This is a genomic window from Dolichospermum circinale AWQC131C, from assembly GCF_000426905.1.
GTDB lineage: Bacteria > Cyanobacteriota > Cyanobacteriia > Cyanobacteriales > Nostocaceae > Dolichospermum > Dolichospermum circinale.
On sequence record NZ_KE384612.1, the window covers coordinates 108,602 to 166,272 of the forward strand.

General features: G+C 39.0%; 44 protein-coding genes, 1 tRNA gene and 1 pseudogene (1 of these 46 cut by a window edge). 18 read left to right on the top strand and 28 right to left on the bottom strand.

Features of this window, described 5'->3' with window-relative positions:
* Positions 1 to 1,414, top strand: a 1,414-nt coding sequence (locus tag ACIR131C_RS22575) for a type ISP restriction/modification enzyme (protein WP_051347547.1), incomplete at its 5' end; no start/stop codon positions are given.
* Here the strand turns inward: ACIR131C_RS22575 and gshB are convergent.
* The 8 genes from gshB to pgeF all read right to left on the bottom strand — a co-directional run bounded on the left by gshB (position 1,396) and on the right by pgeF (position 8,415).
* Positions 1,396 to 2,373 carry a glutathione synthase gene (gshB, locus tag ACIR131C_RS0111510; RefSeq protein ID WP_028090308.1) on the bottom strand — a complete coding sequence of 326 codons (978 nt, stop codon included), beginning with the start codon at positions 2,371 to 2,373 and terminating at the stop codon, positions 1,396 to 1,398. The genes ACIR131C_RS22575 and gshB overlap by 19 nt on opposite strands.
* A gap of 142 nt (positions 2,374 to 2,515) precedes the next feature.
* Positions 2,516 to 2,776, bottom strand: a complete 261-nt coding sequence (grxC, locus tag ACIR131C_RS0111515) for a glutaredoxin 3 (protein WP_028090309.1) — start codon at positions 2,774 to 2,776, stop codon at positions 2,516 to 2,518.
* Positions 2,777 to 2,875: 99 nt separating this feature from the next.
* Positions 2,876 to 4,498 carry a glutamine-hydrolyzing GMP synthase gene (gene guaA / locus ACIR131C_RS0111520; protein WP_028090310.1) on the bottom strand — a complete coding sequence of 541 codons (1,623 nt, stop codon included), beginning with the start codon at positions 4,496 to 4,498 and terminating at the stop codon, positions 2,876 to 2,878.
* 419 nt (positions 4,499 to 4,917) lie between these two features.
* Positions 4,918 to 6,033, bottom strand: coding sequence for a cobalt-precorrin-5B (C(1))-methyltransferase CbiD (cbiD, locus tag ACIR131C_RS0111525; protein ID WP_028090311.1), 1,116 nt, complete (start codon positions 6,031 to 6,033; stop codon positions 4,918 to 4,920).
* Positions 6,034 to 6,068: 35 nt separating this feature from the next.
* The gene (locus ACIR131C_RS0111530; protein ID WP_028090312.1) at positions 6,069 to 6,368 is read right to left on the bottom strand and encodes a DUF7734 family protein; all 300 of its coding nucleotides are present in this window, start codon (positions 6,366 to 6,368) and stop codon (positions 6,069 to 6,071) included.
* 45 nt (positions 6,369 to 6,413) lie between these two features.
* On the bottom strand, positions 6,414 to 7,004 hold the full coding sequence (locus ACIR131C_RS0111535; RefSeq protein ID WP_028090313.1) for a DUF3177 family protein: 591 nt from the start codon (positions 7,002 to 7,004) through the stop codon (positions 6,414 to 6,416).
* A gap of 281 nt (positions 7,005 to 7,285) precedes the next feature.
* Positions 7,286 to 7,525, bottom strand: coding sequence for a Calvin cycle protein CP12 (locus tag ACIR131C_RS0111540; RefSeq protein ID WP_028090314.1), 240 nt, complete (start codon positions 7,523 to 7,525; stop codon positions 7,286 to 7,288).
* A gap of 89 nt (positions 7,526 to 7,614) precedes the next feature.
* Entirely contained in the window at positions 7,615 to 8,415 is an 801-nt protein-coding gene (gene pgeF / locus ACIR131C_RS0111545; protein WP_028090315.1) for a peptidoglycan editing factor PgeF, read from the bottom strand.
* A 122-nt stretch (positions 8,416 to 8,537) separates the two neighbouring features.
* Here pgeF and ACIR131C_RS0111550 point away from each other — a divergent pair, with 122 nt between their 5' ends.
* Positions 8,538 to 9,344, top strand: coding sequence for a biotin--[acetyl-CoA-carboxylase] ligase (locus ACIR131C_RS0111550; RefSeq protein WP_028090316.1), 807 nt, complete (start codon positions 8,538 to 8,540; stop codon positions 9,342 to 9,344).
* 82 nt (positions 9,345 to 9,426) lie between these two features.
* Positions 9,427 to 10,953: a M23 family metallopeptidase gene (locus ACIR131C_RS0111555; protein ID WP_028090317.1), complete on the top strand. Its 1,527-nt coding sequence runs from the start codon at positions 9,427 to 9,429 to the stop codon at positions 10,951 to 10,953.
* 28 nt (positions 10,954 to 10,981) lie between these two features.
* On the opposite strand, the gene ACIR131C_RS0111560 is transcribed toward ACIR131C_RS0111555, so the two are convergent.
* Positions 10,982 to 11,641: a riboflavin synthase gene (locus tag ACIR131C_RS0111560; protein ID WP_028090318.1), complete on the bottom strand. Its 660-nt coding sequence runs from the start codon at positions 11,639 to 11,641 to the stop codon at positions 10,982 to 10,984.
* Positions 11,642 to 12,041: 400 nt separating this feature from the next.
* Here ACIR131C_RS0111560 and ACIR131C_RS0111565 point away from each other — a divergent pair, with 400 nt between their 5' ends.
* Positions 12,042 to 12,539 (top strand): bifunctional nuclease family protein, encoded by a 498-nt coding sequence (locus ACIR131C_RS0111565; protein ID WP_028090319.1) that lies wholly within the window; start codon positions 12,042 to 12,044, stop codon positions 12,537 to 12,539.
* A 236-nt stretch (positions 12,540 to 12,775) separates the two neighbouring features.
* The gene (locus tag ACIR131C_RS0111570) at positions 12,776 to 13,906 is read left to right on the top strand and encodes an aldo/keto reductase (RefSeq protein WP_028090320.1); all 1,131 of its coding nucleotides are present in this window, start codon (positions 12,776 to 12,778) and stop codon (positions 13,904 to 13,906) included.
* A gap of 125 nt (positions 13,907 to 14,031) precedes the next feature.
* Here ACIR131C_RS0111570 and ACIR131C_RS0111575 read toward each other — a convergent pair whose 3' ends face one another.
* Complete coding sequence (locus ACIR131C_RS0111575) at positions 14,032 to 15,924, bottom strand: cation:proton antiporter (RefSeq protein WP_028090321.1); 1,893 nt, start codon at positions 15,922 to 15,924, stop codon at positions 14,032 to 14,034.
* 404 nt (positions 15,925 to 16,328) lie between these two features.
* Between ACIR131C_RS0111575 and ACIR131C_RS0111580 the strand changes: the two genes are divergently transcribed.
* Positions 16,329 to 16,401, top strand: a tRNA-Glu gene (locus ACIR131C_RS0111580).
* A gap of 82 nt (positions 16,402 to 16,483) precedes the next feature.
* Here the strand turns inward: ACIR131C_RS0111580 and ACIR131C_RS0111585 are convergent.
* The 5 genes from ACIR131C_RS0111585 to ACIR131C_RS0111610 all read right to left on the bottom strand — a co-directional run bounded on the left by ACIR131C_RS0111585 (position 16,484) and on the right by ACIR131C_RS0111610 (position 24,129).
* A complete protein-coding gene (locus tag ACIR131C_RS0111585; protein ID WP_028090322.1) occupies positions 16,484 to 17,035 on the bottom strand; it encodes an SRPBCC family protein in 552 nt (183 codons plus the stop codon).
* A 166-nt stretch (positions 17,036 to 17,201) separates the two neighbouring features.
* Positions 17,202 to 17,537 carry a ribbon-helix-helix domain-containing protein gene (locus tag ACIR131C_RS0111595; RefSeq protein ID WP_028090323.1) on the bottom strand — a complete coding sequence of 112 codons (336 nt, stop codon included), beginning with the start codon at positions 17,535 to 17,537 and terminating at the stop codon, positions 17,202 to 17,204.
* A gap of 530 nt (positions 17,538 to 18,067) precedes the next feature.
* Complete coding sequence (hmpF, locus tag ACIR131C_RS22580) at positions 18,068 to 19,753, bottom strand: pilus motility taxis protein HmpF (protein WP_081677190.1); 1,686 nt, start codon at positions 19,751 to 19,753, stop codon at positions 18,068 to 18,070.
* 204 nt (positions 19,754 to 19,957) lie between these two features.
* Positions 19,958 to 21,163 carry a hybrid sensor histidine kinase/response regulator gene (locus tag ACIR131C_RS0111605; RefSeq protein ID WP_051347548.1) on the bottom strand — a complete coding sequence of 402 codons (1,206 nt, stop codon included), beginning with the start codon at positions 21,161 to 21,163 and terminating at the stop codon, positions 19,958 to 19,960.
* A 149-nt stretch (positions 21,164 to 21,312) separates the two neighbouring features.
* On the bottom strand, positions 21,313 to 24,129 hold the full coding sequence (locus tag ACIR131C_RS0111610) for an ATP-binding protein (protein ID WP_035371885.1): 2,817 nt from the start codon (positions 24,127 to 24,129) through the stop codon (positions 21,313 to 21,315).
* A 259-nt stretch (positions 24,130 to 24,388) separates the two neighbouring features.
* Here ACIR131C_RS0111610 and ACIR131C_RS0111615 point away from each other — a divergent pair, with 259 nt between their 5' ends.
* Positions 24,389 to 25,108, top strand: a complete 720-nt coding sequence (locus ACIR131C_RS0111615; protein ID WP_028085229.1) for a response regulator transcription factor — start codon at positions 24,389 to 24,391, stop codon at positions 25,106 to 25,108.
* 230 nt (positions 25,109 to 25,338) lie between these two features.
* Here ACIR131C_RS0111615 and ACIR131C_RS0111620 read toward each other — a convergent pair whose 3' ends face one another.
* A complete protein-coding gene (locus ACIR131C_RS0111620) occupies positions 25,339 to 25,725 on the bottom strand; it encodes a hypothetical protein (protein ID WP_028090326.1) in 387 nt (128 codons plus the stop codon).
* A 92-nt stretch (positions 25,726 to 25,817) separates the two neighbouring features.
* Between ACIR131C_RS0111620 and hslO the strand changes: the two genes are divergently transcribed.
* Both hslO and ACIR131C_RS0111630 read left to right on the top strand, forming a co-directional pair.
* Positions 25,818 to 26,723 (top strand): Hsp33 family molecular chaperone HslO, encoded by a 906-nt coding sequence (gene hslO, locus ACIR131C_RS0111625; protein WP_028090327.1) that lies wholly within the window; start codon positions 25,818 to 25,820, stop codon positions 26,721 to 26,723.
* A gap of 140 nt (positions 26,724 to 26,863) precedes the next feature.
* Complete coding sequence (locus ACIR131C_RS0111630) at positions 26,864 to 28,936, top strand: hypothetical protein (protein ID WP_028090328.1); 2,073 nt, start codon at positions 26,864 to 26,866, stop codon at positions 28,934 to 28,936.
* 136 nt (positions 28,937 to 29,072) lie between these two features.
* On the opposite strand, the gene ACIR131C_RS0111635 is transcribed toward ACIR131C_RS0111630, so the two are convergent.
* From ACIR131C_RS0111635 to crtD, 3 genes are all read right to left on the bottom strand, one after another.
* Entirely contained in the window at positions 29,073 to 29,708 is a 636-nt protein-coding gene (locus ACIR131C_RS0111635) for a Uma2 family endonuclease (protein ID WP_028090329.1), read from the bottom strand.
* A gap of 15 nt (positions 29,709 to 29,723) precedes the next feature.
* On the bottom strand, positions 29,724 to 30,365 hold the full coding sequence (locus tag ACIR131C_RS0111640) for an EcsC family protein (protein ID WP_028090330.1): 642 nt from the start codon (positions 30,363 to 30,365) through the stop codon (positions 29,724 to 29,726).
* A 162-nt stretch (positions 30,366 to 30,527) separates the two neighbouring features.
* Positions 30,528 to 32,042 (bottom strand): C-3',4' desaturase CrtD, encoded by a 1,515-nt coding sequence (gene crtD / locus ACIR131C_RS0111645; protein ID WP_028090331.1) that lies wholly within the window; start codon positions 32,040 to 32,042, stop codon positions 30,528 to 30,530.
* Positions 32,043 to 32,248: 206 nt separating this feature from the next.
* Between crtD and ACIR131C_RS0111650 the strand changes: the two genes are divergently transcribed.
* The 5 genes and pseudogenes from ACIR131C_RS0111650 (at position 32,249) to ACIR131C_RS0111670 (ending at position 37,531) form a co-directional block, all read left to right on the top strand.
* Positions 32,249 to 32,962 (top strand): hypothetical protein, encoded by a 714-nt coding sequence (locus tag ACIR131C_RS0111650; protein WP_028090332.1) that lies wholly within the window; start codon positions 32,249 to 32,251, stop codon positions 32,960 to 32,962.
* Between the two features lie 262 nt (positions 32,963 to 33,224).
* On the top strand, positions 33,225 to 34,589 hold the full coding sequence (locus ACIR131C_RS0111655) for an AAA family ATPase (RefSeq protein ID WP_028090333.1): 1,365 nt from the start codon (positions 33,225 to 33,227) through the stop codon (positions 34,587 to 34,589).
* Positions 34,590 to 34,593: 4 nt separating this feature from the next.
* Entirely contained in the window at positions 34,594 to 35,112 is a 519-nt protein-coding gene (locus ACIR131C_RS0111660; protein WP_028090334.1) for a hypothetical protein, read from the top strand.
* A gap of 158 nt (positions 35,113 to 35,270) precedes the next feature.
* Positions 35,271 to 36,593: pseudogene (locus ACIR131C_RS22585) on the top strand (M16 family metallopeptidase).
* 59 nt (positions 36,594 to 36,652) lie between these two features.
* On the top strand, positions 36,653 to 37,531 hold the full coding sequence (locus tag ACIR131C_RS0111670; protein WP_028090335.1) for a fructosamine kinase family protein: 879 nt from the start codon (positions 36,653 to 36,655) through the stop codon (positions 37,529 to 37,531).
* Positions 37,532 to 37,726: 195 nt separating this feature from the next.
* On the opposite strand, the gene ACIR131C_RS0111675 is transcribed toward ACIR131C_RS0111670, so the two are convergent.
* From ACIR131C_RS0111675 to rpsT, 8 genes are all read right to left on the bottom strand, one after another.
* The gene (locus tag ACIR131C_RS0111675; protein WP_028090336.1) at positions 37,727 to 38,605 is read right to left on the bottom strand and encodes a hypothetical protein; all 879 of its coding nucleotides are present in this window, start codon (positions 38,603 to 38,605) and stop codon (positions 37,727 to 37,729) included.
* Positions 38,606 to 38,947: 342 nt separating this feature from the next.
* A complete protein-coding gene (locus ACIR131C_RS0111680) occupies positions 38,948 to 39,493 on the bottom strand; it encodes a GIY-YIG nuclease family protein (RefSeq protein WP_028090337.1) in 546 nt (181 codons plus the stop codon).
* Positions 39,494 to 39,646: 153 nt separating this feature from the next.
* Positions 39,647 to 43,831, bottom strand: coding sequence for a DNA-directed RNA polymerase subunit beta'' (locus ACIR131C_RS0111685; protein ID WP_028090338.1), 4,185 nt, complete (start codon positions 43,829 to 43,831; stop codon positions 39,647 to 39,649).
* Positions 43,832 to 43,931: 100 nt separating this feature from the next.
* Positions 43,932 to 45,824 (bottom strand): DNA-directed RNA polymerase subunit gamma, encoded by a 1,893-nt coding sequence (locus tag ACIR131C_RS0111690; protein ID WP_028090339.1) that lies wholly within the window; start codon positions 45,822 to 45,824, stop codon positions 43,932 to 43,934.
* Between the two features lie 152 nt (positions 45,825 to 45,976).
* Positions 45,977 to 49,351, bottom strand: coding sequence for a DNA-directed RNA polymerase subunit beta (gene rpoB / locus ACIR131C_RS0111695; RefSeq protein WP_028090340.1), 3,375 nt, complete (start codon positions 49,349 to 49,351; stop codon positions 45,977 to 45,979).
* Between the two features lie 99 nt (positions 49,352 to 49,450).
* Positions 49,451 to 49,603, bottom strand: a complete 153-nt coding sequence (locus ACIR131C_RS25525) for a hypothetical protein (protein ID WP_155963090.1) — start codon at positions 49,601 to 49,603, stop codon at positions 49,451 to 49,453.
* Positions 49,604 to 50,050: 447 nt separating this feature from the next.
* Complete coding sequence (locus ACIR131C_RS0111705) at positions 50,051 to 50,836, bottom strand: TatD family hydrolase (RefSeq protein ID WP_028090341.1); 786 nt, start codon at positions 50,834 to 50,836, stop codon at positions 50,051 to 50,053.
* A gap of 244 nt (positions 50,837 to 51,080) precedes the next feature.
* Positions 51,081 to 51,368, bottom strand: a complete 288-nt coding sequence (rpsT, locus tag ACIR131C_RS0111710; protein WP_028090342.1) for a 30S ribosomal protein S20 — start codon at positions 51,366 to 51,368, stop codon at positions 51,081 to 51,083.
* A gap of 476 nt (positions 51,369 to 51,844) precedes the next feature.
* On the opposite strand from rpsT, the gene hisD reads away from it, so the two are divergent.
* On the top strand, positions 51,845 to 53,143 hold the full coding sequence (gene hisD, locus ACIR131C_RS0111715) for a histidinol dehydrogenase (RefSeq protein WP_028090343.1): 1,299 nt from the start codon (positions 51,845 to 51,847) through the stop codon (positions 53,141 to 53,143).
* A gap of 304 nt (positions 53,144 to 53,447) precedes the next feature.
* Entirely contained in the window at positions 53,448 to 54,617 is a 1,170-nt protein-coding gene (locus ACIR131C_RS0111720) for a homocysteine biosynthesis protein (protein WP_028090344.1), read from the top strand.
* Positions 54,618 to 54,793: 176 nt separating this feature from the next.
* On the opposite strand, the gene ACIR131C_RS0111725 is transcribed toward ACIR131C_RS0111720, so the two are convergent.
* Positions 54,794 to 55,786 (bottom strand): hypothetical protein, encoded by a 993-nt coding sequence (locus ACIR131C_RS0111725; RefSeq protein WP_028090345.1) that lies wholly within the window; start codon positions 55,784 to 55,786, stop codon positions 54,794 to 54,796.
* Between the two features lie 486 nt (positions 55,787 to 56,272).
* Here ACIR131C_RS0111725 and ACIR131C_RS0111730 point away from each other — a divergent pair, with 486 nt between their 5' ends.
* Positions 56,273 to 57,151, top strand: coding sequence for a tetratricopeptide repeat protein (locus ACIR131C_RS0111730; protein ID WP_028090346.1), 879 nt, complete (start codon positions 56,273 to 56,275; stop codon positions 57,149 to 57,151).
* A 116-nt stretch (positions 57,152 to 57,267) separates the two neighbouring features.
* Positions 57,268 to 57,671: the 5' portion of a PhzF family phenazine biosynthesis protein gene (locus ACIR131C_RS0111735; protein ID WP_028090347.1), read on the top strand. It continues 397 nt past the right edge of the window; only the first 404 of its 801 coding nucleotides appear in the window; the start codon lies at positions 57,268 to 57,270; its stop codon lies beyond the right edge, outside the window.

Genomic DNA, 57,671 nt, shown 5'->3' on the forward strand with positions numbered 1-57,671 from the left:
TATGGATTTGCATGGTAATTCTTTATTAAAAGAAACCACTCCAGAGGGAAATATTGATCAAAATGTTTTTGATATTCAACAGGGTGTAGCGATTTTAATTGCTGTGCGCGAAAAAGATAAACCTGATTATTTTTCTACTGCTTATAAATCCAGAGATGGTGTTAAGGAAATGGCTAAGGTGTTATATTATGATCTGTGGGGAAGACGTGAGGATAAGTATAAGTTTTTAGAATCTGCAAGTTTAGATAATATTGATTGGATAGAAGTAAAACCTACTGAACCTAATTACTTTTTAGCACCTAAAAATCTTGATTATGAAGACGAATATCAAAGAGATTTGAGTATGACTGATATCTTTCCTATTTATGCTGCGGGAGTAAAAACTAGAAGAGATAATATATGTGTTGACTACGATAGAGAAACTCTAATAAATCGTTTTGATGATATTTCTATAAATACTAATTTAGAAGAACTAAAACAAAAATACAATATCAAAGATACAGAATATTGGACTTTAGAAAAAGCTAAGTTAGATATTAAACAGGATGAAATTGAATCAAAATTACTACTATATGCTTATAGACCATTTGATAATCGTTGGGTTTATTATAATCATAAGATTATTGAAAGAGGAGATAGTCGTAAAGAATTAATGGGACATTTGTTGAAAAGTAATAATATTGCTTTACTTTCCTGTCGTCAACAAGTTGAATCTGGATTTCATCATATATTTTGTTCAGAAATTCTCACAGAACATTGTTCTGTATCATTAAAAAGTAGAGAAGCAACTTATGTTTTTCCTCTTTATATCTACCCAAATACAGAAAATAAACAAACAAATCTTTTTCTAGAAAAAACTCCTAACCTATCCCCAAAATTCTTAGAAACTATTAAAGAAAAACTTGGTAAAATACCCCCACCAAAACAAATCTTTTACTATGCTTATGCTATATTTCACAGTCCTACATACCGCACTAGATACGCTGAATTTCTAAAGGTAGATTTTCCCCGTCTTCCCTTAACTAGTAATCAAAACCTATTTAACTCCTTAGCTATCAAAGGAGAAGAATTAGTTAATTTACATTTAATGAAATCTCATACACTCAATAATTTCATGACAACTTATCAACAAATAGGAGATAATCAAATTACTGAAGTTACTTATCATTCAGAATTGCAAAGAGTATATGTTAATAAACAGAATTACTTTACCAATATTCCTCAACATATCTGGGAATTTAAAATCGGAGGATATCAAGTATTAGATAAATGGTTAAAAGACAGAAAAAACGCTAAACGAGAATTATCTACTCAAGAAATTAACCATTATCAAAAAGTTGTTATCTCTTTAACAGAAACTTTCCGAATTATGCAAGAAATTGATCAAATTATTCCTCATTTTCCCCTCAAATGAATATTCGCTTCTACCCATTGAATTACTTGATAACCAAGATTAGTACCATTAAGTCTATCAATTTCCCGGACTCCGGTAGGACTTGTCACATTAACTTCCGTAAGGTAGCCACCAATGACATCAATACCAACGAAAATTAACCCATCTTGACGGAGTTTTGCGGCTAAATGAGTGCAAATTTCCTCTTCTCTTGGAGTGATATTAGTTTTTGCGACAGTGCCACCTGTTGCCATATTATTGCGAAAATCACTACCACTGGCAATACGATTAAGCGCACCTATAGCTTGACCATTGAGTAAGATAATCCGTTTATCTCCCTCCTTCGCTTGAGGTAAATAATTTTGTACCATGACGGGAATTTGACCATGAACTGTGCTAAGTTCAACAATAGAATTAAAATTGCGATCGCTTGCTTGTAAAAATAAAATTCCTTCTCCAGCTTTATTTCCCAGTGGTTTGAGAATTGTCGCTGCTTTAGCTACCACAAACTCGCGGATAACCTGTTTATCAGCACTAACAATGGTTTCGGGAACACATTCTTGAAACTGAAGCGCGTACATTTTTTCATTCGCACTACGAATACCAGCAGGGTTATTAATGACTAGAGTTTTATTTTGGTCAATATAATCCAAAATATAGGTAGCATAAAGATAAGCGTCATTTATTGGTGGATCAGTCCGCATAAATACGGCATCCATTTCTTCTAAAGGAATAAAAACACTAGAACTTAATTTAAACCAATTATCAACCGCTAACCAACGTCCCTCCACCAACTTTACAGGAACAAGCTCTACTTGTTGGGATACAGCCCAAGCTTTGCCATTAATTACACTCAGTAAATTTGCTTGAGTTATCCATATTTCATGTCCCATAATTTGCCCAGCTTCCATCAGTGCCACACTGGTATCATGACATGGATCAAGTTTATGTATAGGATCAATAATAAAAGCCAGTTTCACCCTTTATACCTCTGTTATCCATGAATTTTAACATCAAAGAATATTCAAGATCCCCGACTTCTCAAATTCATTTATGTATCTCAGAGCAAGAAAAATGAGATTAGGAAGTTAGGGATCTGATTACATAATCTTTTAAGATTAATTAAGATGCTAACATCTCATCTAATTTACCTTGACGCTCTAAAGCGTGTATATCATCACAACCACCTATGTGATTATCATTAATAAAAATTTGGGGTAGAGAACGTCTACCATTGGCTCGCTGTGCCATTTTTGCTCTTGCGTCCTCATCTCCGTCAATACTATATTCAGTAAAATTAACACCTTTCTTGTTCAGTAGACTTTTAGCACGGAGACAAAAAGGGCAGGTTGACCAAGTATAAATTTCTACTGTTGCAGTCATAATATTCTCAACAAAACGTCATAATTCTTAATTTTACTGATAAGGATAGGTAAAAGGCAACTAATAGCTGTTAATTACCAATTACCAATTACCAATTACCTATTCCCACTCAATAGTTCCTGGTGGTTTAGAAGTAATATCATAAACCACACGATTAACCCCTTTCACTTCATTAACAATGCGGTTAGAAATTGCTTCTAGCACATCATAAGGAATCCGCGCCCAGTCTGCTGTCATCCCATCTTCGCTGGTAACAATCCTTAAAACGATAGGATGGGCATAGGTACGTTTATCACCCATAACGCCAACGCTGCGAATGGGTAAAAGGACTGCAAAAGCTTGCCAAACCTGATTATACAAGCCGCGTTGATTAATTTCTTGACGGACAATTAAATCAGCATCTCGCAAAATATTTAAACGTTCAGCAGTGACCTCCCCTAAAATGCGAATTGCTAAACCCGGTCCGGGAAAGGGTTGACGTTGGACAATTTCTTCTGGTAAACCAATAGAACGACCAACCTTACGAACTTCGTCTTTAAATAGTTTCCGCAGCGGTTCTACCAGTTTAAATCTCAAGTCCTTTGGTAAACCACCCACATTGTGATGACTTTTAATTTTCACTGCTACCCGTTCCCCAGTTTTGGGGTCAACATTGGTATCAGCAGATTCAATCACGTCTGGATAGAGTGTTCCTTGAGCCAAGTAGTCGAAGTGTCCAAGATTCTTGGATGTTTCCTCAAAAACACTGATAAATTCATGTCCAATACGCCGACGTTTCTCCTCTGGGTCTGTGACTCCAGCGATAGCTGAGATAAATCGCTCACGGGCATTGACATATTCTACAGGAATATGGAATTGTTCTTTAAATAACTTTACTAACCTTTCTGGCTCTAATTTCCGCATAAAACCCTGGTCAATAAATACACAGGTTAACTGTTCACCAATGGCTTTATACAGAAGAAAGGCCAAAGTAGAAGAATCTACCCCACCGGACAATGCTAATAATACCCGTTTATCCCCTACCTTGGCGCGAATTTCCTGAACTGCTTCCTCAACAAAAGCCGCTGTTGTCCAAGTAGGTTCACATTCACAGATATGATAAACAAAATTACGAATTAAAGCTAAACCACCCTGAGAGTGGACGACTTCGGGGTGAAACTGTACACCATAAAGTTTTTTGTCGTGATGAGCGATCGCTGCACAAGGCGTATTATGGGTGTGGGCAAGCAGTCCAAAGCCTGGAGGTACGGTTGTAACTGAGTCTCCATGACTCATCCACATGGTTGTACCTTCTTCGACATTAGTTAATAAGTCTGTAGGATCATCTATATATAGAGATGCTTTACCATATTCACCTCGTTCGGCTTTGGTAACTTCCCCACCCAATTGATTAACCATCAATTGCATACCATAGCACACTCCCAGAACTGGTATACCCAACTTCCAAATTTCTGAGTCACAATGGGGAGCAAAGTCACTATATACAGAACTAGGTCCACCAGAAAGAATAATACCTTTAGGGTTAAGTTGACGTAACTGTTCCGCTGTGGTGCGGTAGGAAAGAACTTCCGAATATACTTGAGTTTCGCGGATACGACGCGCAATTAATTCAGAATATTGAGAACCAAAGTCTAAAATTACAATTATTTGTTGTTTCAGGTTCCCCAAATTTTGTTGTGTTTGAGGTACTTCAACCGTTGGTAGAGTCACCGCTGTATTCATGGTAGCCAAGGTGTGTCGTTAAGGATAGAAAGTCACAGTCTGTGATTTTGATGATTTTTGTGATTAATAGTCATAAGTAGGTGAACGGAGAAAAACCGACATAAGTAACGAAAAGTAAAGTTACCTAAAACCTGTTCCCTGTTCCCTGTTCCCTGTTCCCTTGTCATAACGACAATTTTTCACGCTCACCTACTTAACTGTTAAATTAATCATCGAAATCAAATTCAAATTTCAAATTTAGTATTAAAAAAAATATTTATTTGAGTTATTTATACCAATTTAAGACCAAGCTGCCAGATTAGAGTAGTAGATTTCAATTATCATTAACCGCAAAGACGGATAAGTTAATTGATAAATTTGATAATTCTGGAGTGACTATTTGCCTACTTTAAATTGGTATGATGATAATTCTTATTAATTTAGCACAATTTTTCCAGTAAAATACAACCAGTTTTACTTTTTACAAAAATTTGGCGATCGCGGTCAAACAGGACGCAACCGCAAGCTATACTAGTTTTACCCTGTTCATTGTGGCTATTGATATATACCTCGCTACGGGTGTCAATCGTTTCAGCAATTGCACCATAGACTAGATTTACCCAATTACTACCAGTATTCAGATCAAGGGTTTTCAGGTGTTTTAGTGCTGCTTCGGCTGTAGGACTGTGAAAAATGGTTTGAATATCAGTCGCATTTAAACCGAGCATAGCACAATGACTGGTTAAAATTTCCCGACGACCATCAGCCAAATGATGATGGGTGTGAAAAATTCCCCCCGCTAGTTTCATCAATTTACCATGATAACCAAATAATAAAATTTCTTGGACACCCAAGACATCAGCAGCCACTAACATTGGTCCCAACCAATTGGCTGTTTTTACCAACTGTGCAGGATTTATACCGATTTTCTGGGCTAAATCTAGTCCATTTTCCCCAATACAAAATACCAAAGTTCTAAATTTACTAGCCCTTTCCTCCAGATTAGCCAGAAAAGCCGCTAATTGATCCGGTGTGCTTAAAGGTTGAGAAATACCCGTTGTTCCCAGTAAAGATAATCCCTCTACTACACCAAAAGCTGAGTTAGAAGTACGGATGGCCAGCGATCGCCCTTCTGGTAAAATGATTGTAACTTTGATTTTTTCCGTCTCTGTTAATAATTTCCGTAAATTTTCCTGAATTAGCCGTTGAGCATAAGTATAAATTGCCGCTTTACCATCCTCATTGATTTTTTTGCCAATACCTTCTCCACCCTGAATAATTACTGATTCTCCATCTCCTGCATACCATTCTACCACAGCCCAAACTGGTGTATTTTTAGTCAAATCCAGATTATCACCTGGATCACTGCGAGTCGTGGCCAAAGCTTGATTTTCCGATATTCCGGCCACTTGCTCAATGGGTATTTCTCCCATTTCAGCAGGTTCAAGCAAATCTATAGAGACAGAATTTATATGTTGACGATAACGTAGCCAATGTAAAGCCGCAACAGCAGCAGCACAAGCGAAAACCGGTAAAGTGTATCCAGAACGGGACATAGTGAAAATTCAAACTTCAAAAAAGCCTGACTAATCTAAACACCAACTTCCGAGAATAAAACCTGCATATTTTCCCAAGAAATATCCTTTTCCAGATAACTGGGTGACTCAGGATGATAGGGACTTGCTATTCTATCAATAGTGATAATTTTAGCAGATTCAGATAACACCGGCACATCAGGATCAAAAGCAGTTGAACGCATTAAAGAACTAGAAAAGCCTTTAAAAACAGCAATTGTATCAGTTTCACCGTCAATCTCCACAGTGACAATAAGGACCTCCTGTGGTCTTTTAACTGTGTATTTTTCCAGTCTTTTACTAATAGGACTATTCATAATATTAACATGAGTGACCTTTGAGCGACTTTCCCTGAGACACAATTAATGTGTAGTCGAACGTCCATACCTACTGAGTTTGAACGCGACAAAATAACTTAAATACACTATGTAAAACCCTAAAGTAACTATACCCAGAAAACCGAGAAAAGCAGGTGTACTGTTATGGTGGAAATATTCTTTAAAGACTAATGGTGCTTCCAACCAAACACTACAGTAAGGAGTTTTCAGCATATTAGCCGAAAAAGCACAACGTAAAAAAGGTAAAAGTGCTAACGCCCCTAAACTACAATAAACCGTTGTTGCCCAACGCCAAGAAGTAAAAACCAGTTTTAATGGACCTTGGGGATGATACTCAATTTCATCATTGATATCCACCCAAAACCATAACGCAATAGGGATGAGAATCCGTGCCATTAAAGCAGATATAAAACCGACCCCAAAGCCACCAATCATTAAATAAATGCTAATGGCTAACAGACTGGCTACACGCCAGTAAATCGTCAATAAGCGTTGCATGGCCTCAGATTTTTGCACAAATACCCAAATTAGGAGAATTATGGGAATAATCAGCACAAATAATAATTCTAGCCAATAGTCCATCCAAACATAGGGGCGAAACCATACTTCTGTCATAAAGTCAATAGAAAACTAGAAAAATTTGTAACTGGATATTTGATAGCATAGCTCATCCTGAGCATGACAGAAAAAGTTATAGCACAAGGCAAGAGGGACTTATGCACTCATGCAACGTTGAAATTCTTGGTTATTTCTAAGTTTCCATGATTGATCATGTTCTAATTACCCTGGCTACAGCTATAGTTTTAGTATCCTGTTTCAAAGTGAAAAACGGGGGGTTTATTCCCCGTCTTCAACATTCCGGTAAATTATTACCTCATGAAAACCAAAGATTGGTGTTAGTCTTCATAAAGACGACACTCATCTGCGTCTGGATTAGCATCACAGTATGTTTCTAAAGAGTTTTTAGGCTTCTCTTTACTTTTGTGAGATGCTTCGGCTTGAAGCTCTTCCACTGCGTCCCAAGCAGCAGCACACGCAGCGGAATTACTACCTGAAATGTCGCATACAGCGCGAGCTTCTTCAATTTCTTCTTGGATTCTTGCTTGGATATCGCTATTAGTTTGGGTATTAGTCATGATTTTGTCCCGTTATGTTTGTTTATACCAATATAGAACAATTTTGAAAATGGCAAGTTTTCTTTCTATGAATAACCATTCTTACACTTTTAGTGATAATTCGGTTGGGTAATATCATCTAAACTGACAATTCCTGACCATTGCACCTTTTTTTGCTGTTCTCGACGATAGGAGAAGAAATATTCTGGAGTTTGGAAAGTACAATAGGGTGCGATCGCAATTTGTTCTAAACTAACTCCCAAGTGTTCCAACTGTAAAGCATTTACCCGACGCACATCCAAACGCACTTTTCCCGGTTCTGTATCACTGAGTAAAGGTGAATTTGGTAAATCATGTAAAGCAGCAATAATTTTTTCTGGTTCGTTATGTGATACAATGCTACTGCCGATTTTTGCGGCCACTTCCACCGCAACTTGATAAACTTCACCCGCAATAGCCGGACCCATAGCCACACGCAAATCTGCTAAATTACTGCCATGGGCTTGCATTCTATTAATAGCCGCTGGGACAATTTTCGCCGCAGTACCGCGCCAACCAGCGTGTAGAGCCGCTACTTGTCCAGTTTTGACATCTCCAATCAAAACAGGTGTACAGTCAGCAGAAGCCACCCAGACAGCTTGTAAAGGTTGATGACTAATTAAACCATCTGCTAAAGCCAAATCATCATCACTGATGTTAACATGATGATCAACTTCCTGGGGAGTCAAAACAGTATTACCATGTACCTGTTTTAAGCGATAAACTAAAGCCTCTGGTTGTAGCGCCTGAGTTAGCTCATGAGGTAGACGTGGCCAAAACCGTTGGGTAAAGAAACCATGAGGCCAGGGTTTTAGGAGATTACAAGTTAGGTAGGGTAGACCTTCCCAATTGTGCCAATGCCAAGTGTGCATCTTTAACCAAACCTCAACAGAAAATTAACAACTTTCAATCAATTCCATGCTAACTTGAACAACGAGAAAAACAGATTTTCCCAAAAGCCAAAAACTATTCAAATCAATTATGGGGGAATGTAGTGGAATTTAATCGCCAACTTTTGGTAGATAGATTAAAAGCAGAATATAAGCATCAAGACTTACCATTCTCCCTACATATTTTTAACACATTATCCTCCACAAATCAAACCCTATGGCAACTCATGCGCCAGGGAGAGAAACCCGGATGTGTAGTTATTGCTACCCAACAAACCGCTGGGAGAGGCCAATGGGGTCGTCAATGGCAGTCTTCTGCTGGTGGTCTATATATGTCCATGGCAATAGATCCTAAACTAGAAGCTACCAGCAGTTATCAACTTACCTTAGCCAGTGCTTGGGGAATTACAGCACAATTAAGAAAATGCGGTCTACCGGTTGGCATAAAATGGCCGAATGATTTAGTATTAAATGGTCGCAAATTAGGCGGTATTTTGACTGAAACCAAAGTTAATCAAGGACAAATCACTCAAGCCGTTATTGGGGTTGGTATTAACTGGGAAAATCAAGTTCCGTCCACGGGAATTAATCTGAAATTATGGCAAAATTCCCAGAATTATCAGATTATAGATCACCTGGAAATGCTAACTTCAAAGGTTTTACTGGGAATTAATTCCGGTATAGAGTGTTTACAAGCAGAAGGAATAAGTATACTCTTATCTCACTATCTTGATGTCCTTACAAATATGGGTGATCAGGTTTATGTCAATAATCTTTTAGGTACAGTAGTTGGTGTAACTCAAGAAGGTAATCTCCGGTTAAAAATGACAAATGATGATCCAAAAGCACCAATAACACCCGAAATTTGCTGCCAACCGGGTACAATCAGTTTAGGTTATCCTCAAGCTTAGGTTTCATCTGGTAGGATAGTACACATCCAACATTTAATGACATCATTTTCTTAGGTTTATTACACACAAAAAAAGAGAACAAATGACGCAGCATCATAAATCTGCCCATAAAAATTTTTACTATTGTGGGATGAGTAAAGGTTTTGCTTATAAACTACCGGGACGAAGCCTTTGTCTACTAACTAGCTTTAGCCTTATCGGTAGCGGTTTTGTGGCTGCAAGTGAAAGTTCAATATACAACATTGCCCCAACTATTGAGAATTCCCAGCCAAAAGCAGCAGCCCAACCAGCCCAGCCAGAAACTATTGTGTCACCAACAGCACAACCCAAAACAGATTTTTCTGAACGCCAAGCTAGGCTGAAAAAAAGGCTAAGTAGTAAAAGTGGATATAGAGCTATACAAGCTATTAGAGAGGCAAAATCCAGCGGTGAAAACACTCAACAGCCGGAAACTGACTCCCTAGTCAAAAAACTCCCAGAAGTCCCCCAAACAGACAAAATCTCTGAAAATACTATCATAGTTACAGAGAGTAACCCACAGGATGATAACAACAATTATATTGATCCTACTGAGTACAAAAATCCCGACACAGTTAACTATCAATCCCCAAGTTCTGTAGTAGTGACAGAACGTTCTAGAGGTTGTCAAACAATTTTAGCTGCGGGTGCTTGTGCTAAAACTACCCAAACTCCCCCTGTGGCTAAGTTGCAAAGATCATCACCAACTTGGCTGAAAAAAAGTACAACTGCTAAATTACCGACGGTTTTCCCTGTCAAAAAATCAACCTGGTCACCCATAACGGTAAATAACAATCAGCAAAAGAATATTGCCGAAAATCTTCCTAAAGGTGACAAAAAAATTAGTTTGACTCGAAATAATTGGCTCTCAAACACAGTTAAAAACAGAACTGATACCGCCTATACAGGTCGTACAAAGGCAACCTATAATCGTCGTCCCTTTCTCCCTAGTCCTGGGGAATTTAGCACTACAACCGTAAACGCTAGTCCTATCGCTCCCCCGGTGGGTAGTTTACCAGCGCCAGTAATGGAGGGGAATGTTGCTCCTCGTACCAGTATGGTGTCTTATAACTTCTCCCTGGCATCAGTATTACCAGAAGTTCCCTATACTAATACCATTGCCTATCGTGGTGGTAGTGGTTCGGGAATGATCTTCCCTCTAGCTATCGCTGCCCCCATTACTTCTTTATTTGGCTGGCGGGTTCATCCTATCACAGGTGATAGTCGCTTTCACACTGGCACAGATTTGGGAGCGCCCACAGGAACACCAATTTTAGCAGTAGCTAAAGGTCAAGTCGAGACTGCTAACTGGGTTAGTGGTTACGGTTTAACTGTGATCATTAATCATGCTTCGGCTCAACAAACTCTCTACGGTCATATGTCAGAAATCTTGGTTCAACCCGGTCAATGGGTAGAACCGGGAACTGTCCTTGGCCTAGTTGGTAACACTGGTAATTCTACTGGTCCTCACTTGCACTTTGAAGTCCGTCACCTCACCCAAAATGGATGGGTTGCTGTTGACCCAGGTGTACAGTTAGCAGGTGGAATCAGTCAATTGATACAATCTCAGCGCATAGCCCAAGCTCGTTAATTAGGGTAGGGGGAATTGGCAATTCCCCCTACAAATACCCATTTTCTACTAGAAATGCAGTTGTAATCTCCCCTTCTTGATGGTGATTATTTCCAGGAGTGAGGAATTTTTCTACGTATTTACCCAAGATATCTGCTTCTAAATTTACCCAACTCCCCGGTACTAAATGACTCAGATTAGTTTCGCTGTATGTCAGGGGTATAACTGCAACTGTAAATTGAGATAATTCTGATTTATATTCAGCCACGGTTAGACTGATACCATTAACAGCAATACTACCTTTAGGAACAATATAGCGAGCGATCGCATCCGGGGCAACAAAGGTCATTTCCCAGGAACTAGCAGTTTGTTTAGATGTTATTAACTGACCAATTCCATCTACATGACCCATGACAAAATGACCACCGACTTTACCACCTACTCGCAGAGACGTTTCTAAGTTAACATATCTTTGCTGAGTTTCTTCCTTACCTAATGTTGTGCGGCCGAGGGTTTCTGGTGAAGCGGTGGCAATAAATCCATCTTTTAATATTTCTTCAACTGTCAGACAGACTCCATCTACAGCTATACTATCACCATAAGCCAAGTCCTGAACGATTGTCTGTGGCTGACTCAGATAACTAATTTGCCACAAATCTCCCCCACGGGGTTTTATCGTTCCTAAACCTTGAATTAATCCTGTAAACACAGCTTTTGCGAAAATAATTTTATTTATTGCCTGATTTTGGCGGAAATCAACTCATAATTATCGGAAAAAATTTACAGCCCGTAGGTTTAATTTATTTCCCGATTTTGCTAAATGAATATTAACATATTAACATCACTCCCAGGGCTTACTTGAATTAAAAGGTTAAACAAGGATAAAATATGAAGGATAAATAAATTAGTTGTTAATATGGTATGAAATAGGTTTATTTATACCTCATTGCTAAGATACCACAACAACAGTCAACAAACCATTAAAAATTCCTAAAAAGTAGATTAAACCAGCTTTTTATGAATTATTAATTATTAATTTTTAATTTTCAGAAGAGTGTATTGTCTGCTACATAGTTCCAAGCGATTAAAGAATTTTAGAGGCTGAACCAATGATAGAAATGAAAGTCGCTGGTATAGCATTAGATGCCATCACCCGCAGCCCGATTGTACTCCTGAAAGATGGTTCAGATCGTCGCGCTTTGCCCATTTACATCGGTCAAGAACAAGCCAGAGCAATTATGGGGGCTATGGAAAATCAAAGGCCTCCTAGACCTTTAACCCATGACCTGATGGTGAATATGCTGGAAGCGTGGAATATGACCTTAGATCGAGTTATTATTCATACCCTGCAAAAGGATACCTTTTATGCAGCGTTAATTCTTCAACAAGGGGATGTCAAAAAAGAAATTGATGCTCGTCCCAGTGATGCGATCGCTATTGCTCTACGTACAAATACTCCGATTTGGGTGATGGAAGAAGTAGTCGCTGATGCTTCTATCCCCGTAGATCGTGATGCTGATGAAGCTGAACAAGAGGCCTTCCGCGAATTTATTTCTAATCTCCGTCCCGAGGACTTGATTAAGCGGTTTGGTAATGGAGAAAGCTAATATCAAGTTCTCGAACTAGAAAATTAACAATTGAAAATTAAAAAAGCAGATAAAAAAAGCTTTTTAAAAGTTTTTAATAGTTATTTATTTTTACCGCAGGGGATTAACAAACTATTGAGTAATAATTTCTGAGTTGTCAAAGCTGAGAATTGAGAAAACACAAGAAAATTATTATTTCTCTTCTCCATTCTTTCCTCAACTCAGCCATCATTTACTTAACTGGATAAACTAGAGTCATGCAATATCGTCGTTTTGGTAAAACTAACTTACATCTTTCTGTTTTTTCGTTGGGAACAATGCGCTATTTAACTGACAGCGAAAATGTCCAGCAAACCATTGAAAAAGCTTTATCTTTAGGAATTAATCATCTAGAAACAGCTAGAGGTTATGGTGATAGCGAAGCATATTTGGCTAAAGCTATTAAGGCTGGTTTATCAATACCTCGTCATCAACTTTATATTACTACCAAAATTCCGCCTACAGCAGATGCTGATACCATGCGTCTGTATATTGATGAATCTTTAAAAGAGTTAAATTTAGACTATTTAGATTGTCTGGGAATTCATGGATTAAATACGTGGGAACATTTAGAATGGGTACAATCAAAAAACGGTTGTATGCTGGCTGTACAAGAAGCTGTAAATGATGGCAGAGTCAGACATATTGGTTTTTCTACCCATGGTGCATTAGATCTAATTTTAGCCGCTATAAATACAGATTTTTTTGAATTTGTCAATCTCCATTATTACTATTTTTTTCAACGTAATACCGCCGCAATTGAATTAGCAATAGAGAAAGATATGGGGGTTTTTATTATTTCTCCTGCTGATAAAGGGGGAAAATTATATAGTCCTCCCCCAACATTAAAAGAACTGTGTCATCCATTCACACCCTTAGATTTTAATTATCGTTTTCTACTCAATGACAAACGCATTACTACCTTGAGTATAGGACCTGCAAAACCCGAAGAATTAGTAATATCTCCCGAAATTTTTGCTGATAAAAATGAATTAACAAAAGCGGAGATTGCCATTTTAGAAAGATTAGAAACTCAGCAAAATCATGTTTTATTAACTGATAAATGCAGTCAATGTTATGCTTGTTTACCCTGTCCCGAAAATATTCATATTCCCGAAGTTTTAAGATTAAGAAATTTAGCCGTAGCCTACAATATGACAGATTATGGACAATATCGTTATGGAATGTTTGAAAAAGCCGGTCATTGGTTTCCAGGAATGCAAGCCAACCGTTGTACAGAATGTGGTGATTGTTTACCCAAATGTCCAGAAAATTTAGATATTCCTGCTTTATTAAAAGATACCCATGAAAGATTACAAGGGAAAGCAGGAAGAAGATTATGGGAGTAAAAAAATCAAATGTACAGACGTTATATAATGTAGAGACGTTCCATGGAACGTCTCTACAAATATTAGAGATAATGGAACGTCTCTACAAATATTAGAGATAATGGATATTTAAATTACAGAAATCTTTAAACATTAGTATTTTTGCTCCTGATTTCTTCGACTTCTGCTAATGTTTCCACCGTTAAAGGTGTAGATTGACTCGCACCAGAGAGCAATTTTAAAAGATTAGGACGGGAATCATATAATAGATAAATAATGCGATCGCCAATTTCCCATTCTTGAGTAGCTGACATGACCTGTAAACGTTGTTCCCGTTCTAGCAAAAGAGGTATTAAAATCCCATCCTGAATTTTTTCTTGTATATGTTCCTGTTGAGATGCAAATTCTGCCACATTTAATGTAGTTACACCTAACTTAACTTGTCCATTACTTAAATATTCATTCCAAGTTTTTATTGGTAAATCAGCAACAAAAGCCTGATCAACTTTACTATTAACCACAGGAGAACCTTGAGGGTGACGGGGAAAAGCAGCTAAAACACAGGGGGGATTAAATTCCTCAGCAGCCCGTTGCGCTAAAACAAAATTTACCTCACCATTACTTGTAATTGCCAAAAAAGTACCCATTGAACCAATTCCGGCCTCTTCGAGTATTTCCCCGTCCAAAGCACTACTAGCAATTACCCGCAGATTTTGGGCTTCCGCTTGGGCTAAACGTTCTGGATCAGTATCAATCATCACCACACTTTCTCCCCGTTCTTGAAAAAAGCGAGCAATTAATAAACCCAAAGGATTACAGCCCACAATTACCGCCCCGGTTGCGTCTTGAGAACTAATTCTTAACAATTTAACCAACCAGCCAGCGGTTAAACCTTGACAAAAAACTGTCATAATAATTGTTAAAAACACTAAAGCCTTAATTGAGTCACCACCATTAATACCGCGTTGGGTGAGTAAAATGGCAAATAAAGAAGCCACAGAAGCGGAAACTATGCCTCTGGGTGCAACCCAACTTAAAAATAGTTTTTGTCGCCAATTTAAGTCACTATTCCAAGTACAAAAAATGATATTAATGGGACGCACGACAAACATTAACACCAAAACAGTCAATAAACTCCCCCAACCCAAAGCCAAGACACTGGCAATAGATAAATCAGCCGCTAGGAGGATGAATAAAACAGAAACACTGAGAATGGTAAGTTGATTTTTAAAACTTCGCAATAAACGTTCTTCGGGAACTGAAGAGTTAGCAAATACCGCACCAGCCACCACTGTAGTCATAATTCCCGACTCGCTGCGGATGATTTGTGCTAGGGTGAATAATACCCATAACATTGCCAGTACAACCAGATTTTTCAGTTCAAAGGAAATGAAATTGGCACGTTTGAAGATCCAACTCATTAAGTAGCCACCAATACCACCTATACCCGCACCCACACCGAAACGTAAGAGGAGACCAATAATGGCATTAATCGGATCTGTATCACCGTTTAAGATTGTATCTAGGACTACATAGGCCAAAATAGCACCCACGGGATCAATGATAATCCCTTCTCCTTCTAATAGCGTTGCTACTTGTCTATCTACATTAATTTGTTGAATTAATGGACCAATTACAGTTGGACCAGTAACAACAACAATAGACCCATAGAGAAAAGCTATATTCCAAGGAAATTCACCCAACCAGTGAGCGGCCAGACTACCTCCCAACAGAGTGATCATTGTTCCCAGTGTCACAAGTAACTGTAAACTAACGGAAACCTTGCCCAACTCTTGCCGATCTAATTTCAGTCCACCCTCAAACAAAATGATTGCTGTTGCTAGGGAAACAATCACTTCTAATCCCGCCCCTAGTAAGTGCGGTTGCAATAGTCCTAAACCGTCTTTGCCCAAAAGAATGCCTAATAGCAGTAGCAAGACAATACTAGGCAGCTTGAAATATGCAGCCATTACCTGGGCGCTAATGCCCGCAAAAACAGTGATCACCATCTGGATGGTGATTTCAAAAGGTGCTTCCATGTTGTAGATTTTGAGCCATAGATTTCAAATCAAAATCCTGTGTACAGAATCATATAGCAAGGAAACTGGTAAACAAGAGTATCTGGAGACCTTCATAGGACGCGTTGCCCAAACCAAGTATGAATTTAGGTGTAGATATGAGAGCCCCTACCCAGGTCACGTCTCTACAAGGATTTGGATATCAACAAATATCATTTTCACACCTTAAATCAGCAACGCCCATAGGAAAACAGCGCCCACAAAGTTATCTCACTAAAATTTTAGTAGATTTTGTCCAACCGTCAGCAGTTTATTTCCCCTGCTGGTGCCTATAACCCTTTCCCAGACTGCTAAAAAAAATTTTTTCCCAACCTATTGACATCCTCAAAAAAATCCGCTATATTATTTAAAGTGATGAAAAACAAGCCCCCATCGTCTAGAGGCCTAGGACACCTCCCTTTCACGGAGGTAACAGGGATTCGAATTCCCTTGGGGGTATTGAAGAAAGGATAGAGTTTTTTCTATCCTTTTATTATTTCTAGGTTTTTCTTTTTTGTAGTTCCTGTAACGAGAGAATTTGTTAGAGGATGGTTTCTAGAGAACGTTGACGAATTGCTAAGAGGTTGGCTTGCAGGTCTTGACTGAGGCGACGTTCAATAATTGAGATTGGCATAGTCAGTTTAGGCCAAACTTGGATGGTGTAGCAAAGAGTAGTACCTTGTTGTTCACTGAGGAAACAAGGCTCTAAGCACCAAAAACCAGAAAACCCTTTAAAATCCCCTTCTACCATATTGAATTGGATTAATTTGGGGAATGATTCCTCTAAATCTAAAACTACACGGGCGCAGAATTTAAAATTAAGTAAACTCGCTTTACCAATTTGTTCCAGTCGAATGCCTCCATGGGGATGTTCCAGAAGAGTGCTTTTGGCGAGATTGGGAATAAAATCAGGTAATGATTCATAGTCCGTGAGAATTTGCCAAACTTTTTCTACTGGTTGGGGAATTTGGATTGTAGCACTAATTTGTCGCTGTCTGTCTGATAATTTATCAACCTGAATAGCTACTTCATTGGTATCTAAGTTTTCTTCAGGAGAAATATTGTTGCTGAGTGTAGAAGAATCAGTTACCATTGTTTTTTATTCTATTTCCCTATAAATAACCCATAAGGCTGATATTTTGCATCCGAGTTAATAGCTGACCTGGTGTAGCCATAGTCAAATGTTTAAAATTAGTTTTTAAGCGGTATTTTACCCAATTACATGGGTATAAATGGGTAAAATTAACTAAAATTTCCAACTAGCCAGATAAACTCTCCAGGCTTAGAGGAAGCATATCACCATTTCTGGTCAATCCTAACAGCATGGACTGTTGTGGTTCAATTAATTTACCCGTGAGGACACAACGTTGTTGTTGTTCAGCTATAGCAGAAATACTAGCGCGAATATCAGATTTAGAAAAACGCGGTTGCCACTCACCAGATTTTTGCTGGATATAATTCCATAGGATATCTCGAATTAGAGACTGATATCCTTGATTACCAGCCATATCTTTAAGTTTATCCTTTAGTTGTCGTTCTAGACGAATACTAGTAACTTCCATTTCAGTTGTTGAAGTGCGTGTAATGGTTTGCATGATTTTTTCTCCTTACAGATATATACAGAGTAGTAATACAAGTGTAGTATCTTTAAGAAAATGTTCAACATAGCAAAATAAATCCTGTTATGTTACCTGGTATTAAAGGTGACTTTTGTGACTACGCCACTTAGACTATCAGCAAATCCTAGATACATATAAAATTAAATCTAGAATAATAAAGAGGATCTATGTCTGCTGAGGTTACAGACCAGAAGACAACAGAGTTTCGTTTATTTTTGGCATCAGGAACTAATCTAGAGATGAGTAGTCATACAGGATAAATTGCACATTTCATTTAACTATCTTCTTTGTCTGGTAAAGGATACAGAATTTCCCAATAGGGAATTAATTTTGCACAAATAGTTAATACTATTGTCAAAATATCTTACATCACAAATGCAGATAAAAATTAATGACTTTGAAGTGTTGATTCTGATTGTCTGTAGGAAGGAGTGTAATTGTCAACTGGGGACATAAATTATAATTACTGCCTTGATATTTTTTGTCTAATTACTACTAACTCTTATCTAGGGTGACTTGCAAATGTCTTCTAAAAATTGAGCAATTTTTTGTAATTGGTTTCGTGATCCATCAAGATCATCCTGAAGAGATTGTAGTATTTCTTGATAAACATTAATTCGACCGCAAGATTCATTAGTTGCTGTGCGTAAATTCAGCATTTCCTCCTCTATGAATTTGACTTCTTGACGCTTTCTTTCTACCTTCTGGGTTTGAAGATCAATTGTCTGTTGATCTGCCTCAATAGCAATTAGGATTTGAGCGATATAACTCTCTAGGTTTTTAATTTCCTCGTATCTTTCCTGCTTGTGGGTTTCCAACTGTAAAACCACCAATCCTAAATCAGCATATTCACCTTTTAAGTTAGTCAAAAATCCTTGTTTTTGATGTAATATAATTTGTTGTTTCCGAAGATTTTTTTGCTGATCAATCAAATTACATCTTTGTCCAATCAGGCTTTTGTTGAGCATTTTGTAGATATCCTCTACCTCAGCTAGTTCTGATTCTAAGTTTATCTTTTCTTGACCGTAAGAATCTTGAATTCGTTGTTGAAGTTTTGCTATGAGTTCCTGTTTATATCTGAGTTCTTGCTCTTGTGCTTCCACAAATTCAGAATCCCTATCTAACTTTTCCACTGAGTCTTGCACCATTTTTTTTAATTCTTCCAAAGGTATTTGCTGTAAAGCTTCTACATCTACCTGTTTAGAAAATCCAAAATCCATGTAAGCGGCCAAGGTGTAAAGCTTTTGGTAAAATTCTTCCTCAGTTCCCAGACATCGTTTCAGCATCACAGTCAATTCCCGTTTACTGTTAAAAATGGCTGTTTTTGATTGGACTTGGTTGATTTGCTGTGTTAGATCATTCTCTGCTTGTTGGAGTTCCTCTTGGCAAGAGTTGAGAGTTTGCAGGAGTTCCTCTGTCCTGTTTTGCTGTTGCTTGGCTGCATGACTCTCTATATCCAACCTTTGCCAGTATAGATTCATATTATCCTGCTGCTTGTCAATAAATGCAAAAGCAGAATTGAGAATTTCCCTAATTGTTTCTACCGTAGTAGTTTCACTAGATAAACCATTAACTGAATCACCGAATACCCCAGAAATCTCTTCTATCATCTGAGTCTGTTGGGAGTTCAATGTCATTTCTTGCAAACGGCGTTGTTCACCCCGTAAATGCTGCCAAGCACCTTCTAAATCTTGGCGACTCCGTTCCATTTCTGCTCGTAAATAGTCAATTTCTGTGCGAGATGTCTCAACTAGCTGTTTTTTTCTATCTAGATTTTGAAACTCGTTTTCTAGGGATTGTATTTCTTGCCAGCGTGACTCTATTTCGTTTTGCCGACGATTGAATTCTTCAGCCTGAATCCTCAGTGAGTATTTCCACTGCTCAATTTCACTTTCCTTAAGCTTAAACCTGGCCACCTGTCGGGAAAAATTCTGCAAAATATTGACCAAGGTAAGATTTGCCTCTTCAATTCGCTGTATTTGACGGTTGGCGCTTAATTCTACCAGTACCAAAGCCCCATGATTGAACTTATCTGTTTTATTAGAAACAATCACTTCCTTCGGTACTGGACTCCAATTTTGTTCATTGTGTTGACAAGCGAGCAGTTTTAGTTCAGTTTTGCCAGTAACACCAAGTAAGCCAGTTTTTAGTTTTTGTAATTCTGCTAAATACAACACACGGTCAATTCCCATTAATTTACACTTCTTTTTTATAATATAAACTAATATGACTTAACATAGTGATCTGATTAATAGAATAATTAAGTCTTTGCGTAGTAATTAGTCTACATAGCACTTATGTGTTCAAATTTGCAGACTTCAGTATCACAAAAGTGAATTTAGAAATCTCTAATTTACGTGAAACCATGGACAAACAACTGCTGATTGATTAAGTTTTTACCCCTTTAAAAAGGGAAGAATCACTGTAAATACTGTTCCCTTTCCTAATTCACTATGGAAGGTAATTTCCCCTTCGTGCAAATCTACGCATTTTTTGACTATGGACAAACCTAAACCTGTACCAGGAAGTGTCCCAACATTAGATCCGCGCTGAAAATACTCAAATAAATGAACTTGGTCAGTTGCGGGAATACCAATGCCATAATCACTAATTTTAAAGATGAGTTGGTGATCTTCTCTAGATAAACTAAAGTTAACTAAATTGTGATCGGGAGAATACTTAATAGCATTAGTCAGGAGGTTGGTGATAATTTGCCGCAACAATTTTTTATCTATCAGAACAAGCTGATAATTGTTGAAAATTTCATCACCTAAATCTATATAAAAATCTATTTCATGAGATCTAAAACTAGCTTCTATTTCCTCTTTGAGATGACGACAAAACTTAATAATATCTAATGGTTCTAGTTTTACTTCTATTTTTTCAGCTTCAGCTTGGTTAATCATCAAGACATCATCAAGGACTTGGATGATATGTTTGATTGTATTTTGGATTGTTTCTAGATGTTCCTGTTTTCTTTTTTCACTGAGGCGATCGCTAAAATTTTGTAAAATACCCGATGATGAGGAAATAATCGCTAAAGGGGTGCGAAACTCGTGGGAGGCCATGGTAATGAACCGGGATTTTAGTTGATTTAATTCCTTTTCTTTTTCTAAAGCCTGACTTAATTCTGCTGTTCGTTCAGCAACGCGATTTTCTAGTTCATTTTTAAGTTCTATAAGTTGTTGATTCTGTAATTCTAAAGTTTTATTTAATTGTCGTAACTGCACATGGCCACGCACACGAGCCAGTAATTCCTCTTTTTGAAATGGTTTAGTTATATAGTCCACAGCACCTAAATTTAACCCTTTAACTTTATCAACAGGATCAGCTAGGGCTGTCATAAAAATTATAGGTATACCTTCAGTCAAGGGATCGGATTTCAATTGCTTACAAACCTCAAATCCATTTAGATCAGGTAACATAATATCTAACAGGATTAAATCAGGAATACTCAAACGAGCTTGTTTGATGACATTTAAACCCTCGGCTTCGATTCGCACTTTGTAGCCTTCTTGAGTCAAAGCATGATCAAGAATTTCTAAATTGGTGGGATTGTCATCAACTACTAAAATTATGGCCTGCTTATGTAAATTTTTCAAGATCTTTTCCTTATGACTTATCAATTATGAATGGTATTTTTTTAACTAGAGATACACTAAGTTTTAATATGTATTTTCTTAAATTATCCTAAAGATGTTTTTTATTTAATCATGCTCTCTTCTAGAGTACACCATTTAGGTAGAGATGTCTATTGTTTACTGACATTTTGGAGAAACTCACGGATCTTAACAATTTTATATCCTTGCACCATCAAAGTCATTTTATCTATAAAGGGTCGGTAGACTTCACCGTTTTGCTCCAGACGGTTTAGTTCATGAGTTATTTCTCTAATTTGTCCTTGCATAGCATACTCTAACAATATGCCTAAGTCAGCAGCAGGTGGTACAACTATTTTTTTATCAGTAACTGACACGGATATTTCTGTGTCAGTTACGGCAGATTCTGCATAAATCCAGTTCAAATGAAGTTGTTGGGCTAATATCCAATAAAGTTCTTCTGCTTTTACTGGTTTAGGTAAAAAACCCTGGCCACCGCTGATCAAGCTTTTTTGACGGTCTGTATCAAATACACTAGCAGAAGAAATGATCACGATTGTGTCTCTCAACTCGGCTAATTCACGTATTTGAGTCAGCATTTCCCACCCGTCCATAATCGGCATTTTTAGGTCAGAAATTATCAGGTCAGGAGGATTTTCCATAGCTTTTTGTAAAGCTTCTTCACCATGATTAGCTTCCATAACTATAAAACCCAAGGGAGCAAGTAAACTAAAGATTACAGAGCGATTTTCCCAACGATCATCAACTACTAAAATTTGTCTACGCTGGCCAGCATATCCCACAATTTGACCTAAATTAGTCATAGTATTAGCTTTAGCCCAGTTATCAGCTAAAGAACACTGAATCTCAAATTCAAATAAAGTGCCACTTCCCAATTCACTGTTAACTTCCAGTTGACTACCCATCATTTCTACAAAACTTTTGCTAATTGCTAAACCTAAACCTGTTCCTTCTGTTTTTTGTTTAGATGTTCCTGTCTGTTCAAAGGGCATAAAAATTCTTTCTAATTCTTCGCAGTTCATACCAATTCCAGTATCTTGAACTTGAAACTTTATTTTCACACAAGAGGATGTCAATGTTTTTATCTCATTATTATCAATAATAACTCTAAAAATTACTTTTCCTCTGTTTGTAAACTTGACAGCATTATTCAACAGATTTAATAAAACTTGTCTAACCCGCTTTTCATCTAAAATAACTCCTGATGGCATATTTCCTACCAGTTCGTAAATAAAGTCTAGACTTTTTTCCTCTGCTTTAATTTTGGCAATTTCTGCTACTCCTTGTAATAAAGATGGTAAATAACAAGGTACAGGATCAAGTTCCATTTTCCGGGCTTCAATTTTGGCAATATCCAGGATATCATTAATCAGGGTCAGCAAGTGTGTACCACATTGATAAATCACAGCAATTCCCCGCTGTTGCTCCTGAGTAAGTTGTGTCCGTCCCAAAATCTGGGCATAGCCTAAAATGCCATTTAGGGGTGTACGCAATTCGTGGCTCATGTTAGCAAGAAACTCGCTTTTGGCTTGATTTGCTATTTCAGCTTTTTCCTTAGCAATGATTAATTCTGTAGTTCTTTCTTGAACTCGCTCCTCCAAAGTTATCAGAGATGATTGTAATTGAATAGCCATTCTCTTGAAGGAATTGGACAGATTTACCAATTCTTTAATACATTTAACTTCCATTAAAGCAAGATCTGATTCTTTCCAAAATGGTTGACAGTTTGCCAGTTCTAGAGTTTGGGTGGCTTTATTTAACTGTAAAATGGATTTAGTGACGCATCTAGTAATCATCAAACCAATCCCAGCGCTAATTAGAATGGTTAGACCATACAATATAATATTCCAACTGGTATTTTTCTTCATTTCTTCAAAAAAATCGGCTTCAGGAATCACAACAACTGTTAGCCAATCTAAATTTTTATGAACCGACGCTGGTATAACTTCGACAAAATGCCGTTGCCCATTTTTGGAGATAAACATAAAGTTTTGTTTTGTTGTTATTCGCTCAATTCCCTGGAAATGTGCTAGTAAGTTTTGAGTTGTTTCCCGAGTTAGATCGTTACGACTGTTCAGTGTATTTAATCTGTATTTACTCAAATTATCTGCTTTAGAAAAATTGAAAGAAGTTGATAAACCTAAAAGAAAAGGATCTTCACCAGTGGAACTAGCAACTAATAACCCACTCCGTTCTAAAATAAAAGCTTGACCGGTCTTACCTATTTTCAATTTTCGGAGGAAATCCTCTAGTTGAGATAGAGGAATAGAGGTACTAACAACTCCCTGAAAAGTATTATTCTGATCAAAGAATGCTAATAAATAGGCAATAATTAAAATTGGTTCATTGTGGTTATTTCTTGAAACAACAAAGTGCCAAATTCCCTCTCTTGCTGCATTTTTCGCTGCTTGATACCAATTACTTGATCGAATATCTTTAGAGAATTTGGTTTGGGAGCTAATGATATTTTTAGACTGATCGTAATTTCCTATATTGTCAGTGAAGTAGGTATTCAATTTATAATTAGTTGACTGATCTCTGAGAATAATCATCGCAGATCCATTTTTTTGTTTAGCTACCGCCAAAAATTTTTTCTGCTCCGTAGCAATAGCCGCATCATTTATCTGATCAACTATTTGTAACTGCCGCCAAAAATAGTTTTTTACCGTGGCTAAATCCTGATAATTCATAATACCTAATTTAATCAGAGCCACATTATTTTCGCTAGTTTGTATTAGGTGTTCCAAATAATCATCTAGACGCTGATCAATGTGGTCAGAAATTTCTGTGATCAATTCTTTAGCCATATTTTCCAGTACCTTACCCCCAGTATAGTATGAAAGATAACTAACCAAGCCCACAGCCCCGACAATTTGTAATACAAAGGGAACAATTAAGACTAATCTCAGAGGTATTTCTTTTAATATATTCGGGCTATGGCTCTTCATTATTTCATTCAGGGTGGTTAATAACTGACTTAGGCGTATCCATTAAACTACAGCAGATGCTATTATTATAACAATAATGACAGAAAAAAAGAATTTTTATCAGTAGCAAAGTTCATTACTTAATAATTATTTAAAATTTCAGTATGTACAATTTAGTGTATACTGAACTTTATGTTATTAAATGAATGAAATCAGAAAAATTGCCATAAATATACTATAAATATACATAGATAAGTCCTATAGAGGTCAAATTTGAATTATGAGCTTAATTTTAGTAATCGAGGATGAAACTCAAATTCTCTCAAATCTGCAAGAAATTTTAGAATTGGCGGATTTCAATGTTATTACCGCTGTAGACGGAACAACTGGGTTACAATTAGCTAAAAGTAAAAATCCTGATTTAATAATCTGTGACATCATGATGCCAGGACTCAATGGCTATGAGGTTTTACAAAAACTGCGACAAGAACCCAAGTGTGCTGATATCCCCCTGATTTTTCTTACCGCCAAAGCTAACCGCAGTGATTTACGTCAGGGTATGTGTTTAGGTGCTGATGATTATATTACTAAACCTTTTGAGCCTTTGGAAATATTACAAGCAGTAAAAGCTAGGTTGCAAAAACGTTCAATTCCCGGTCAAGCCTATCTAAAAGAAGCTCGAAAGTCAGCAAGACTGGAAAAGGAAATCAAAACCAATCAGCTTGAATTACAAAACTCCAATGAACTGGCACAGGTTCGAGAAAGCCTGTTAAGAAAAGTTTCTATAGACTTATCCAATCCTGTTTCTAACATTAACATGGCCATTTGTATGCTCAAAGAGGCCAAAACAGAAAAGCAGCGCGAGCGCTACCTATCAATTTTACAACAAGAATGTAGACGGGAAATTGAGATATTAAATGAGATTGATAGCCTGCGGGAATTATTGAGTGCTGAAAACACGAAATTGCTCCGAGACTATAAATTACTAGATGTTAATTAACATTAACAGTTAATTTGCTGTTCAGATAATGTTGAAAAAGTCAAAAAAGTTACAGTGAATCTCCATTTCATGGTCGGGAATGGGGGTAATTTTTTAATCTTTAGTTACCTGATATAAAGTTTTCCAAATCTCTGCTCACCACTCCTTGTTTGATTCAGCTATTCTGTATTGAAATTGTATAAGTCTCTACAAGAGCAATAGAAACCCGATATTTAATTTTCACCAGATGTCTAATATTTAATCGTGGCTAAAAACTGACGCAAGCTGAATAAACTGAGACTTTGACCTAAATTCAGGGGTAACATAGATATACCTTCTAAGCGTGACTGGACCCAACCTTCACCCCAGTACCATTCGTGAAAGCCATCAATGCCTCCACTGAGGAGTAAGCGCAAACAATTGGGTTTTACGACCTCTACTCGATGGTGAATGGATACAGGTCCTGTCCAAGTAGTAAATTCAAAGCCTGGTAGCAATTCTGTGGGCATTTCTGGGGGGAAATTTTGTCCTAACAGCCATTTTTTCAACTGTACTGGATGAAGAATACTATCATGAATAGCATCGGCTGATGCTGGAATTTCGATGCGAATTTGGCTTTGTTGAAATGTACCTAGCATGGTAATGGGTAATGGGTAATGGGTTAATCAACGGCTTCTACTGTTTAAGCTAAAATACAAAAGTCACCTTGTAAAGAATTGTAAGGTTTTTCATGGCAGATCAATTAATTCGTGGGACAGCGGCGGATGGTGGGATTAAAGCAGTAGGTGTGATTACCACCCGGTTAACGGAAGAAGCAAGAGTTCGCCATAAATTGTCCTATGTGGCCACAGCAGCACTAGGAAGAACAATGGCGGCTGGTTTGTTAATGGCTTCAAGCATGAAACGACAAGGCTCTAGGGTGAATGTTCGCGTTAAGGGAGATGGTCCTTTAGGTGGTATATTAGCAGATGCAGGTTTAGATGGAACTGTGAGGGGTTATGTCGGTAATCCATCTGTAGAATTACCCCTCAATCACAAAGGTAAACTGGATGTTGGTTCTGCTGTGGGTGGGGGCTATCTTTATGTAGTCCGAGATATTGGTTATGGCTATCCTTACTCTAGTACAGTGGAACTGGTTTCTGGGGAAATAGGTGACGATGTAGCCCATTATCTCGTAAATTCGGAACAAACTCCTTCGGCGTTAGTTTTGGGTGTATTTGTGGGACAACAGGGGGTAACAGCAGCCGGGGGAATATTGCTACAAGTGTTACCTAAGGCGGCTCAAGATGAAGAACTAGTAGCAACTTTAGAATCCAGAGTTTCCGCTTTATCCGGTTTTACACCACTACTACAAGCGGGAAAAACATTGCCGGAGATATTGCATGATTTGTTAGGAGATATGGGGTTAAACATATTTCCCGAAAGTCAAATGCTACGCTTTCATTGTGGTTGCTCTTTTGAGCGGGTGCTAGGGGCGTTGAAAATATTGGGAGAGGCTGAACTTGAGGACATGATTGTTAAAGATAATGGTGCGGAGGCAATTTGTGACTTTTGTGGTAATGTTTACCAGGCAAGTAGTGACGATTTAACTCAGCTAATTCTGGATTTACAAAAAGAATCTTCAATTTCTGGTTAATGTAATTAGTCATACTCAAACCAAATAATAGTAATGTTATTGATAAGAAAGTTAGGATATAGGAATAATATTATCTATATTTAATTTATTGATCTACCTACTTTCATATCGCTATTCAATTAATTAGTGTGGTGTGAGCAATGACAGAGCGAGATATTCCAGATAATTGGTCTTTAGACCGAGTAGAAGAACCAATTGAACCTCAGCCCAACTATATACCAAATAATCAAACGACTGATACTACTGCTGTTGGTTCTCATTTTAAGTCAGTGAAGAATGGAAAAAATCAAGATGGCGCAGACCTATCTATAAATAATGCTTCTAAGGGTACTTTTAATCTCAGTGTTATAACTGGGAAGATGCCACCTTGGATGAAAGGATGGATACCTTTAGCCCTAGTGCTAACTTTGATTCCTGGAAGTGTGGGGTTTCTGGCAGTATCTATGTTATTTAAGCTGCCGTCTGCTCCTAATTGTCCGCAGATTTTCTGGCCTTTAGCCAGTGCGTCAGTTAGGTTACATTGCGCTCAGTTGGCGGCTTCTAAGCAAACAGTTAATGATTTGCTCCAAGCGATCGCTTTGGTGAAACAGTTACCAGAAAATCACCCTCTACGGGGGGAAATAAATCGGTTTTTAGAACAATGGTCACGGGATATTTTACAACTAGCTGATGAAACTTTTCAGTCGGGGGATTTGCCGGGGGCGATCGCTACTGCTCGTCAAATTCCAGCGGATTTAGAAGCGAGTAAATTAGTAGAAGAACAAATTGAAAAATGGCAATCAATTTGGTCAAAAGCTGAAGGAATCTACCAGGAGGCCGAAAAAGAACTGCGCCAAAGACATTGGCAATCGGCTTTTATGCTCAGTGCTAGATTACTGCGGGTAAATAATAAATACTGGGCAAATACTAAATATGAGCAATTAAATAATATTATTGTCACGGCGCGGGAAGATGGGGATAAACTTTACAAAGCTGAAAATTTGGCAGAAAACCGGAGTTTAGATAATTTACTCAAAGCGATTAAACTAGCTCAAACGATTAAACCAGATAGTTATTTATACCAAAAAGCCCAGGATCTAATCACTGGATTTGCGCGGAAAATACTTAAATTGGCACAGGGGAAGATGAAAGAGCGAGATGCTGATAAAGCGCTGGAAATTGCTCGAAAAATCCCCTCTATTCCTGAATTACAGGCGGAAGTTGATGATTTTATGGTTTTGGGTGAGGCGAAAAGAAGCGCTTTTATTGGTACTGTGGCTGGGTTAGAAACGGCGATTTCTCAAGCCCAACAAATAGATGCTTCTAGGGAAAATTATAATGAAGCACAGCAATTAATTGCTAGTTGGCAATTAGAAATTGAAGATGTTTCTCGCTTAGAAAAAGCCCGGAATTTAGCTAGTCAAGGTACGGTTAGTGATTTAACTGCGGCTATTTCTGAGGTAGAGTTAATTCCCAGTAGTAATCCCCGGGGGGAGGAAGCCCGTCAGGAAATGGGGCGTTGGCGTGGCCAGGTGGAGACGATTGAAGATAGACCATATTTAGAACGGGCTGAACAACTAGCAATTAGTGAAGATATTAACTCATTACAAATAGCGATCGCTGAAGTTAGTCAAATTCGTTCTGGGCGAGCATTATATCCAGAAGCAAGGAAAAAGATTCGGCTATGGACCGCAAAAATTGAGCGTATTCAAGATCAACCATACTTAGATCAGGCTAGGGCGTTGGCCGATAATGGTGATTTAAAAACTGCAATTAGTGAAGCTCAAAAAATCGCTGCATCAGGACGCGCTTTGTCTAATGAAGCCCAAACAGCTATAGATAGCTGGCAAGACCAAATTCGCTCTCAGGAAAATTGGCAAAAAGCCAAGCAAGTTGCAGATATTGGCACACCTGAAGCTTTGGTTCAGGCTATCGAGTTCGCAAATCGGGTATCTAATCGTAACAGTTTACGTTTAGATGTGAACATTGCCATTGACCAGTGGAGTCAACAATTATTACAAATAGCACGTTCTCAAAGTGAAGATGATGTTGCTAAAGCTATTACTACAGCGAAGTTAATCCCTCGCGGTAGCAGTGCTTATACTGAGGCTAGGGAACAAATTAGAACCTGGCGGCAATTGCTGATTCCCAAATCACCACTTGTTCCATCAGTGGAATCCACGCCAGAAGCAACACCAGTGGAAGAATTTCAGCCTTCAGAAGTTAGTAATTAATTAGTAATTAATTTATAATTTTGCTAATTTTAAGTATGAATTAGCCTCACGTAAAAGCGGAAACGAGCAAAGTGAGGAATCCTTGATTTTTCAATTTCATACTTAATTTAGCAACGTGTTGATTTTGAATTACAAATTATTCTGAGGCTTTTAATTTAACCCAAGTGCGAAAGGCACGAGTTACGGCAATTTGTCCAATTTTTTTGCTTTCTTCGATAAATCTGGGGATTTCTTTAATTGGTATCACTGCAAATGTGGGGCTAGTTTGAGTTTCTGAATATTGCCCGTTTGCAAGGATGTAGACTCTTAATGTAGTTCCGTTATAACGCCAAAATTCGGGAATTCCCATTGCAGCGTAAAGTTTAAATTTGTCTATTTTTGGTCGAGAATATTCTACTTCTAATACTAAGTCTGGAGGTGGATCAAATGCTAAATCAATATTCTCTTTTTCTCTAACTAATAACTCATTTTGGATGTAATAACTGCTATCTGGTTCTGCACCATATTCTAAATCATCCCTAGTTAATGTGAGTGAACCGACTCGATTAACTTCTAATCCCAATTCTTCACACAATACCCCAACAAAAACCTCAATTAGACGGTTTGAGCTTTCGTGAGGTTTGAGTGGTGTCATAACTTCTATATTTCCCTGACGATAAGAAATTTTATTTGCGCGTTCTGAACCCATTTCAGCCAACATGGTTTTAAATGTTTGCCAGGTGATGTTTTCAAGTAAAACTCTGGTTTCTCCCGGTATTGCTGTTGTTACCATATTTCAAATTATTGACTAATTAAATAGATTTTTTGCTACATTACCACATTTATTAACAAATGTGCCATCAAAGCCCGCTCCAACTACACCACCAACTATAGGGACTAACTTCATTAAATTGACAACTCCTTTCTCTCCTGCTTTAGTAATTAACCTAAAACCAACTTTTTTATTAATTTCTATTAATACTTTTCCCGGTATTTGACTAATCAGTGATTTTGTGAGTTTTGTTCCTAGATTAACACCCACTGTCTTCATAACTTCTAAAGTTGAGTCCCGCAGTAATGCCAGAAGTACAAAAGTACGAACTTGATCTGATTCAATATCATAACCTCTTACACTTGCTATGGCAGCAGCAGTATTAGCAGCTAAAGCGTAAGATGATGCTAAACTTGCAGGTATAGTTATAGGTAAAGTAGCTAAACCCCCTAATCCGGTTACAAATCCAGTACCAGCAGCATAGGCTGTTCTCCAAGTAATTATTGAATTTATAGCTTTATCTTTATCGTATCCACACGCAGATAGATGATCTTCAGCAACTTTCTTGGCTGCTGGTAAAACACTAAAACCATTTATCCCTACATTAACTATCCAATCTAGAAGTTTCTTAATTGGGTCATTATCATTGGCATCTCCGGGAACTGGAACTATAGTCATGATGATAAAACTCTATAAAGGATACAAATGAGCAATTGTTCATAATTATTACACAAATTACGTTGTTACTTTAACAAAGTAATTTTATTTAAAAAAAGTGACTTAAGAAGTCATCTTTTTTTGTGATCTCTTCTCCGCACCTCTGGGTGAGAAAAAGGAATTTTACCCTTGATTTTGAATTTGTCTAACTACCGTCAAAGCCGAATAACTCACCCCCGCAGTTCCTTCTCCAGGGTGGGTAGAATCACCAACTAACCACAAATTATTAATAGGAGTACGATTAGCAAAACCAAAGGGTCCAAAGGTAGAAATTCTTTGACCAATACCGCCTACAATTCCCTTTTTTCTGCCTGTATAATTAGCAAAGGTGCGAGGTGTGGCTGCTTCTACATAAATGATGGTTTCTGGTTTTAAATAGAAATATTGGGAAAGTTTGGATATTGCTTCTTGAGTAAATTTTTGTTTTAACTCTTCGTAATTTTCAGTTTCCCACCAGGGAGTAAAATCAACAAAGGAAGAAGCGATAATTGTCGCTTTTCCTAATGGTGCGCGGCCGTCTCCTTCATGACTTACAGATACAAATAGGGAATTATTTTCGCCAATTGGTCCATTAATATCATATAAAAATTGTAAATGCGGTGGACAATTGGCGGGAATTGCACTCTTATCTACACCTAGATAAACAACAAAAGCACCAGAAGCAGGAGGTAGTTTTTGTACTCTTTGTTTATATCCCCAAGGGGCGTTTTCTCCTAATAGTTGAACTAAGTTTTCAACCGTAACGTTAGCAATTATATGATCTGCTGATTCTGTCCAAGTTTCTCCGGTTTTCTGATTTTTAATGCTTACAGATTTAGCTTGGTTATTTTCAACTTTGATTTTTTCGACGGTATGTCTCATTAATAATTTACCACCATCTCGTTCTAAAGATTCTACCAAGCGATCGCTCAATACTTGCATACTTCCTTGCAGATGAAATAATCCTTGGGGTAATTGGGATACATTCAAAGCTGTGGCTGCATAAAGTAGGGCAGTTTCTTCCGCGCTAACTTGAGAATATAATTTGAGTTGTAAATCTAAAAATGTCCGCAGTCTTTTATCATTTCCTAAACCACATAATCGTAAAGCATCTCCCACTGTCATCAAGGTGAAAGGTGCAGTTATAAATGTACTCGGACGCACTGCTTTAATTAATTGTTTTAAATCCCATAAATTACGCGGTGGTAACACAGGATCACGTCCTTGAAATTCCCAACTAGCATTAAATAAAGTTGTTAATAATTGCCAAAAAGATTCACTTCCCGGAAACTGTTTTTGGCGTTCTTCTTGCCATTTTTCTGCATCACGCCACACATTAATGGGTGTAGACTCTCCTGGAAGATATACCGCACAAGCTGGGTCACAAGGTGTAGCTGCGGGTAATTCTATATTTAATTCCGAGAAAATGCGATGATGAATTCCCCCAGGTTCTAAACCTGCAACTTGGGTCGCACCAACATCAAAGGTAAATCCTTGACGTTTGAAGGTCGAAGCGCAACCACCAGGAACTATTGCTTGGTCAAGTACAAGGACATTATAACCTTTATTGGATAATAATGCACCTGCCGTAATTCCACCTATACCCGCACCAATGACAATCACACGGGATTGATTTTTTCTATCAGATAAATTTGACATAATTCTTAATATTACTAATTATTAGTTTACAATAAAAAATTTATTTATCATTAACAAATTTACTTAATCATACTTAATCTAAATTAAGCATATATATATTAGCACCATAAAAGGGAAAAGTTTGCACTCACAAATATTTGATTTTGACGTATACTAGTTTTGACAGTATTTATACTGTTAATAAATTCAGCAATAACCAGGAGTTTATGAGCAATAGTTTACAAATCTCAGAAATAGCGATTTCTATCGTCGCTAAAAATCTAAATCCCGCAGTTTTAAACCCAGATTTTCTCAAATATACGGGAATTATTCCTGCTGATTGGGAATTAGCAAATCAACCAGTGTACAATAACAATTTAGTGCAGTTGGTTTATAAAAATGGGGTGGGAATTATTGTTCAACCGAACCGACTAAATGTATTAGAGATGGTAGGATCAAAAACTCCATTAGAGATTCAAGTAGCAGCAGTTGCGAGTCAATTGATAGAAAAGTTATCTCAAATAGAGTATCAAGCAGTGGGAATTAACCCCAAAGGATTTGTCGGGTTTCCATCAGAAACGGATGCTTATCAATATATATGTGGTAAGCTTTTATCTCCTGGTTCATGGCAAGAATTTGAGGGGGGTAAAGTCAGTGCTTCTTTGGAGTTGACTTACCCCTTAAAGCGCGGAGTTTTGAATTTAGCTATTAATCAAGTAAATGTTCAATTTGGGGAACAGGTAACACCAGCAATTTTATTTTCTGGTAACTTAAGTTATCCCCTATTAGGTAACAACAACACCGAAAAAGTCCAGGACTTACAACAAGTAATTGGTAACTGGCAAAATGATGTCAAAACTTTCCAGAAATTGCTAGGGGAGAAATTTTTGCCATTATCTTCTTCTGAACAAGCAATCAGTGGTTCGGTGTTTTTGAATTGAGTTAATTTAGTGTAGAGACATTTCTACATTTCTGATTTTGCGATTTCATAGGTTGGGCATTTTGCCTAACCTAATTATACAAGTTTAATCTCAACTACCCTAGTTATATAAATATTTTCTGATTAATATACCATTAGTTAAATGATCCTAATCTTGCTATTTTTATAGTTATCAAAACAAAAACACAAAAATATGATATAATTAGGAGTGATCTTGGCGATTCATAAGTAATCCTATAAAATTAATTAGAAAAAAGGAAAATATGTTAGAGACAAAAGTTTCTTTTAATAATCTTGGAGTCATTAAACAAGGGAATTTAGAATTAAATGATTTTACGTTACTCTGCGGTGCTAATAATACAGGTAAAACTTATGTGATGTATTCTTTATATGCTTTACTTGATCAGCGTTTTGAAGTGAATTTTAATTTTGTAGTGAATCTTGTTAGACAATTAAGTCAAGAGACAGTCTGCCAATACAATATTCAAAATTTGATCCGCGATAATTATGATAATATTTTAGAAGAGATAACACAAGGAATTAAGAACCATTTACCAAATTTGTTTGGGGTTGAATCGGATGAAGTTAGGCAAACTCAAATTACATTAAAACTTGATATTGATTTAATTTTAGCCAATATAACTAATCATCCTTGGCAAAGTCGTGTAAGTCTCAGCAATAAAGAATCAGACTGGTTTTTAGATATTCAAAAACCTGAAAATGATACCAATGTAACTTTTACAATGCGAGATGATAAAAGTATTCCGCATAACTTATTGACAGAGTTGATTTCGGGTCAGATCACTAGGTTAATTTTTAGCAAAAAGAAGCAAAATTGTTTTCTAATTCCTGCTGAACGGGGTGGACTCAATTTATTTTTTAAAGAGCTATCGAGTATTCGTAACCGTCTCCTGCATCATGCACAGAAGGATAAGATTAGTCCAATGGAAGTTTTAAAAGATATTATTAAATCTCGTTATGCAGAACCAATTTCTGATTATATTGAGTTTTTGAATGACTTGACTAATACTAAAAAGCGAAAAAGTGATTATCAAATACAAGCACAAGACATTCAAAAAAACATTATTAATGGTAAATATGAAATAGATCGTTATGGGGATATATTTTTCTTACCTTATCGAAGTAACAATAAAAAAATGCCTTTACATTTTACTTCATCTACGGTCAAAACTCTATTTAGTTTAGTTTTCTATTTAGAACATCTGGCTCAACCAGGAGATTATTTAATGATTGACGAACCAGAATTAAGCTTACATCCAGATAATCAACGAAATTTAGCGAGAGTATTGGCAAAATTGGTCAATAATGGTGTTAAAGTAGTATTGAGTACCCATAGTCCCTATTTTGTCCGTGAATTAAATAATCTGATGATGTTGAATAAATCTTTTATAAAAGCTAGTGAATTGCGTCAGCGTTATGGTTATGAACCTGGGGAGTCTTTAAACCCTGAAAAAGTGTCCGCTTATCTATTTGATCAAAAAACTATCAAGGAGATGGAAATTGATCCCAATGAAGGTATTATTGCAGAAACATTTGATAATGTAATTAATAATCTTAATCAGTCTTCCAACGATATTTACTATGCTTCTCAAGAAGAGGAAGATTGAGATAATGAGTGATAATTTAATTAATCAAGTAAAACTTGCAATTAAACAAGATTTTCATTTAGTTGCAGATGATTTGACTCTTTTAATTGAAGAAAAACAACCAGATGCACAATGTAAGTTTGTAAAGATAAAGTTAAAAAAATCAATAGATTGTTTTGGTTTTTCTCTAGATAAAGATAAGGGACAAGGAAACAATGATCCTGTATATCCTTTTTTTAATTCTCAATGTCAAGGTATTTGTTCTAAAAATGATGGAATTTTATTTTTACAAAAGTCAAATAAGGTTTATGTTTTGTTGATAGAAATGAAATCTACAAATCCCAAAGGTTACTTACAACAATTAAAAGCGGCTAAAAGTTTTGTTCATTTTGTCTTACAACGGATTAAAATTTTTAACGATCAAATCAATACGGAAGTTGAATTTAGAGGATTATTATTTTCATGTCGTCGCATACCAAATGAGGGAACAACTAAAAAACAAAAAATTACATTTGAAGATAGAAACGGTTTGTTCGTTTCGTAAAATCCAGGTAATGATACTTACCACATACAACAATTTTTAGAAAAAATAGATTAGGTTTTGGTCAAAATCCCCAATTCCTCTTAAAATCTTTCCCAGGTTTACAGCATCAAGAAAGTTGTAATATAGAAGAAGTAACATAGCTGAAAACACCATAAGCAATGACATCAACTCTGGCAAAATTTCCCCGTCTTAATGCACCCACCTTGCACCATTTACCTAATGGTTTGACTATTATTGCCGAACAAATGCCAATAGACGCGGTTAATCTTGATTTATGGGTAAAAACCGGTTCTGCAATGGAATCTGATGCTATTAATGGTATGGCTCACTTTTTAGAACATATTGTTTTTAAGGGTACACAAAAACTAATTAGTGGTGAGTTTGAACGTCGCATTGAAGAGCGCGGTGCTGTCACTAATGCTGCTACCAGCCAAGATTATACCCATTATTATATCACAACTGCACCTAAAGATTTTGCTGAATTAGCACCTTTACAAATAGATGTTGTCTGTAATCCTAGTATTCCTGATGATGCTTTTGAACGGGAAAGATTGGTAGTTTTAGAAGAAATTAGACGTTCTGAAGATAACCCCGGACGACGCATTTATCGTCACGCAATGGAAACCGCTTTTGATACTTTACCCTATCGTCGTCCAGTCCTTGGACCGGCTGAGGTTATTTCTGAAGTCAAACCCCAACAAATGTGAGATTTTCATAGTTATTGGTATCAACCTCAGTCAATGACAGCGGTAGCTGTGGGTAATTTACCAGTAGAGGAATTAATAGAAATTATCGCGGCAGAATTTAGTAAAAATCAACGACAAACAATAAACGAATTAATAGAAATACCTGTAATTCCTGAACCTGTATTTACAGAAATTGTGCGTCGAGAATTTGTTGATGAAACTCTCCAACAAGCGAGATTAATAATGATTTGGCGAGTACCGGGATTAAAAGAATTAAATGAAACTTATGCACTTGATATTATAGCCGGAATTTTAGGACAGGTCAGAACATCTAGATTAGTCCATGATTTACGGGAAGAACGAGAGTTAGTATCTTCAATTTCTGTTAGTAATATGAGTAATTTATGGCAAGGTGTGTTTTCAATTTCCGCTAAATGTAATGTAGAAAATTTAGCCGCTGTAGAAGAAGCGAACTGCTTGCAGCAGCGCTTCGCTATCGCTCAACATCTTCGCATATTACAAACAGAATTGGTAAAAGAATCAGAAATTTACCGTGTGCGAAAATGAGTTACTAATCGCTTTATTTTTGGTAATGAAACGCCAAGCGATTCCTACGGAGCGCTTCGCTATCGCGCCGGATTATATGGTTATTATCAGTCTTTAATTGGTGATTTAGAACCAGCTTTTAATTATCCCCAACTTATGCACGCACAGGAAGCAACTGATTTAATCCAAGCAGCGAAAAATTATCTTTCCCCAGATGCTTATGGTATCGTTATTGTCAAACCTGTTTAGTCATTGGTAATCTATTCTTAACAACCAACAACCGACAATTAACAAACAATCAAAGAACTATGACTTGGCCAGAAATTGATCATCATATTAGTCAAATCACTGGAGAAAAATTTGTCAGTAATCAGCATTTATCTATCAGTGGTGGATGTATTAACCAAAGTTATGCCATTAGCAATAGTAAAATAACCTACTTTGTCAAACTTAACCAACCCTCCCAACAGTCAATGTTTACAGCAGAAATGCTGGGTTTACAACAAATCTATAATACTGGAACTATCCGCGTTCCTAAACCTCTTTGTTGGGGAATTACAGGAACTTCCAGTTATATTGTATTAGAATGGCTAGAAATGACCAATGGTAATCATCAATCTTGGTCAGAAATGGGACGGAAATTAGCAGCCATGCACAAAATTACCACTAACAAAGGTTTTGGCTGGGATATAAATAACACCATTGGCGCTACACCTCAAATTAATAATTTCCATGCTTCCTGGCCAGAATTTTATACTCAAAACCGTTTAAGCTATCAATTTCAACTCGCCAAAAAACGCGGTGGAAATTTTCCCCTTGCAGCTGAATTATTAGTAGCTATTCCCCAATTATTTGCAGATTATCAAATTCAACCGTCTTTAGTTCATGGAGATTTATGGGGAGGAAATGTAGGTTTTACTATGGAAAATGAACCTGTTATTTTTGATCCTGCAACTTATTTTGGAGATAGGGAGGTTGATATAGCTATGACAGAATTATTTGGAGGTTTTCCGTCAGCTTTTTATCAAGGTTATCAAGAGGTATTTCCCTTAAATCAAGGATATGAATACAGGAAAACGCTTTATAATCTCTATCATATTTTAAATCATTTTAATTTATTTGGTGGTGGTTATTGTTCTCAAGCTAATCGGATGATTGAGAAGATATTACAGCAGTTTCCAGCATGATTAAATACAGATATTCACAGGACAACACCACTATAATATTTGAGATCGGATTTTTGGACTTTGGCACACATTCCGCACCTTTAACTGTCACAATCGTTTATTACAGAAATTGATGAATAAAAAAAGGAGTAAAAAATTACCTTTATTTCCAAAAAAATAGATTTTGGATAGAAACATTTATCAGCAGGTTTATAATTAAATATCGTGATTACGTAATTGTAAACCTATCCCTTCATGCTGACTTCTAAGATCGTAATAAACTACGGCTTTTACTGTTTGCACAAAAGGAAGAATTAAAGCACCACTTACAAAAGTTATTCCAAGTATTAACAAAAGAGAAATCACAAAAAAAATCTTTGAAAAAATGGGATCACTTTCCCTTAGGAAAGGTGTAACAATTAACCCAATTATACCAATAATAGTAGTAATAATAGTAGTAATGATTTTAACAATAAATTGGATGGGAATGGTAATTAAAAAACCAATTAAAGAAATTAACAGAATCCTGCCCACATTTCCCTTAGTTAGTTTCCAACTCCGATTAATCGTTGAACTACCGTTAACATCATTCTCAACTGCTAAGGAAACATCTACTAAATAAAATCTAATTGCTATCCACAGGATACCTGTACAAGCAATTATCGCAAATACAAGCACTATTAAACCATAAATAATTCTATTAGCTACATTTCCATCTTGTGATCCTAATAGGGCTGATGTACTTATTAGTAAACCACCAATAAGTGTAAATACAGATCCAATACATAAGCCAATAGCAACCATGAAAATCATGTTAACAAAAAATTCCCATAAACGGGAATTGACAAATCGTTCCCCTTCTGAAACGCTTTCAGGTTGGTTAACTAATTCACCAAAAGATAAACGAGAAATCAGGGCTGAGAGGGCATAAAATTTAACCCAACCGTAAATAGGAACTAGTAACCAAACACAAGCTTTAAGAGCTATGAGAAAATATTTTTTTAGATGAGAACGGTACAATCGCATTCCTGCACTGATAACATTAGCGATATTTAAGGGTTGAATAAGGTTAGGAGAATTAAAATTTTTAGACATGGTATTAATTTTTTCCTGAAATACCGCACCGACACTAAAATTATTTTAAGCTAATCTGTACTAAGTATTGAGAAATTTATATAACTTAAACTTTTGGTGATTAACAGTAGTAATTAAATACCTATTGCGTCCCTTCCGCCCTCGGTGGCAAATTACAGCAGTTTATGCTCTGATGAAGTACAAAGTTGAATGATGAAACTTTTGTAGTGCGGGCATCTTGCCCGCTAAATATGTACCTCATAACACCAGTAAGTGCTGTATAAACATCATAAAATTTTAGATTTCAGATTTTAGATTACATAGACTCGCGTTATAGACATTAAAAACATCCCCTCACCCCACTCACTTCAAATCTAACAATCCTAATTCCTTTAATTTCGGGTTAAAGCGGATTTGTGTTTTCAGTCCCCGCGCTTCTAGAATTGCCAAAATTTCTTCTTGAACACGCCGTGCTACAGTTTTTAAAACTTTGCTTTTCTCTAATTCATCAATACCTATATTATGATAATTTTCTTGTTCTTCTGGTGTCATTGATTCTTTAACATCTATAGGATTAGTCCATTTTTGTTTGCATAAGGTTTGGGTAATGGAAGTATCAGCATTTTCACTAATCCAAGCACTTTCAATATTTTCTAAAATTGTGCGATTGGGACGTTCTATAGTTTGCACTTTCACCCAATAACAGTTTTGAGGTTGACGGACTAAATGCTGCTTTAAACTCAGATAAATATCACGGGAATAGCCAATAAATTGGAGATTTTTATCTTGATTAAAAATAGCATAAGCTCCGATTTTTCCTTGAAAATCTGCTATTAATTCACCATGATCATCAATATAAGGATAGTAGTTAAGACTGGCTAAGGTTGGTAGACTGATTTCTGTTGTCATAAATGAATTAAAAATCTACTGATAACAATGATAAATTAGCTAATTTTGGTTTTTAGGTACAGGGAATAAGGAATCTATTACCAAGGGCAACCACGGGGGGATTACCCTTGGGCAAAGGGGGATTACCGTTAGGCAACCACGGGGGGATTACCCCTACCTGTCGTCATCGTTTTCCCCAAAATCATCGTCAAAATCATCATCATCTGCATCATCATCTTCCATAATGAGGTCGCTAATTTCATCAACAATTAGGTCATCATCCTCATCATCATCTAACATTAGACGTTCTCCCCTGCCAAAAAGATTGGAACTGCTGTTACCAAAGCCCTCTTCTCCCATTCCGGGTGCGTCCAAATTATAGAGTTTAGCCGTGCGGTCATCCAAAACCATATCCAATGAATCATCAACCTCGTCTAATACCCCATCTCCATGTCCCCCAAAACCCATATCTGTCACATAGTCATCAATTACTCCTACTTCCTCAAAAGTGTTATAACCAGTACCAGCAGGAATCAAACGCCCAATAATTACATTTTCCTTCAAGCCGCGCAGCCAGTCAGACTTACCTTCAATGGCTGCCTCAGTTAATACTCTTGTAGTTTCTTGGAAGGAAGCAGCGGAAATAAAACTATCCGTATTAAGTGATGCTTTTGTAATCCCTAGCAACATCGGCGTATATTGCGCCCTTGCACCACCAGTAATCGCCATCGCCTCATTCACCTGTTCCACCTGCCGTAATTCCACTAACTCGCCAGGCAACATAGTCGTATCCCCACCATCATCAATCCGCACCTTATTCGTCATCTGGCGCACAATCACCTCAATGTGTTTATCAGCAATCTCAATCCCTTGAGACTGATACACCATCTGTACCTCATTCACCAAAAACGTTTGTACCTTTTGCAAGGCCAGACTAGCACAGGCATAAACACCATCCTCAGACCCCAAACTAAAGAATAGCTCTAAAATTTCATGGGGATTAGAAGGTCCATCAGTCAAAGGTTGACCAGCTACCACCCGCGCCCCGTCGGGAACAATCAGGTTTTGCCCAGGTCCAAGAGGGTAATCCGTCACCGTGCCATTAGCCTCCATGATTTTAATGGAGTAAGCTTCACGGGAAATAGATGTTACTTCATCACCATCTCCATAAATCACCCTTACCTCACCAGGACGACGAGCTAAAATACAAGCTTCTTTGGGTTTACGGGCTTCTAAAAGTTCCTCAATCCGGGGTAAACCTTGGATAATATCCCCAGTCTTCGCCCGTTCAAACACCAATAACACCAAATTATCTCCCCGTTGCACCAAATCCCCATCCTCTACCTGTAATACCGCTCCTGGACTCACCCGGTAAGGACGACCAACGCGAAGAGTAATAGTGTAGGCTGAATTGTCATTAGTCAGTTGTCCGTTGTCCGTTGTCCGTTGTTCTTTGTTAATTGTCTCAAGACCACTGATCATTGACCCCTGGCCATTGACCACTGACGATTGACCATTGACTACTTCCACAACCTGCCCAGACTCAGTAGCAAATACCCCAGGGGCAATTTCGCTACCCTCAACTACCAAATCTCCCGCCTTCACACCCGGTAATTCATTAGTAGTCACCTTAATCAAATCATGTTGTCGCAAAACCAAACAACGGCGTACAGTTTCCGCGCCCTGTTGCACACCCCGGACTATTCCCCCCTCTTTACACAAAATCTTAGTCCGAGCTACCACTGCACCAGGAACTATGGTATCGCCATCAGCAACTTCTAGATTAGTTTGGGTACTGCCCTGGGTCGCATCCGCCGCAATGTCTCGACGCATGACCAAAGACTCTAGAATCACCAACTGTAACCGCTGAATTTCCTCATTTTCCCCATCAGGAATCAACTCAATGTCCGCCGCCAAAGGAGAACCACCATGCTCTGTTTCTGTTGCCTGTTCAATTTCTAACACTATTTGTGTCCGCAGCAGTTCCACACCCTCCACAGACTTCACCCGCTCCGAATCCTTATAAGAAATCCGTTGCACCGCCCTCAGTTGAATTGATCGCCCCGTGAGACAATTAATAGAAGTAGTAGAAGGTACATCTGGAGTCGTTGGTACATCAAACTCCACCACCGGACGACTTAATAAAGCCGGTCCTTCTGGTGTTTCCACATATTGGATATAACGCAATTCCGTCGCTATCATGCCTTGCAACTCTTCCCCCGGTTGCAAAAAAGTATTATCATGAGCGATCGCCGCTTCAGGATCATCTACCATCAACAACTCACCGGGTTTAATCACTATTTCCCGAAGAATATCGTTCTTTTGGGTAATTTCTATGACACCGCCAGTCTGACAAAAGATGTCTTTAACTACTTCTGTACCTGGTTCTACAAATTGACCATCTTCTACCAACAGTAGAGAAATATCCTTATTCACCTCATGGGTTTCTTCTGGTATCCATAGCAATGTTCCGCCCTGAACCACCTCATAACCCAGTTTGGCCTTGCCCTTTTTCTGCACCTCTATACCAGCAAACTTCAATAAACCGCCAGTAGTCGTCCGGTAACGATCATCAATTAATTCCGCCACCACCTGACCATTCAGTACCTTAGTACCTGGAGTAGCCCGCAGGTTAAACTCTTGGTTATTAGTAGTCGTAATTAAATAGCTATTGCGCCCTTGGGAACTCTGAACCGTTACCGCAGCTTCATCCAAAACCACAGAAGCAGTAATGATTTCTACCTCCCTCGTGGCCTTTTCCGGGGTTGTTTCTGGCAATCGCACAACACCACCGTGAACAGTTGTCAGTTTAGTTTCTGCCAATACTCCATTAGTAGCAACCGCATCACCATTTTTCACCACCAACTCCGCCCCCGGTGGCAAATTATAAACATCACCTGAGAGAATCCAAATCAATCCCCCCCTGGATGCAGTAGTAGTAGTATTACCTTGACGGTCTACCTTTTGTTCTGCTACAACCTCTGCAAACCTCACCTCACCAGCCAAATCAGAAGCCACATCCTTAACAGCTTTCTCCGTATTGGTTCTAGTCGTCTTACCACCTAGAGCTACTTCAGCAATTAAGTGATTTACTAATACTTGTTCTCCATTATGAACATAGAGAGTTGAACCTTGAGTAACAGTTATTTCCTGACTTTTCTGATCCGAATGTTTTTTATCCCCTTCAATAATTAAAGTTCCATCTGTTTCTACATATAAAGCATCTTCACCATGACGGGTACGGTGGGGACGGGTTTTTAAATTACGAGGAATTTTTACCACCCCTGACACCTGAGAGCGTACCTGTTGAGCAACTTCTCCCGTAAATACCCCCCCGGTGTGGAAAGTCCGCATCGTTAACTGTGTACCCGGTTCACCGATACTCTGAGCCGCAATAATCCCCACAGCTTCACCCAGATCCACCATCTTCGCGTGTGCCAGACTCCAACCGTAGCAATGTTGACAAACAGACCGCGCCGCTTCACAGGTCAAAGGACTACGGACTATCACCTCCTTCACCCCCGCCTTTTGAATAGCGATCGCTAAATCATCATCAATCGGAGTATTCCGAGGTGCGATAACTTCCCCACTCACCGGGTCAATCACATCCTCAGCTACCACCCTACCCATCAACCGTGACGCTAACTTAATTAAAATCTTATTACCCTCAGTCATGGCGCGAATAGCCAGCCCCTTCGTCGTTCCGCAGTCAATCTCCCGGACAATCACATCCTGAGAAACATCCACCAATCGGCGAGTTAAATAACCAGAGTCAGCAGTCCGCAGCGCCGTGTCTACCAGTCCCTTCCGCGCTCCATAACTAGAAATAATATACTCCGTAACCGTCAACCCTTCCCGGAAATTAGTTTTAATTGGTAAATCAATAATTTCCCCCTGAGGATCTGCCATTAGTCCCCGCATACCCACCAACTGCCGCACCTGAGAAATATTTCCCCGCGCACCAGAAAAAGCCATCATGTAAACAGAGTTTAAAGGATTGGTTTTTTTGAAATGAGTAACAACCTCATCTTTCAAAGACTCAGATGTACTATTCCAAGTATCAATCACCTTTTGGAAACGTTCTACTTCCGTAATTTCTCCCCGTTGATAACGTTCTTCTGTGGCTAGAATTTCCGTTTCTGCTGCTTCCAGCAATTCCTTTTTTGAAGGCGGAATCATTAAATCATCAACACTGATAGATACCCCCGCCTTAGTCGCATAGCGAAAGCCCAAATCCTTGAGCTTATCAGCCATTACCGCCGTCCGTGCTGTTCCATAGTGGGTAAACGCCCAAGAAATCAAATCTCTCAGTTTACCCTTATTAACCACAAGATTGCGAAAAACTGCCTTAGTTGTCATAATTTTGTCCTTTGTCCGTTGTCCTTTGTCCTTTGTTAGTTGTCAGTTGTCCTTTGTCCGTTGTTTTGCTATTGACCACTGACAACTGACCACCGACTAATTAAGCATCTATCGCTTCCTGAATCGCCTTGTTATAAATCGCCCTTCCAGGAGTCGTATAAATATATTGAGAAATTAAATTTCCTTGGGCATCTTCACGGACACGACGGAATTTATACTTTAGCGTCCTTCCCCTCAGTTTCCCCAGTTCGTCCCTATCCTCTATAACTTCCAAAGGTTCAGAATCCGGTTCTCCCGAATCAACCTCCCCATCAAAACGGACATAAATATAAGCATGAAGATCCACCTGTTTCGCTTCATAAGCCATAATCACATCATCCAAAGATGAAAAATATTTACCCGCTCCCTTTGTCGCCTGGGGATTTTCCGCCGTCAAATAATACGCCCCTAACACCATATCTTGACTAGGTGTAACAATAGGTCTACCCGTAGCAGGAGACAAAATATTATTACAAGCCAACATCAACAACCGCGCCTCCGCTTGACTTTCCAAAGACAAAGGCACGTGAACCGCCATTTGGTCACCGTCAAAGTCAGCATTAAAAGCCGGACAAACCAAAGGATGTAATTGAATAGCTCTACCTTCCACCAAAATCGGTTCAAAAGCTTGAATCCCCAACCTGTGCAACGTTGGCGCTCGGTTTAACATCACCGGGTGTCCTTCAATCACCTCTTGCAACACCTCCCAAACACAGGGGTCATTACGAGCAATCAACTTTTTCGCCGCCTTGATATTATTCACCATACCCGAACGAATCAAGCGATTAATCACAAACGGCTGAAACAACTCAATAGCCATTTCCCTCGGTAGTCCGCATTGGTGAATTTTTAAATTAGGTCCAACCACAATCACAGAACGTCCAGAATAATCTACCCGCTTACCCAGCAGGTTTTGTCTAAACCGTCCCTGTTTACCCTCAATAATATCCGACAAAGACTTCAACGGACGATTATTAGCACCCACCACCGTTCTCCCACGACGGCCATTGTCAATCAAAGCATCAACAGCTTCCTGTAACATCCGTTTCTCGTTACGGACAATAATTTCTGGTGCTAATATTTCCTGAAGTCTAGACAAACGATTATTACGATTAATCACCCGACGGTACAAATCATTCAAATCACTAGTAGCAAATCTACCCCCATCTAGCTGTACCATGGGGCGTAAATCTGGAGGAATCACCGGAATCACCTCTAAAACCATCCATTCCGGCTTAGAACCAGTAGCGATGAAATTATCAATTACCCGCAGACGTTTAATCAACTTCGCCCGTTTTTGTCCCTTAGCGCCAATAATTTCCTCTCGTAAGGACTCTGCCTCCTGCTCTAAATTAATATCCGCCAAAAGTCGTAATAGTGCCTCTGCACCAATACCCACTTCCACACCCTCTAACTGAGAATCTTCACTATAGATAGCATCCTCAATTTCTAGCCATTGGTCCTCACTCAGCAACTGTTTATAAGTCAAAGTATCTGCATTACCCGGTCGTAACACACAGTAAGAATTGAAATAAACAATCTGCTCCACATCTCGCAGTGGCATATCCAAGAGAATAGCAATATAACTAGGAATACCCTTGAGATACCAAACATGAGCCACAGGAGCAGCTAGTTTAATAAAGCCCATTCTGTGACGACGAACACGAGACTCTGTTACTTCTACACCACAGCGCTCGCAAACTATACCTCTATGGCGAACACGCTTATATTTACCACAATGACATTCCCAGTCTTTAGCTGGTCCAAAAATGCGCTCACAAAATAAGCCGTCCATTTCTGGCTTCAGAGTGCGGTAATTAATAGTTTCTGGTTTTGTTACCTCACCTACTATCTGTCCATTAGGTAAAGTCCGTTCACCCCACTTGCGAATACGCTCTGGTGAAGCTATACCAATTTTCACATAGTCAAATTGATTAGATTGGGCAGGTCTCATAATTTTGGATTTTAGATTTTTAGATTTTGGATTATTTGGAATCCAGTTTCTCTGTTTTGGATTTTGGATTTTAGATTTTGGATTGCTTGACACAAGAAAGAGGAAAGAGGTGGGCGATTTATGCTTACTTTTTCCCTCTTGCCTCTTAATGACTAATCATCATCTTCTAGTGACTCATAGGAAAGCGATTCATAGACTGGTCTGGGTGGAGTACGACGGGGAGCTAAGTCAGCCATTAAGTCTACTTCGACATCTAAAGAACTACCATCAGTTTGAGTTTCTACTTTATGAACCGCAATATCTAAACCCAAAGATTGCAACTCTCGCATTAATACCTTAAAAGACTCAGGAGTACCAGGACGGGGAATAGCCTTACCCTTAACGATCGCATTTAAAGCCTCATTACGTCCCTGCATATCATCAGACTTCACCGTCAATAATTCCTGCAAAGTATAAGCAGCCCCAAAAGCCTCCAAAGCCCAAACTTCCATTTCTCCAAATCTTTGTCCACCCTGCTGTGCCTTACCGCCCAAAGGTTGTTGAGTAACCAGAGAATAGGGTCCAGTAGAACGGGCGTGAATCTTGTCATCAACCAAATGCACAAGTTTCAGCATATATGCCACTCCCACCGTCACCGGGCGATCGAAAGGTTCACCAGTACGACCATCATAAACCATGATTTTGCCAGAATTTTCCGGGTTATATACCCAATCCCTAGTGGTTTCATCCCTAGCTTCCTGAAGTTTGCCATGCACTAAACGCCGAGAAGTTTCCTCCCCATACATTTCATCAAAAGGAGTCACCTTAAACCGCACCCCTAGATTATGTCCAGCCCAACCCAAAAGACATTCAAACACCTGACCCACATTCATCCGACTAGGTACACCCAAAGGATTGAGAACAATATCCACTGGTGAACCGTCCGCTAAATAAGGCATATCCTCCGCCGGCAGGATCCGGGAAATAATACCCTTATTACCATGTCTTCCAGCCATCTTATCCCCAACTTGGATCTTGCGCTTTTGAGCCACATAAACCCTAACCACCATATTCGCTCCCGGTGGTAACTCATCACCTTGTTCTCTGGTGAATAAGCGCACATCTACTACTCGGCCTTTTTCACCATTGGGAACTCGTAGGGAATTATCACGGACATCACGGGCTTTTTCACCAAAGATAGCCCGCAGCAGTTTTTCCTCCGGTGGTTGGTCTGATTCACCTTTAGGAGTCACCTTACCCACCAGAATATCACCAGCATCTACCCAAGCCCCAATGCGGATAATACCCTGTTCATCTAATTGTCTAAGAGCATCTTCACCGACGTTGGGAATTTCCCTAGTAATTTCTTCCGGTCCGAGTTTGGTTTGTCTAGCCTCAATTTCATACTTCTCAATGTGGATAGAGGTATAAATATCTTCCTGTACCAACCGCTCAGAAATCAGAATCGCATCCTCATAGTTGTAGCCTTCCCAGGGCATATAGGCCACAACAATATTTTGACCTAAGGCCAGTTCTCCCCCTTCCGTAGAAGAACCATCGGCTAACACCTGACCTGCCACCACCTTCTCCCCAATTCTCACCAATGGCTTTTGGTTTAAACAAGTATCTTGGTTAGAACGTTGGTATTTAGAAAGGTTGTATCTAATTTCTTGAGGTTTATCAGTGGTTAACTGTTCGTTATCTGTTGTTCGTTTTTCCGCCAATGATGACTGACCACTAATTACCGACCATTGACTACTCACCCGGACACGAATTTCCGTAGCATCTACATACACTACTTCCCCATCCGTGCGGGAAACTATTACCATCCCAGAATCTCTCGCCGCTTGTGCTTCTAAACCTGTTCCTACCAAAGGGCGCTCTGGTTTCAACAGCGGTACGGCTTGGCGCTGCATATTAGAACCCATCAACGCCCGGTTAGCATCGTCATGTTCCAAGAAGGGAATCATGCTAGTAGCAACCGATACAATCTGCACCGGGGAAACCGCTACATAATCCACCTGTTGGGGTTCTGTGGTTGTCCAGTCTTGGCGATAGCGAACGGGTACTTGAGGTCCCTTGATGTAACCGTTTTCATCTAGAGGAACGTCACCAGTAGCAGTGCGAAGATCGTCCTCTTCATCTGCCGTCATGTACACCGGAGGAACATCAAAGAGGACTTTGCCGTTTTCTACTGGTCTAAAGGGTGTTTCCAGAAACCCATACTGGTTAACGCGGGCATGGGTAGCTAATGAACCAATCAGTCCAGCGTTGGGTCCTTCTGGTGTTTCAATGGGACAAATCCGCCCGTAGTGACTGGGATGGATGTCTCGCACCGCAAACCCGGCTCTTTCTCTAGTTAAACCCCCAGGTCCCAAGGCGCTGAGGCGACGTTTATGGGTCAATTCCGCTAGGGGGTTGGTTTGGTCCATGAACTGACTGAGTTGGCTTGAACCAAAGAACTCTTTAATGGCTGCTACTAATGGTTTGGGGTTAACCAAGGATGCGGGGGTGAGAACTTCAGCATCGGATACTGTCATCCGTTCTCGAATAATTCTTTCTAAGCGGTTTAAACCTACTCTGACTTGGTTTTGCAGTAATTCACCTACGCTTCTAACTCGACGATTTCCGAGGTGATCAATGTCATCTATGCTACCAATATCAAATTCTAGGTTAATCAGGTAATCAATGGCCGCTAGGATGTCCCCAGGGGTGAGGACGCGCATGGTGTCGGGGGCAGAAAGACGGAGTTTTTTGTTAAGTTTATAACGACCAACTTTTCCCAGATCATAGCGTTTAGGATCAAAGAAGCGGGAGTCTAAAAGTTGTTGTCCACCTAAAACTGTGGGTGGTTCACCGGGGCGAAGTTTCCGATATAATTCCATTAGGGCTTCTTCTTCGGAAAATTGCCCTTCTTTTTCTATGGTTTTTTGAAAGTATTCTGGATGACGCAAGGCATCAAATATTTCATTATCTGATAGTCCTAGTGCTTTCAGAAGTACCTGGGCTGATAGTTTCCGGGTTTTGTCTATCCGTACCCAAACTAGGTCGTTACGATCTGTTTCAAATTTGAGCCACGCGCCCCGGTTAGGTATTAAGCTGGCAGAATAAGTCCGCCGTCCGTTTTTATCTATTTCTGATTTATAGTAAACTCCAGGCGATCGCACAATTTGATTGACTATAACCCGCTCTGCTCCGTTGATAATAAATGTGCCTCTATCTGTCATCAAGGGCAAATCGCCAATAAATACTTCCTGTTCTTTAATGTCTCCTGTTTCTTTGTTCAGCAGACGGGTAGGAACATACATCTGTACTGCATAAGTGCTATCTCTACGCTTAGATTCTTCAACGCTGTACTTAGGCTCTTTTAGTTTGTAATTATTTCCTAAAAAGTGCAGTTCTAGTTTGCCAGTGTAGTCTGTAATTGGACTAAAGGAGTTCAGTTCTTCTATTAGCCCTTCTTCTAGAAACCAGCGAAAACTAGAGCGCTGAATTTCAATTAAGTCGGGTAATAGAAAGGCGGATTCCATATATTTGTCGTTAGTCATGCCTTTACCTTTGTCAACCTGGTTAAACTTGCTGATAGCTGGGTTGGTGTAGCCTGAACTTAGGCTTTGTGCTAAAATGTAAATCGGGAATGATGAAGTCTATAAATTGCGGGCAAAAGCCTGCTGTTGGTCTTTGGGTTGGGGAGTTTTTTCTACTTCACACTTCCTGGTTTGTACTGTATTCTGTGACTGTAATCTCCCAAAACTGAGGATTTTGGCGAGGGTGGGATTGTAGAGCGTGGTACTGGGCATAGCATTATGGATTTGATATTGCTATGATTGTCTGGATTAGACAATTACTTTTAAGGATTTTCTATAGGTTTGATATACCGTATTCGGCATAACCAAATCCGAATTGTTGTTTCCCTTTTAGCCACTATACTTATTACCACGGGGTAATAGCGATTGAGAGCATCCGTTTGTGAAGATATAAGTGGATGGACAGACAATTTTGGATTTTAGATTTGGTTGTCAAGTAACCATGATTGTTGAGATTGATTCAGGGGCTTAAAACCAATAATTCACGGGCATTTTACAGTTAATACGATTACATTTACAGAATTTGTTAAGAATTGTTGTCCTTTCTCTATACATTATGACTTAACCTCAATATTTGAGAGTAAATAATTTTAGCACATTTTTATTTTTTAGATGTATGATGAGTCAAATCAATATTCATCTTGGGAATGTGATTGTCATCTATAGTGCTAGACCGAATAATTTACAAGCGTTTTCGGTGGTTTTCTGGGCAATTTCCTCGATTGTTTCGCCTCGTAGTTCGGCTAAGGCCGCCGCTACATAATAAACATGAGCGGGTTCATTGCGTTTTTCACCGCGTTTAGGTACGGGTGACAAAAAGGGGCAATCTGTTTCTATGAGTAATTTATCACTACTCACCATAACCGCGCTTTCTTTAATAGTTAAAGCATTTTTAAATGTTACAGTTCCACTAAAGCTGATATAAAAACCTAAGTCTAGAAACCATTGAGTTTCTTCTGGTGTCCCTCCCCAACAGTGCATGACACCCCGTAACCTTTCCCCATACAAATCTCGCCATTTTTGCAATATATCCCTCACTGCTGGTGCAGCATCACGACAATGGATGATCACCGGTAAATTCAGTTCACAGGCGATGGCCAATTGTGATGTAAATACCTCTTGTTGATGCTGATAGTTATCTGCTTTGTAGAAATCCAGACCCATTTCCCCAATGGCTACCACTTGGGAATGAGAACTGGCCAAAGACTTGATTAGGGTAGCTGTTTGCTGATCCCATTTATCAGCATCTAGAGGATGTAGCCCTACAGCAAAGCTGAGTTCGGGGAACTGGGCTGCTATGTGGCTAATGCTGGCAAATTCTTGCGGGTGAACACAGGAGTGGATCAATCGGACTACTCCTGCTGCTTGCCACCTGGCGCGGACTGCTGCTAAATCTGGCTGAAAAATGTCAAAGTTAATGTGTACGTGGGTATCTACGAGTTGCATGGCTTGTTAGTTGTCAATGTTCAATGGTCAGGGATAAAGCGACCAGGACTTTGGCTAAATAGAACACGGGGTAATTGGTAAATTACCTCTAAGAATAAGGTTTCTGTTATATTTTGGCACTCTTCCTACAAACCAGGGCAACCACGGAGGGATTTCTGGGGCAACCCGGGGGGATTGCCTCTACCCGTGTTTTTCGGGCAACCACAGGGGGATTGCCGGGGCAACCACGGGGGGATTACCCCTACTAAGCTGTGAGGGTTTTGTGTTTGTGAGCCAGTCTTGACTTTTTCCTGGACCCATTGTTGGGATGAAGCACGCCTTTCTTCACAGCTTTATCAATTTTGCTGTAAGCTTCGGACATTTTTACTTCTACTTCCTGCTTGAGTTCTGTTGTCGGATTAGCTGCATAAGCTTCTACAGAACTAAAGTATTTCTTCATCAGCGTTTTTACAGCTGATTTATATGCTTTATTACGCAGTCGGTTGCGTTCTGCGATTTGGGCGCGTTTAAGAGCAGACTTTGTATTCGCCACAGTAATTCCAAAAAAGACTATTAATTATGTACACACACTACTAGGTTTAATTAATATAGCATTATTTTCGCCAATGTTATAATTTCCAGAAAAAAATTTTTATTTGGCTAGAAGGGCTAGAAATTGAGAAGTGGGGAAATAAGGTAAAATGAGTAATTGAGGAAAAAAAGGGTGCAATTGCGGGAATTAATTGTGGGAGAAGTGTGAAATTTCCTGAGTTGGTTGAGTTTTATAAAGTAGTATCAAAAAAAATCCAGGTTAAGCTAGAGAAGAGAATCAGATCCAGGTTGATAACCTAGTCAGGCAGGGCTGAGTCAAAAGTTAAGAATCAAAGGAAAGGTCAAAAAGCTTACATAGTTAGCTTTTAAGCTATTTTTGAATAACTTGCTATTGATGTCATGCTGTAATGGCGAGTAAAAAGCCTAAACCTGGTTCTGGTTTGAGAATATTGTAAAATTTTGCATTGTCATTACTCCATGCTGCGAATTATTACTGAGCAAGCTGACGTTAGAGCAGAACTACAAAGGATCTGCGGACGCACCCAGGATGAACAGGTAATTCACAAAGAAGCAACAGTACGCGAAGTGTTGCAAGCGGTGAAGCGCCAAGGGGACAAGGCTGTACTACACTATACAGCAGAATTTGATCAGCAAACCCTAAAACCAGAAGAGCTAAAGGTAACAGGTTCAGAATTAGATGCAGCATATCAACAGGTATCTAAGGATTTGCTGCGGTCTATTCGCCTAGCTTGCCAAAAAATAGAGACTTTTCATCGTCAGCGAGTTCCTAAAAGCTGGGTACAATTTGGCGATGATGAAGTAGTATTAGGTAAGCGCTACACGCCAGTAGACTGTGCGGGTTTATACATACCAGGTGGTCGGGCTTGTTATCCGAGTACAGTGTTAATGAATGCCATTCCGGCCAAAGTAGCGGGGGTGCCACGGGTGGTGATGGTGACACCTGTGAGAGGAGGTAAAATGGTTAATCCTGCGGTTTTGGTAGCGGCTCAAGAAGCAGGAGTTCAGGAAATTTACCGAATTGGTGGCGCTCAAGCTATTGGGGCTTTGGCTTATGGGACAGAAACTATTCCCAAAGTAAATGTAATTACAGGACCTGGTAATATTTATGTCACTTTGGCGAAAAAATTAGTTTACGGAACTGTGGGTATTGATTCTTTAGCCGGTCCTAGTGAGGTGCTAATAATTGCTGATGAAACGGCTAATCCTGTATATGTAGCTGCGGACTTGTTAGCGCAAGCAGAACATGATCCTATGGCCGCCGCGATTTTGCTGACCACAGATGCTATTTTGGCTAAAAAAGTGCAAATCGAGGTAGAAAGACAATTGGTAAATCACCCGCGCCGGCTAGATACGGAAAAAGCGATCGCCCATTATGGTTTAATTGTGGTGGTGGAATCTCTGTCTGCCGCAGCGGAACTTTCTAACGAGTTTGCACCAGAGCATTTAGAATTAGAAGTTGCTGATCCTTGGGCTTTAATTAACCATATTCGCCATGCGGGGGCAATTTTTCTGGGTAGTTCTACACCGGAAGCAGTGGGAGACTATTTGGCAGGTCCAAATCACACCCTACCTACTTCTGGCGCTGCCCGTTATGCTTCGGCTTTAGGGGTAGAAACATTTTTAAAACACTCAAGTATTATCCAATACTCGCAAACCGCACTAGAAAAAGTGGCATTGGCCATTGACACATTAGCAACTACAGAGGGTTTACCTTCCCATGCTGATTCTGTTAAATTCAGGGTAGATGAGAGGTGATAGGTGGTACAACACGGGTACGAGTGACAGTATTTTGAATAACCTTTATCCTGGAAAAATTGATTTTGACAGCGGGCGCATAGTTTTTGATAGTCACAAGTTTGATGACTCGTGGCTTTTTCACAATATTTGAAGGGTAAGGGTTTTGTTTTGTGATGTAATTCCCGCGTCTGAAGCACAATGAGAATACAATCCTGATAGATTGTCAATTGGGTAAAACAGAGTGTTCGCGTAGCGTGCTGAAGACCTAACCCAACACGGAAATGTTGGGTTTTTTTAAACCCAACCTACAACTGAATTAAAAATGCGAACAATTGCGGAGATTAATGATAAAATCAGCCAAAAACGGGCGATAGTCTGGACTGCTGAAGAATTGAAGGCACGAGTTGGAGAAGTTGGTGTTAATAAAGCTGCTAAGGAAGTAGATGTAATTACCACTGGTACATTTGAACCAATGGAGTCAAGTGGTGCAATTATTAACTTAGGACATACTGATCCACCGATAAAAATTCGGCGTTGCTGGTTAGATGGAGTACCAGCATACTCTGGGTTTGGGGCTGTGGATTTATACTTAGGTGCTAGTTGTCCAGTTGACACCATAGATGGGGAAGACGTGCGAGAACGTGGAGGGGGTCATGTAATTGAGGATTTAATTGCGGGTAAATCTATCCAAGTACGTGCTATTGGACAAGTTACCGATTGTTATCCCAGGGCTACATTTGAAACCACTATCACCCGTGACACGATTAATCAGTTTTATTTATTTAACCCGCGTAATCTTTATCAAAATTTTATTGTTGGTGTGAATGGTGGCGATCGCCCACTTCATACGTATTTAGGACCGTTACAGCCACGTTTAGGGAATGCAGTTTATTCTAACCCTGGTTCGCTGTCACCGTTGCTGAATGACCCCGATTTACAAATTGTTGGTATTGGGACAAAGATTTTCTTAGCTGGGGGTATTGGTTATGTAGCTTGGGAGGGGACACAACATTTCCCCTTGCAAAAGCGGTTAGAAAATCGGACACCGATTGGACCTTCAGCTACTTTAGCGTTAATTGGCGATGCCAAACAAATGGATGCCCGATGGATAAGAGGTTGTTACTTTAAAAGCTATGGACCATCCTTAATGATGGGTGTAGGCGTGCCTTTACCAGTTTTAAATGTGGAAGTGATAGAACGGTGTGCTGTCCAAGACAGAGACTTAGTAGCGCCAATTGTAGATTTTTCCATTCCTCGTCGTGTCCGTCCTACCTTCGGTTTAGTCAGTTACGCCCAACTTAAATCTGGACGTATTACTATCGAAGGGAGAACGGTACGAGTAGCATCTTTAGCGAGTTTATTTCTTTCCCGAAAAGTAGCCCAAGAGTTGAAACAATGGATTAAAGAGGGGATATTTACCCTAACTGAACCAGTAGCCCCGATACCAATGGAGCGTTCTTTTTTACCTCAAGATCGTTGGACAGAGTTTTAGAAGGAGTCAGAAGTCACAGAGTCAGGAGTAAGAAAGAAGAAAAAACAAGCAAGAAGAAAGACAAAGAGGGAAATTCTTCAGCAAATTCCGTGTTTCTGTACCCATTAATCATCATTTCACAACGGACAACGGACAACGGACAACGGACAACGGACAACGGACAACGGACCAATTACCTATTCCCCGGTCGGCTTAGGCCTCTTAATTGGCATAGGAGTGGGGGTTTTGGGTATAGGTTTAGTAATGACCGTGGGATCACCTGCTGTCTTTCTAATGGGACGTGGGGCTTCACCATTGCGTCGGGGGGCGAATGGTTTTCTAGTACCGCTGTTAGCAACACCACGGGACGCGGCTTTGAATGGCGGTCTACGTTTTTTGGGTAAATCAGCGATCGCTTCGGCATTAATTACTACTAAAATATCCGATTCCCGTTTAACATTGAAGTCCCAGAACTTACCGACGGCTTTGGTGGTTAATATGCCCTTGAGTTTCAACTTAAAATATTTAGCTTTATCAGTAGTTTTCCGGGGAGATTGCTTGATTTTCACAACCAAACTCTTTTCATCAAAAGACTGGTAAACTACCTCACCGCGCACAGAAAAACCGCCATCGGCAACAGCTGATGAGGGTTTGAGATGATCAGAAACTACTGTCGAGTTGTGTAACTTTTGAGTAATCCCATCTGGGCTATGTTCATCTAGTGCATTTTTCGTCAGATTTTCTGGTTCCCAAACGCCAACAATTTGCAGGTGTAATGCGTCATTTTCTTGTCTGGTGCGGGGATAAACTACCCATAGATGTTCTTTTTCTAGGTCTAAGTGATTTTTGACTAAACTCATAATCCGACCTAATAGGACGGCATTAAGTTCAACCCCATCGCTGGTCAGCAGTGTTCCTTGGGTAAACTGTTCACTACTGGCATGATAGCATCCGCGAACTAGGCCAATAGCTCGGTACTGGGTTGGTTCACTCGGAGGTGGAATTGGTTGTTCTCGATTAACTAAATGCCCGTTAGCATCGGATTTACTTAGGTCAATGACAGAATTTTCCAGTTGAGAGGATTGGTCTGCTAATGTATGAGCATTAACAGGGGGTGAAATCTCTTTTTTGCCTTGTTTAGAGGCTGTGGAATTTGAGGATTGAGAAGATGGCATCAGGTCGGAATTCATAAAAACTCCTTGCGGCACAAGACTTATCCCTTGGTAGGATTTGACAAAGACAGGTAGAAAAGAGCAAGCGTGTGGCTGATCAAAGTATATTTCCTTTTAATCTAGCCTTTCGCTTGATGCTTTATATGAACAGAAGTAAGCAAAATCTCACATTTATACACTAAATGTGTAATTTAGCCTCTTCATAACCATTGAGGCTAAGGCCACGCTAGGTTATCGGCAGCATAGCATAGCTATAATTCTGACGGATCTTCCTAAAGTCATCACTTACTTTAGCAGGATAGATATTTATTTGTTATAAAATTCACAGATAAATGACCGTATTCCGCAAAGTTTTGGAAATTTTTAACTTTGCAATTTGTAATTAATTTCATTGTTAGGATTTAGATCAAGAATAAATCCACAATTTAAAATCTGCTGATAGTGTAGCATGGCTTTGGTTCTATACACTTACATTTTGTTAACATTTAGGAGTAGAATAATATTGTGTCTGAATCGCGTAATCGCTGGATGGTTCGAGTAGTCTTGGCTTTCGCTGTTGTTGCTTTTGTGGGGGTTTCTGTTATGCCCATAATTACAACATTTAACAAACCCCAATCGTTACCACAGAATCAGGCCAATACTGAGAATCAAGGATCTTCATTACAGCAAAATCCAAAATTAGAAGATCAAGTCCGGGGCTATGAATTAGTTTTACAGAAAGAGCCAGAAAATCAAACTGCACTCAAGGGGCTTTTGCAAGCCCGTTTACAGTTGTTGAGTCAAAAAAGCCCAGGGGAAGTTAAACCGGCGGATATTCAAGTTGTGATTGAACCTTTGGAAAAACTTGCTAGACTTAATCCCCAAAAGTCAGAGTATGGGGTTTTACTGGCTCAAGCTAAACAACAAATTGGTGATCAGGAAGGAGCAGCCCAAACTTATCGTACTATTTTAACTGCAAAACCGACAGATTTGAAGGCTTTACAGGGTATGGTCAGTTTGCAATTAAATCAAAAGCGTCCAGAAGCAGCTATTGGCTTATTAGAACAAAGCTTAACGGCTGCGAAGAGTGCTAATACTATTCAGCCTGGCAGTGGGGATGTAATTGCTATTCAAATCCTTTTAGGTAATGTCTACGCTTTTCAGAAGCAGGAGCTTCAGGCTATTGCTGTGTATGATCAAGCAATTAATCAAGATCCTCAAGATTTTCGTCCCGTTTTAGCAAAGGCAATGCTATTTAAACAACAAGGAAAGCTTGCTGAAGCGAAACCTTTATTTGATAAAGCTAGAGCCTTAGCTCCGGCTGAGTATAAGGACGAAATTAATAAGGTAGCAGCAGTTTCTGCGCCTAATTCTACATCATCATCTCCTACGGCTAGTCCATAAGCTGTTCTTTTTTATCTTTGACTTTGAAAACTCTCTGCTGCTTATAGCAGGGGGTAAAAATTGCGGGATGCTACTTTTAAAACATCCTGTTAGAGATTTATAACTCCTAGCCCAAAATGACCCAAATTATTACTCAAGTTGACGCTTTTACTAATATTCCATTCACGGGAAATCCTGCGGCTGTCTGTGTTTTAGATAGTCCCAAATCTGAGTTATGGATGCAGAATATCGCTCAAGAAATGAACTTATCAGAAACCGCTTTTTTGGTGAAACAAAATGACGGTTTTAATTTGCGCTGGTTTACACCAACGGTAGAAGTTCCTCTTTGTGGACACGCAACTTTAGCCAGTGCTCATGTATTATGGTCTCAAGGACATTTATTATTAAATCAAGCGGCTCATTTCTATACAAAAAGTGGTATTTTAATAGCTAAACTCGAAAATGATTGGATTCAGTTGGATTTTCCGGTAAATCTCTCTCAAACTGTAACAGCACCTCCAGAATTAAGTCAAGTTTTAGG

Excerpts from the sequence above, each read along its gene's own strand:
- ACIR131C_RS0111685 (WP_028090338.1), bottom strand. The coding sequence starts at position 43,831 with ATGACAACTAAGGCAGTTTTTCGCAATCTTGTGGTTAATAAGGGTAAA.
- ACIR131C_RS0111650 (WP_028090332.1), top strand. The coding sequence starts at position 32,249 with ATGAGCAATAGTTTACAAATCTCAGAAATAGCGATTTCTATCGTCGCT.
- ACIR131C_RS0111620 (WP_028090326.1), bottom strand. The coding sequence starts at position 25,725 with ATGCTAGGTACATTTCAACAAAGCCAAATTCGCATCGAAATTCCAGCA.
- ACIR131C_RS0111535 (WP_028090313.1), bottom strand. The coding sequence starts at position 7,004 with ATGACAGAAGTATGGTTTCGCCCCTATGTTTGGATGGACTATTGGCTA.
- ACIR131C_RS0111540 (WP_028090314.1), bottom strand. The coding sequence starts at position 7,525 with ATGACTAATACCCAAACTAATAGCGATATCCAAGCAAGAATCCAAGAA.
- ACIR131C_RS0111615 (WP_028085229.1), top strand. The coding sequence starts at position 24,389 with ATGAGCTTAATTTTAGTAATCGAGGATGAAACTCAAATTCTCTCAAAT.
- ACIR131C_RS0111585 (WP_028090322.1), bottom strand. The coding sequence starts at position 17,035 with ATGGTAACTGATTCTTCTACACTCAGCAACAATATTTCTCCTGAAGAA.
- rpoB (WP_028090340.1), bottom strand. The coding sequence starts at position 49,351 with ATGACTAACGACAAATATATGGAATCCGCCTTTCTATTACCCGACTTA.
- ACIR131C_RS0111670 (WP_028090335.1), top strand. The coding sequence starts at position 36,653 with ATGACTTGGCCAGAAATTGATCATCATATTAGTCAAATCACTGGAGAA.
- hslO (WP_028090327.1), top strand. The coding sequence starts at position 25,818 with ATGGCAGATCAATTAATTCGTGGGACAGCGGCGGATGGTGGGATTAAA.
- ACIR131C_RS0111565 (WP_028090319.1), top strand. The coding sequence starts at position 12,042 with ATGATAGAAATGAAAGTCGCTGGTATAGCATTAGATGCCATCACCCGC.
- hmpF (WP_081677190.1), bottom strand. The coding sequence starts at position 19,753 with ATGGGAATTGACCGTGTGTTGTATTTAGCAGAATTACAAAAACTAAAA.
- ACIR131C_RS0111595 (WP_028090323.1), bottom strand. The coding sequence starts at position 17,537 with ATGCAAACCATTACACGCACTTCAACAACTGAAATGGAAGTTACTAGT.
- ACIR131C_RS0111705 (WP_028090341.1), bottom strand. The coding sequence starts at position 50,836 with ATGCAACTCGTAGATACCCACGTACACATTAACTTTGACATTTTTCAG.
- ACIR131C_RS0111555 (WP_028090317.1), top strand. The coding sequence starts at position 9,427 with ATGACGCAGCATCATAAATCTGCCCATAAAAATTTTTACTATTGTGGG.
- ACIR131C_RS0111690 (WP_028090339.1), bottom strand. The coding sequence starts at position 45,824 with ATGAGACCTGCCCAATCTAATCAATTTGACTATGTGAAAATTGGTATA.
- ACIR131C_RS0111655 (WP_028090333.1), top strand. The coding sequence starts at position 33,225 with ATGTTAGAGACAAAAGTTTCTTTTAATAATCTTGGAGTCATTAAACAA.
- ACIR131C_RS0111720 (WP_028090344.1), top strand. The coding sequence starts at position 53,448 with ATGCGAACAATTGCGGAGATTAATGATAAAATCAGCCAAAAACGGGCG.
- crtD (WP_028090331.1), bottom strand. The coding sequence starts at position 32,042 with ATGTCAAATTTATCTGATAGAAAAAATCAATCCCGTGTGATTGTCATT.
- ACIR131C_RS0111680 (WP_028090337.1), bottom strand. The coding sequence starts at position 39,493 with ATGACAACAGAAATCAGTCTACCAACCTTAGCCAGTCTTAACTACTAT.
- ACIR131C_RS0111725 (WP_028090345.1), bottom strand. The coding sequence starts at position 55,786 with ATGAATTCCGACCTGATGCCATCTTCTCAATCCTCAAATTCCACAGCC.
- ACIR131C_RS0111570 (WP_028090320.1), top strand. The coding sequence starts at position 12,776 with ATGCAATATCGTCGTTTTGGTAAAACTAACTTACATCTTTCTGTTTTT.
- ACIR131C_RS0111640 (WP_028090330.1), bottom strand. The coding sequence starts at position 30,365 with ATGACTATAGTTCCAGTTCCCGGAGATGCCAATGATAATGACCCAATT.
- ACIR131C_RS0111530 (WP_028090312.1), bottom strand. The coding sequence starts at position 6,368 with ATGAATAGTCCTATTAGTAAAAGACTGGAAAAATACACAGTTAAAAGA.
- ACIR131C_RS0111635 (WP_028090329.1), bottom strand. The coding sequence starts at position 29,708 with ATGGTAACAACAGCAATACCGGGAGAAACCAGAGTTTTACTTGAAAAC.
- grxC (WP_028090309.1), bottom strand. The coding sequence starts at position 2,776 with ATGACTGCAACAGTAGAAATTTATACTTGGTCAACCTGCCCTTTTTGT.
- ACIR131C_RS0111675 (WP_028090336.1), bottom strand. The coding sequence starts at position 38,605 with ATGTCTAAAAATTTTAATTCTCCTAACCTTATTCAACCCTTAAATATC.
- ACIR131C_RS0111575 (WP_028090321.1), bottom strand. The coding sequence starts at position 15,924 with ATGGAAGCACCTTTTGAAATCACCATCCAGATGGTGATCACTGTTTTT.
- ACIR131C_RS0111610 (WP_035371885.1), bottom strand. The coding sequence starts at position 24,129 with ATGAAGAGCCATAGCCCGAATATATTAAAAGAAATACCTCTGAGATTA.
- ACIR131C_RS25525 (WP_155963090.1), bottom strand. The coding sequence starts at position 49,603 with ATGCCCAGTACCACGCTCTACAATCCCACCCTCGCCAAAATCCTCAGT.
- ACIR131C_RS0111660 (WP_028090334.1), top strand. The coding sequence starts at position 34,594 with ATGAGTGATAATTTAATTAATCAAGTAAAACTTGCAATTAAACAAGAT.
- guaA (WP_028090310.1), bottom strand. The coding sequence starts at position 4,498 with ATGAATACAGCGGTGACTCTACCAACGGTTGAAGTACCTCAAACACAA.
- ACIR131C_RS0111630 (WP_028090328.1), top strand. The coding sequence starts at position 26,864 with ATGACAGAGCGAGATATTCCAGATAATTGGTCTTTAGACCGAGTAGAA.
- pgeF (WP_028090315.1), bottom strand. The coding sequence starts at position 8,415 with ATGCACACTTGGCATTGGCACAATTGGGAAGGTCTACCCTACCTAACT.
- cbiD (WP_028090311.1), bottom strand. The coding sequence starts at position 6,033 with ATGTCCCGTTCTGGATACACTTTACCGGTTTTCGCTTGTGCTGCTGCT.
- hisD (WP_028090343.1), top strand. The coding sequence starts at position 51,845 with ATGCTGCGAATTATTACTGAGCAAGCTGACGTTAGAGCAGAACTACAA.